Genomic DNA, 56,207 nt, shown 5'->3' with positions numbered 1-56,207 from the left:
TGCATCACTCGCTCAATATCTGGATCACCGGCGCCCTCGGATAAAAAATCTGCCAGATGCGGATTTTTTTTTGCGACTTCCTGCGCCAATTGCCGTATATATTGCAATTCTTGTAGGAATAGAGACTGTTTTTTATTCATAACACACTGTCCTATAAGGTTTTTATCTGGGAAAATGTTTGCGAAGCGATCAAGACTGCTCCACAAGAGGTTTTCATACCTTCCAGCGCAAGCCCTTGTTGATTAGTTCCGACTACGGACGAAGTTCCTTCCGCAATGGATTGATTCCCGCCACACATTGGACAGGACACCGGATCATTAATCCGCGCTACCCCTTTGCCCAAAACCTGAAAACGCTCATCACCGGCTAACACCGAACCACCATGAGAGGTTTTGTCACCTTGTCGTATGATATTTTTCAACATAAATCTCCTGCCAGAAAATGGAACTGATTGATTTCTTTACCCAAGAATTAAGGCAATAAAAATCTTATTACCATCGACAAAAAGCACCGCTTATGCCGTGGGTAATAGCGAGTTGAATGACAGGAAGACAGATAATGTATTCCTATCAATTAATCCCTTTGAATAAGGGAACAGGAGTCAAAATTTCCTTCATGTTACTTAGATGAAGGAGATTCGGTCATAATTATTAAATTATCATCAAATAGCAAGAAATAATTTCCATTTTTTTCATTTACAAAAAATAGAAATTTGTAACACTTTGTTACAAACTCAATAAAAGATTAAGTTATTGTAAATATAATGGAGGATTTAATTGCCGGATATATTGACCATCTTACCCTACTTATTTTATCCCAATGTTAACCGATTTCCTATTAAGAATAAAAATGTCCTAATGATTCAACAGCCATAAACGTAATCCTATCGATTAATAACTACCTTCTCTGATTCACTCAGATCATCCTGTATACCTTTTTTATAAATCAACAGCAATCCAATGTGTGAAACGCCAACTTTGTGGTAATAAATAACTGCTCCATACAAGAAACACTATCTATCCATAATTTACTGTAACTATTTTATTTTACACAATTTATGCACGTAATGGGAATTAAGAAAAATTTTGGTTTTCTGACATAATTAGATCAAGAAATTAAAAATGGAATCATTCTCTTTTATTCTAATGATTCGTTATAATCATTTAAAATCAAAGATAACCATAAATTTATTATTCCAACATAAAATTAATATTCTATAAAAAACGCAGAAAGAAAAAATTACAATATTAAAATTAACCATCGATATAAAGATTATTGTAATTGATACAGATCACAAACTCTAATTTTCCCATTGAAACCCTGTCATAAAGAAAATAAATTATATTTTAGTCAAATATGTAAGCATCTTTGGCAAAATTTATTTCCATAAAACATAATTTCAGAGGTAATACTATGTCTAATTGGTCTGGAAATGTTCCAGCTAACGCTGAAAACGGTAAATCCACAGGACTTATTCTCAAACAAGGAGACATCATATCTATTGTCGCTAACGGATGGGTGAGATACGGCAAAGAAAATAATATGATATCCGCACCTCAGGGTAGCATCACGCTCTCTACAAATCCAGAATACAATCTCGTTGCAAAAATTGGTGGCAAAACCTATAGGATTGGTAATGGCGTGCTCCATAAAACGGTTCCCGTAGATGGTGAATTAGTACTTCTGTTCTCTGATACACCCGGTGTATATTACGATAACTCTGGAGAGTTTCGTGTCGATGTTATAATAGAGTCTCGGCATTCTCCTCTGGAGGAAAAAAAATAAAAACCATATAAATACGTATTGCCAATATAATAAACAGTCCCATTGATATCATGCCAAGTGAAAAATCACATCATTTCACTTGGCAGATAAGAAAAAGGCCGCATTAAACAGCAGCCTCATCATTATTATTACTGTTTTCCACAAATGGATGCTTACTATGCTTTTCTTCAAACGATATATAAGTATCTACATCAAATAAAGAAAAAGATTCTATTTGGTCTATCGGTAATATATGTCGGAATTGATATACTGATAATGGTTCAGAGTTTAATGTTATATCTTTTCCACTATAAATATCCGTATAATTATGCTCGACCGTAAAAGATAAGCTGTCTTTATCACGGTATCCACTTATAAATGGTATAATTGATACCATTGCATCTGAATGGGTATGGAAATTGTAAAACTTCGCTTCATCAACCATTCCAACATACACCTTTCGAGATTTGAGAGTAACCATAACAAGAAGACCGCACTCCAAGGATTCTAGTAATAATTCATTTACAGAATCTTTTTTCGCATTATTCCTAATGGCTTTAATCCGGTATGCATAGTTTTCTGATCTATTTTTAGCGATTGAAGCTTGGCTTATACTCATAAGAACCGTAGATATAACTACAATCCATGAGAAAAAGCTTGCAGTGGCGTATCTGAGTCCATTCAAGTCTGTAGCAAATGTAAACTGAGTGTATTTTGCGCCCAAATATGCAGGTACATTCATAATATACATTGCTAAATACAATAGAACATTAATAAATACAGCCATGACAAAGCCAGCGATTAAAAACTCACCGCCTTTTAAAGCTACTTGAAAGTAAGCATTCCACCCTTGCGCTTTTTGTAACTCAATTTTTGATGGTATGTCGCTATCAATATATTTATAGCCACAGATCAAAACAAAGGTAATAAAAACAGGCCACATAATAGTTATTTTCTCTTTGATAACGCTTTTATATTATGTTCAAAAGCCGCTATCACATCACTATTCTTTCTGTTAATCATGACAGTGCCGTCATTTCTAATCAGCAACCTCTGAGAGCTGTCTTCAGTGGCGGCGCTTTCAGGTTTTATCAGTTTGGCAGTTCCTCTAATAATTTTATCAGGAGAAACATATGCCTTATCTATCAGTTTTGTAAATGATGACATAACCCCCTCCCCTTACCCTCTGTATTATTAAGACATAATTTAACCATAACGACTAATAAACACTCAGCCGCTATACTAAGTTTACTTGCAAGTGATACTTGTATCAATCTGATAACACTATGTATGCACCAAACAAAACACAATATTGATATTTTATTCGGTTAATGTAGCTGCAATAAGATCTTATCTACTCAAAACCACATACAATCAATCGCATTAAAACTGTATATAACAACAGTATCATCTATGAGATCAACTGGAAAGAAGGTTTTGCCTATCAATAAAACAGGCCACGCAATGCGCAGCCGTTAATAAATTACACTACTGAGTTAAGTAATCAGCATATTACTTTTCTCGGACGCCTTCGATAGAGATCAGCAATTCCGCTTCCTGTGATTTAGGCCCCAAATCTTTTTGGAAATTAAAGTCTTTCAGTTTGATTTTACCGTAAGCGTCAAAACCTGCGCGGTAACCACCCCACGGATCTTTACCTTCACCCAGTAGTTCTGCATTCAGTACCACGGGCTTTGTCACACCGTTTAAAGTCAGATCACCTGTGACAATATATTTATTCCCCTCTTTTTTCACTGCGGTTGAGGTGAATTTTGCTTCAGGATATTTATCCGTATTAAAGAAATCTTTACCACGCAGGTGTTTATCACGTTCAGCGTGGTTAGTGTCCAAGCTGGCTATTTTGATTGTCACATCAACTTTATCCGCAGCCGGGTTTTTCTCATCAAATGTGAAAGAACCATTAAAATCTTTAAATGTCCCATATAGCCAGCTATATCCCAAATGCTGAATACGGAATTGAATAAAGGCGTGCTGGCCTGGTATATCAATTTTATAATCGGCAGCTAATGCCGAACCTGCATTTAGTAACAATGCACCCGCAGTCAGACCAAGTAATGTCTTCTTCAACATATTCTTCTCCATAATCGTCTTTTGTATTATTCAGGACGGAAACCTAGCATCCGCTTTAAGGTTGCATCACGATCAATAAAATGGTGTTTTAATGCCGCAACAGCATGCAATAGCGATAAAATTACCACCGCCCAAGCAAGGTAAAGATGAATCATCCCGGCAGTATCTGCCTGTTCGCCCTGACCCGTTAATGTGGCTGGCACAGTAAACCAGTCAAAGACAGCAATTGACTGTCCATCAGCGGTCGAAATTAAATAACCACTAATCAAAATGCTAAACAGTAAGATATACAACAAAATATGCATCAAAACAGCACTGACTCTGATTAAGCGGCTATAACTGGCTAATGGTTTTGGTGGTGGAGAAACAAAACGCCAGATAACACGTACAACCATCACTATCAGCAGCACTATTCCGATGCTTTTATGAATTTCAGGCGCTTTGTGATACCACGTATCGTAATACCCCAATGTCACCATCCACAGCCCTAGCGCAAACATGCCGTACACGACCAAGGCAACCAGCCAGTGTAGCAGGACAGATAAATGACCAAATTGGTTAGAAGTATTCTTCCAAAGCATAGTCGTTCCTTTTTAGATCAATGCTGATGAGCTTTTTGGGATTCATTAAATCATAAACGATATTAATTTCTTTTTTATTAAAAATTTCAACAAATAATTTGCAAAAGATTTTCAATTTTAATCAATGAAATTTACTTAAAATAAAAAACATTAAATAACAATAAGATAGAAATAAATCACATTAAGAATAATGCCCAAAAAACATATAATATATATTTTTTTATTATATTGGATTTTGACTTTTAACTAATGTAAAAATCAATTATCTTATTTTCTGTTATTTCTTTATAATTCTGCGTTTATAAGAAACATAACCTGATGTGCTCGTACCTGACAAATCTAACACAAACCTCGGTAGTCAGAAACGCCGAGTCCTGCCGCCTTTAAATCTATTATGCTTTTACGTCGTATGTTCATTACTGGAACAATAAAAGTGGATAAAATATGAGGAATATCACTATTTACGGCAACAAATCTTACAGCATTAATCATGTAATAGTGGTAAAAATAACATCAATAAATTATCAAAAATGAGGTTTTTTATGTCAAATAGCATTTTACAAGCGCTCACTTTATTGAAGTCAAAAAAATGGGTCGACTTGACGCATAGCTTCGATAAAGATTCTCCACATTTTTTTATGCTTGACTCCGCAGAATTTAAAACACTTTTTGATTACAAAGATGGCTTTTTTGTTCAGAAATTTTCTTTTCCCGGCCAATATGGGACTCACATTGATGCTCCTTGCCACTTTGTTCCTAATACCCGTTATGTTGATGAACTGGAATTAAAAGAATTGGTTTTACCTCTAATCGTGCTTGATCAATCAGAAAGAGCAAAACAGGACCCTAACTTTTCACTTTCCAAAGAAGATATTCTTAAATTTGAAGAAGAATATGGCATTATTGAGGCAGATACTTTCGTTGCGCTCCGAACGGATTGGAGTAAACGCTGGCCATCCCAGGAAAAAATGGATAATAAAGATGATTCAGGTAATAACCAAATACCTGGATGGGGAATAGACGCTCTCAAATTTTTATTTGAGGAACGTCATGTTAAAGCTGTTGGACATGAAACATTTGATACCGACGCCGCTAAAGATTTTAGAAAGAATAATGCCTTGTTGGGCGAAGATTATGTCTTAAAGCAAGATACTTATCAGATAGAACTGTTGGCTAATTTAGACCAAGTACCTGCACGTGGCGCAGTCATTTTTAATATCGTAGCCAAACCTAAAAAAGCCTCTGGTTTTCCTGTTCGTTCATTTGCCATACTTCCATAACTGCTCCTTCCCTTATGCCGTATATTCGTTACGGCATGATAGCCGCGATCATGATTTTTCGAGGAAATGCGTTTTTTATCTTCTCATCCTAATCGCTGAACAGTGGCAACCGTAGAGCCTTACTTGATCATTGTATTTACTACACATTTTTCATCTTTTTATACATATCTCGAATTTTTTTATACGCATTCATGGTTTTTATGCCATGTACATGGTTTTTATGCACATTCATAGTTTTTATGCACATTCATAGTTTTTATGCACATTCATAGTTTTTATGTACATTATATGTGTTTTTATCCAATCATAGACGGTATTATATTTATTTATTCTCATTCATCATTTAAGGTAACCAGGTGAATATTCAGGCGATTCTTTCAGAAAAAGTCAGCCAGGCGCTGATTGCAGCAGGTGCTCCAGCCGACAGCGAAGCTCACATCCGCCAATCCGCGAAAGCGCAGTTTGGCGATTATCAGGCCAATGGAGTGATGGCCGCCGCGAAAAAAGTGGGTATGCCCCCCCGACAACTGGCAGAAAAAGTTGTTAGCCTGCTAGATCTGCAAGGTATCGCCAGTAAAGTTGAAATCGCCGGCCCCGGCTTTATCAATATCTTCCTTGATCAAGCGTGGATTGCAGCGAATATCGAAACTGCCCTGAAAGATGAGAAACTGGGCGTTACTCCAGCCGAATCACAAACTATTGTTGTCGATTATTCCGCCCCCAATGTAGCGAAACAGATGCACGTTGGTCATCTACGCTCCACTATTATTGGTGATGCTGCCGTCCGTACACTTGAATTCCTCGGTCATAAGGTTATCCGCGCCAACCATGTGGGTGACTGGGGAACCCAGTTTGGTATGCTGATTGCCTATCTGGAAAAAGTGCAAAATGAAAATGCCAGCGATATGGCATTATCCGATCTGGAAGCTTTCTATCGCGAAGCGAAAAAGAATTACGATGAAGATGAAGAGTTCGCCATCCGCGCCCGTGGCTATGTGGTGAAGCTGCAAGGCGGTGATGAATATTGCCGTACCATGTGGCGCAAGCTAGTGGATATCACGATGGCCCAAAATCAACAAACCTATGATCGTCTGAATGTCACGCTGACTAAAGATTCTGTCATGGGTGAAAGTCTGTACAACGATCTACTGCCCGGTATTGTCGCTGATCTGCAACAGCAAGGGCTAGCAGTGGAAAGCGATGGTGCAACCGTGGTTTACCTTGATGAATATAAAAACAAAGAAGGTGAACCGATGGGCGTTATTATCCAAAAGAAAGATGGGGGTTATCTTTACACCTCAACAGATATCGCCTGCGCGAAATACCGTTATGAAACCCTGCACGCTGACCGCGTTCTTTACTACATCGACTCCCGTCAACATCAACATTTGATGCAAGCCTGGACCATCGTTCGTAAAGCTGGTTATGTGCCAGAATCCGTGTCACTGGAACACCATATGTTCGGCATGATGTTGGGTAAAGATGGCAAACCATTTAAAACTCGCGCCGGTGGTACGGTCAGATTGACCGATCTATTGGACGAAGCCATTGAACGTGCCAATACCCTTATCCGTGAAAAGAACCCGGATATGCCAGAAGATGAACTGAAAAAAGTGGTTGAAGCTGTAGGTATCGGCGCCGTGAAATATGCCGATCTCTCCAAAAGTCGTACCACAGATTACATCTTCGATTGGGATAATATGCTCGCTTTTGAAGGCAATACCGCACCTTATATGCAATATGCTTACACCCGTGTTGCCTCCATCTTCAAGCGTGCCGAAATTGATGAAAACAGCCTGACATTGCCCGTTATCCTAAATGAAGAACGAGAACAAGCGTTAGCCACCCGTTTGTTACAATTTGAAGAGACCATCACCACCGTCGCCCGTGAAGGTACGCCACATGTTATGTGTGCTTACCTGTACGATCTAGCCGGTCTGTTCTCCAGCTTCTATGAACACTGTCAGATCCTCAATGCTGAAAGTGAAGAGTTGCGTCAAAGCCGCCTGAAACTGGCGCTACTGACCGCGAAAACCTTGAAGCAAGGTCTGAACACTTTGGGCATTGAGACGGTAGAACGGATGTAACCGGATAATCGTTACTTGTTTGAAAAATTGGCGTGATATGGGCATACTCCCCCCTATCACGCCTGTTAAGATCTTTTTATACTTGGTATTCAATTCTGGCAAGAAACGTACCCTAGCAATTTTCTATCATCAAAACTCCGCCTAAATCTCAATAACTGCTGGAATACCTGAATTTATTGAAAACCGCGGTGGGCAAAATCTTTTAGCCGAAAACCCATCAATATCAGCGCGGCAAAATAGCTGCCTGCCCCGGCGATAACCACCACCATTAATCGCAACAGGCGCATAGCCATATTTCCCTGCTCCCATGCTGGCATCAGCCACAAAGTAACCGCCAATACAGCAATCATCACTGCAATTGCTACTACAAGTTTAAATAAGAACACACCCCAACCCGCTAACGGCTTAAAAATATTTTTCTTACGTAATTGCCAGTAAAGCAGACTGGCATTGAAACAAGATGCCAAACCGATAGACAGGGCCAACCCTGCATGTTTTAGTGGACCAACAAAGGCAAGATTCATTAGCTGAGTCAGAACCAAAGTAGCAATCGCAATTTTCACCGGGGTTTTAATATCTCGACGAGAATAAAAACCCGGTGCCAATACCTTAACAATAATTAGCCCCATCAGTCCAAAGCAGTAAGCAATTAACGCTTTTTGGGTCATTGCAGAATCAAATGCGGTAAAATTACCGTATTGAAACAGAGAAACGATTAAAGGTTCTGCCAGCATACCTAAAGCAACAGCACAAGGCAGTGCTAACAAAAAACAGAGCCTTAGCCCCCAATCCATTAATTTGGTGTACTCCTCATGATTTCCGCTGGAAAAACTTTTCGCCAGTGAAGGCAAAAGAATTGTCCCAAGCGCAACACCCAATACACCAGAAGGTAATTCCATTAAACGGTCAGCGTAATACATCCAGGAGACAGAACCGGACACCAGAAATGAGGCGAAAATCGTATTAATAATTAATGAAATCTGGCCGACTGAAACCCCAAGAATTGCGGGTCCCATCTGCCGCATAACCCGCCATACGCCGCTGTCACGGAAAGAAATACGCGGTAATACCAGCATGCCAATCTTTTTTAAATGAGGAAGCTGATATAAGAGCTGCAAAATTCCTCCCACAATCACCGCCCAACCCAATGCCATCACCGGCGGATTACAATAAGGGGCAACAAATAACGCAAACACAATCATGCTGATATTAAGTAACGTCGGAGCGAAGGCAGGAACAGAAAATCGATTCCAGGTATTTAATATCGCACCTGCCAATGAGGCCAGTGATATCAGAAAAATATAAGGGAAGGTAATTCTTAACAGATTTGTTGTCAGCGTAAATTTATCGGCGGTATCGGTAAAACCGGGCGCAGTAACATAAATCACCCAAGGCGCGCTTAAAATCCCCAACACAGTAACAATGGCCAGAATTAACGTCAACATACCGGAAACATAAGCAATAAACGTCCGAGTCGCTTCATCACCTTGTTGGTTCTTATACTCTGCCAAAATAGGCACAAATGCCTGAGAAAAGGCACCTTCGGCAAAAATACGACGCAGTAAATTAGGCAGTTTAAATGCGACAAAAAAAGCGTCCGCTGCAACACCTGCCCCAAATATGCGGGCAATAATGGCATCTCGGATAAAGCCCAAAACCCGAGAGAACATGGTCATAGAGCTAACCGCAGCCAGTGATTTCAATAAATTCATCGTATTTATCTCAAAATCATGTTAGTTGATTTCTGAACTGTCTGTATGACAGTGCAAAAATGGAAAATGGATTATACACGACTGAGATACTTGTAAACTGCCGGTACTTTTTAAGCTGCCTGTATTAGTGCAAAAAATCATCAATCCACACCATCTTAATCCAGCTTGTTAAGCTACCTATCCAACAGCGGACGATTAGATATTAACTTTAACCTACTGACGGTTAAAACATATCGATAAAACAATAAAAAAACCTGTTTTAAGATAAATAATATTCCTTTAAAATCAATAAATTATTATTTAACATAAAATTATGTACGGACTCAAGTTATATGAATATTTATTTTCACTCACTCTTTTTTATCTATTTTTTTCAATTAGATTGTTATTCTTATTAAATAGGCCAATTAGGATAATACCTATTTTTATGGATTAAAAAAACATTCAAATTATTTCCAAAACAATTAGCCAATAATAAAATATCCAATGAATTATTTAAAGGAATAAGAATATATTTACTTCCAAAGTAACGATATTGCATTTATTACGTGAATCTACCAAGGTTAATCATTCACTTTGCTAACAAAAGCGGCGAGTATAATACATAAATTCATGCTTATGCACTAGAAATCACTGACTTTTATAAGCTGCCAATGCAACATTGTATTTGGCCTAAATAATGGCACCTTGCAACTAGCCTTACTACAAAAAGCTGAAATAGCCACTTCAAAAAACGCACCAACCGAAGTCAGTGCGTCAAATAAGTCAACTCATTGAAGCTTACTCATTTCTAAGCTGCCTGTACGGCAGTGAACTGTTACATATTAACTTCAACCTACTGACGATTAAAGCATATTTTAATAAAACAACGAAAAAACCCTTTTTTACAAGAGAAACAATATTCCATTAAAAATCAATAAATTAAAATCAGCCCTTAAAAAAGGGTCAAAAATAAGGTACGGGGAAGGCTAACTTTCAACGATGGTTTAATTCATCATTACTAATTTAATTTACTTTATTTGGTGACAGTACAGCTTAATAATCAACTTTTTCCACTCCATTTGTCATCTGTCAATGCGGTTAATACGTGATCTTGCCAAACTCCATTAATCATCAGGTATTTCTTGGCATAACCTTCACGTTCAAAACCCAATCGTTCCAACAATTTTCCACTACGATGATTATCCGGCATATAATTAGCCATAATCCGATGCATCCCCTGTTGACGTTGCATATAACGGATAGCTGGTTGTAAAGCTTCGTACATCATCCCTTTTCCCTGCCACTTTTCACCAAGCGAATATCCCAAATAACAGGCATGAAAAGCCCCACGCAGAATATTACTGAAATTGGCAACACCAATAACTTCATTTTCATTTGGATCAAGTAGCAGAAAATGAAAAGCCGCACTCTGTCTTTGCATCTCTATGATTAAATTCAATCGGTTTATCCAACCGGAAGGCTGACAATGACTTCTATCTCTGGTCGGCTCCCAAGGTTTAAGAAACTCGTGATTTTCTGAATAGTACTCAGCCAAACGATAAGCATCCCGCTCGTACACCAAACGCACCACCATTCGTTCCGTGATCAGACGAACTTTCGGTAAAGTGGAACGATAACCAAACATTATTTCTCCCTAACTATACCCGTCATCTTTCAAGTTGCCTCTTTGTTGGCTGCACTCACTCACCCCGGTCACATAGTTTCCTATGCTCCCAGGGATTCGTTCCCTTGCCGTCGCGATGCATCTTGAAATCCATAGGGTATATATTAATTTATCCGTTAAAAATTTAAGCTATTTATCTGTAAAAAACAGCTTCCAACCATTACTTTACGATAAAAAAATATTATCCATAACTCACTATCCTAATGATCGAATTAAGTACAAAATATAAAGCAACTATATGGTCCTCCCTATTTTACTACTCCAATGGTGAGCAATGTCACTGGTTTCACAAGCACGTAGCCTGGGTAAGTACTTCCTGTTATTCGATAACTTGCTGGTCATTCTGGGTTTCTTCGTCGTATTTCCTTTAATATCAATACATTTTGTTGAGCAACTGGGCTGGGCCGCGCTAGTCGTCGGTTTTGCGCTTGGTTTACGCCAGTTTGTACAACAAGGTTTAGGCATTTTCGGCGGCGCAATTGCAGACCGTTTCGGCGCGAAGCCGATGATCGTCACCGGAATGCTATTACGCGCCCTTGGTTTTGCTTTAATCGCCTTAGCCACCGAACCGTGGATACTGTGGCTTGCCTGCATATTATCCGCACTGGGGGGGACCTTATTTGATCCTCCCCGGACCGCGCTGGTCATCAAACTGACTCGACCGCACGAGCGTGGCCGTTTCTTCTCGCTGCTGTTGATGCAGGACAGCGCTGGCGCGGTTATCGGCGCACTGATTGGTAGCTGGCTGCTGCAATACGATTTCCAACTTGTCTGTTGGACAGGTGCCGGTGTTTTCGTTCTGGCAGCCATCTGGAACGCATTATTCCTCCCTGCCTACCGAATTTCGACTACCCGCACGCCCATCTGGGAAGGGATGGAGCGCGTTATTAAAGATCGCCGCTTCTTCACCTACGTATTGACGTTGACCGGCTACTTTATGCTGTCTGTCCAGGTAATGCTGATGTTTCCGATTATTGTCAATGAAATCGCCGGAACACCTGCCGCGGTGAAATGGATGTACGCGATTGAAGCAACCCTATCGCTCACTTTGCTGTATCCGATCGCCCGCTGGAGTGAAAAACGATTCCGGCTAGAACAGCGTCTAATGGCAGGGCTTTTCCTGATGAGCCTGAGTATGTTTCCAGTCGGTTTGATTGGTGAAATAAATACCTTGTTTGGCCTTATTTGCCTGTTCTATCTCGGTACCGTCACCGCCGAACCTGCCCGCGAAACATTAAGTGCTTCACTGGCTGATCCGCGCGCGCGTGGCAGTTATATGGGATTTAGCCGTCTTGGATTGGCTCTGGGCGGCGCTTTGGGTTATACCGGCGGTGGTTGGTTATATGATACCGGTCATGCTCTGCATATGCCGCAATTGCCCTGGTTCCTGCTTGGGATTATTGGCTTGATAACGCTGTATGCCCTGCATCGTCAATTCAACCAACGTAAAATTGAATCTGCCATGCTGAGTGGTAATTAATGAGGTAAAATCTGCCCTCCAAAATAAAGGAGTCGATATGAGAAAATTTTTCTTGGGGGCAGTATTGCTGCTAGCGGGGCTAATCAGTGGTTGCGATCAGTTCAGAGGTGTCAGCATCAGCGAAGAGCTAATTAATGGTTATCTGGCAAAACATGTCCATTACCAGAAACAGATTGAATTACATAGTATCGCCATCGCAGATATTGAATTAACAGAACTATCCAGCCAAATTGGCCGGACAGAACCTGACAAAATAGCGTTAACCGGCCGCGCAAACGTAAATATTACCTCCCTGCTTGGCCTGGCAAAAGCCGATATGAAACTCACCCTGAAAGCACAACCTGTTTTCGAACAGGAAAAAGGAGCTATTTTTCTGAAAGCATTAGAAATCGTTGATTACCAAATCACACCGGAAAAAATGGAAAAACCGATTGACGCATTAGTTCCTTACCTGAATAAATCACTCAGCGCTTTCTTTGATACTCACCCAGTTTATGTCTTGAATCCGGATCACAGCAAGGCTGAATCCGCCGCTAAAACATTAGCAGAAAGGTTAGAAATAAAACCCGGCAAATTAGTTATTACGCTGACCGATAAATAACTTTCATCGAGATATAGCAAAAAGGCAAATAATTCGAAATTATTTGCCTTTTTATCATTTTAAAATTAAGAATCCAGCTCTTCTCTCAACGCCTGTAACGCTTCACGAGTAATCATTGCTAATGTCCGGTAGAAACCGGTTGTGGCATGGGCCTCCACTTTCCCCAGAAATTGCCCACACCACGGCAGAAGATACTCATCAAACAGCTCAATCTGCCCCTGAACCTCATCTTCTGCTGCCTGATCCTCCAACCATGAAGCACTTAATAGCAGAGAACCAAACTGATCGACTGGCCCATCTGACAACGGCATTCCTCGTTCAATCAGAAACTGACGAATATCGTTTTCACTCTCCCCGGTATAGTCAGAACGGCGACTTGGCACACTAGCATCATCTCCATAAAACAGTGCCATATAATCAGCTTGCATTGCTGACAGATCACAATTCTGTTGCAAACGATCCAACAACGCATCTTGTTCCAATGGCCATGATTGCTTCAATTTACCTTCGACAACCATCGTCAGAAGTGGTTTCAGAACCGGGTCTTGCGGTTGACGATTAAATAAAGTCCCTAAAATACGGCAGACTATTGAAAATTCATTCATCTCAGTTTCCAAATAAATAGCAATTTTGCCATTATTGTCTCTAATAGATGCCCCTACTGTAAAGAGACGTTATTAATATCCTAGTTCTATGTCCACAACACCGGTTGGTAATTCTCCCTTTTCAATTCGCCGAATATTTTCACTAATCGTATCCATAGCAATATTGGGAATAGTGATAGCCGAAATATGTGGCGTTACCGTTATACGAGGATGAGTCCAGAACGGGTGCATCTCTGGTAGTGGTTCCTCAACAAACACATCCAATGCAGCCCCGGCGATATAACCTTTATCAATCGCCACCAACAGATCATGTTCTACTAAATGGGCGCCTCGTGCGATATTAATCAGATATGACTTTGGTTTTAGTTGGCTAAACAGCGATAAATTCAGAATACCACGGGTTTTTGGTGTATCGGGCAGCAAATTGATAAGCGCCTTACTCCCGGAAAGAAAATCGCCTAATTGATCCTCACCGTGAAAACTAACTATATTATTAACCTGTTTTGGAGTACGGCTCCAGCAACGTACAGTAAAGCCAAGCTCAACTAACGTCTCCGCAACAGTGCGTCCCAGAACACCGGCGCCCAACACGCCCACGACAAAATCCTTGCGATCATGGGGTACGAGTTGTTTCCACATCCTCTGCCCTTGTTGCAACTTATATTCATCCATGCGCCGCAAATAATGTAAAACCATTGCTACTGCATACTCCTGCATTTGCCGCCCCATACCCGCATCTTCAAGCCGCATCAGTGGCACGCCGGCGGGCAACATCCCTGGTCTTTGTTGCTCCTGTTTCAAAATGGCCTCGACTCCTGCACCTAAAGTAAAAATCCCCTTCAATTCGGAGCGATTAGCCAACATCTCATAGGGAGGCGCCCAAACCATTGCATAATCTGCATGCTTATTATCGCCGCGTTTCCATTGACGGACATTGATATTGGGCAGTCGTTGCTGCATACCTTGAATCCACTGAGCAGCATCAAAAAAGGGGTGGTAAAAGATAATATCCACGATTATTTATCCTCATCTTACATTTTCATACAGGGTTATCTGATGATTGAGTGTAGGTTGCAAGCCCCTTTGTTAATCATCATTACGAAAATTTTGAGAATGTTAAGTAGTTAACGAATTCATTTTTTTCTTATCGGGGAACTTGTACTTGTCTATTTTAGTGACATTGGTGGGTGTGAATTCATCGAATTGATTCTTATTTAGCTAACCAATCAAAAAACCAAAGAAAAGTATCAGAAGAGTGTTGACGCTTGTAACGGTTTTCCCTATAGTAGCGCCCCGTTGCAGCGACGATGTTAAACAAAGTTGCTGGGATGAAAAAAAGATGGTGAGGTGTCCGAGAGGCTGAAGGAGCACGCCTGGAAAGTGTGTATACGTGAAAACGTATCGAGGGTTCGAACCCCTCCCTCACCGCCAAATTTGAAAGAAAGCTCAGGTTAAATACTTGGGCTTTTTTAATTGCATATCCCTCCTATGCAGGGAGGGTCGAGAACCCTCGAACAGGGTTCGACAAAACGGCTTGCCGTTTTGGACCGCTAACGGCGGCCCGCAGGGTGAGCGCAGCGAATCCATCCCTCCCTCACCGCCAGAATTGAAGAGAAGCTCAGGTTAAATACTTGGGCTTTTTTAATTGCATATACCTCCTATGCAGGGAGGGTCGAGAACCCTCGACTAGGGTTCGACAAAACGGCCTGCCGTTTTGGACCGCCAACGGCGGCCCGCAGGGTGAGCGCAGCGAATCCATCCCTCCTTTTCCTCCAGACCTTAGCTCAAATGATGTTGCGTAATAGGGAACACTTTGTTATAAGATTTCTTGTAGCGCAACACGGAGCGATAAGGAATGATAAAGAGTTTCAAGCATAAGGGACTGCGCCAATTTTTTGAAAAAGGTGTTTCTATTGGAATTAACCCTCAACATGCAAACAAACTCCGCCAACGACTCGCTGTTATTAACGAAGCTGAGGATATAGGGGAAATCAACCTTCCCGGATACAATCTACATCCTTTAACGGGAAACAGGCAGGGACAGTGGGCAATTACCATTTCAGGAAATTGGCGTGTGACATTCGAATTTATCGATGGTGACGCGTACATCGTTAACTATGAGGATTATCATTAATGAAAATGTTTAACCCACCTCACCCAGGCGAAATTATTGCTGACTCTTTGGAAGAACTAGGTTTAGGAATTCGTGATCTAGCGCGAGCATTGAATGTTGCTCCGTCTACGGCTCAACGTCTAGTATCGTGCAAAGCAGCAGTCACGCCAGAGATGGCAATAAAACTGTCTAAAGTACTTGGTAGCTCTCCACGATTGTGGCTAAAACTGCAAGAAACCTATAGCCTCGATAAAGCAGAAAAGACTGTTGATATCTCCAAACTGACACCGTTATTTAAACCTATCCATTTATCTCATACCTAAAAGTCAACAACCTGAGCTCAGGTTTACCACCTGGGCTTTTTTACTTGCATATACCCCCGACGCAGGAAAGGCCGAAAATTCTTAATTTTTCTCAACTAAAAACAAAACGGTCTGCTTCGTATCATTTTGTTTTATATTTATGAGTACATTATCTTTACGCCAATATTCATCACGCCAGTATTCGTCAAAATATTTTTCAAAACCCATACTTTCAACATATTTTATCAACTCTGATTTACTATTCAAATTCACATTTGAAAAAACAATTTTATTAATCATTGTTGGCGTTCCATCAGGTGAATCGTAGTATATGACATAATCATTTGAAATTAAGGGAATATTCTTAATTTCATCAAAGGTGAACATATTATAATAAATAAAATTTTCTTTCGTATATGACAAGTTAACATTTGCAAGCGACATAATAAAAACCAGAGCACATCCAATGAGGACGGATATAACAACAATCATACGGATAAAACTACTCAATCGAAATCCCAGCATATTCCACACCTAAATTAACCCCGGTCTTTTCGCTAATATGTATGATATCATGACCTGTTTTTATATCACTGATGGGTGATATAGTATTTAAAAAACCAGGTAGAGACGTATAATAAGGTCTTGCATTATTTGGATATTTCTCAGGATTAGGAAACAATAATGGCTTAAAAATTTTATTTTTATATTTACCTATCGGGCCATAGTAATCCCATCGCTTAAATGCTTCCTCTTTACTTACTACACCTAACTGAGATAAATAATCAATGCCATTTACAGCCCGATAAAAACCAAGTAAATTAGAAATTAAATCTTCACCACTATAACCACTATCCGTAACCCAATTAAAAGGAAAAGAGTCTTGGTAGGATTCAAATAAATGAGTTGTATACATCATAATAGTAAGAGCAGCTCTCTTCTTACCATGTAAAGACAAACCCCGCCTGACTTTCCATCTTGTTATTTTAGATGTCCCATATTTACGCCCCTTCCCCATATATTGGACATATCTAATAGTAAAATATGACTCTTTAGTATCATCACCTGCATTTATAGCAGCCATTAATTTTCTTGCGTCATCACCTTTAGCATGCCCCAAATCGACCCATCCCAATTTCTCTGTGTAAACCAGTCTTCCGTGTTCTATATCAAACCTTGTGGTCATTATAACTCCCGTAATTTATTAGTGAGCTGTATAGAAACTTCGGTTCACGTACGGTTTCGTTCCACCTGTTAAACTATCACTTTCTGTAGAATATGATTATCCACTGTACCTGTAAAGTTTATCCATTTAGAACTGGGTGATAAGACGCTGTTTTCTACCTATCATACTTTATTTCTAAATCAGCTATTTTTTCTTCTGAATTATTGGGAACCTGATCAAGTTTCCCTGCCGGAGAATTAATCTGCTTTTTGATAATTGGTGGCCACCGTGTTGTCATTTCTATCCAGTGTTTGGGGTTAGTTCATAAATATCCGTGCTTTTTGCTTATATAAAAAACCACCCGAAGGTGGCTATTGTCGTCTCAAACATCTTCATCCAGTTTTTCACGATCTAATTCCAGTAATTCTTGGAACTCCTTTAATCCCCTTAATTCCTGGATTTTATTCTCGAAATCTGGGATCGTATGAACATCTGGACTCGTATAAATCAGTCGACTGGTTTCTATGCCTTCTTTGCTACACATTATATGTATATCAACTAATACCGTATTATTATCATAACCTACAGACATAGTTCCATTGTATTTGAGCGCATTTTCAAACTCTTCTTTTGATGGATACGATGATTCATTTCCATACTTTTTCTCTAACGATTTGCTTACTGGCTTCACGAGGCGGCCAATATCAATCTCTAATCTTTTAAATTTTCCATTTAAAAAAAATGCCATTGCTTCCTGCTTTCTGTTAGCAAACGAAAAGTCAGAACATGAATAAAGTGATACTTCTTCTATTTGAGAATTTTCCTCAAATTTTTCAAAATCACATAACCTCTTCGAGAGAAACTCTTCTTCTGTCATGCCAAACTTTGCATCTTTATACCCATCAACTGCCATTGCACCAAAGCTCATCATTCCCAATGCAAGCATAACTGCCAATTTTTTCATATTATCTCCTTTTGCTTAACGCAATGATAACAATGAGAACAGTGTTAATCCAACCCTACAAACCTCTATCAAGTCTCCAAATGTGGATGTTTTGGAGAATTTTTTCGCTATGCTCCCGGAGATTCGCTACCTTGCTATCGCAATGCATCTTGAAATCCATAGGGTATATCAACTATCAAATGCTTCGGTTAAGCTTAAAGCACACCCCTTTTGCGTCCTCGTATTAACACGACGTAAAATTTCAACGAGCACGCCGGGATAGTCACCATATTCTCTGCTAATTATTCCAACATCATCGGTGACAATAAATGCAGGATAACTCGTTGATGACGCATCCATATAACTCATCAAACCCGGCGTTCCATCAGGTACAGGTTTCAACGTTTCAGGATCAAGCGCTCGCGCATATACCCACGGCGGAACATGTTTACGTTGCATCTCATCTTCAAAGAAACAAGTGTTGAGTTCAACTTGATTAAATATATCGCGGATCTGACTAATATCACTGAGGCTGAAAGTATCGAATAAAAGATGATTAAAGTCATCGCGTTTCAGGGATTCTTTTTCGTAACTTTTCCAGCCGCCCCCCGTTATGATATAAAGGTTTTTATCTCCAGAAAATGAGATATTTTTATCTTTCATATAATGGCAGAGCAAATAAATAAAATATGGCGAACCGATAAGACAAATATCTTTCCCTTGATCTTTTATTCGCTCAAGACTATTCAGTGTTTTAACAAAATCTATTCGCTCTTCTGTTACGGTGAATGTCGTAGGATATAACAATTCCACCAAGCTCATAACATATTTAAACCAAATGTTACGCGCATTAAATCTATCTGGCCCCAAGTTGATCAACTCCATTTGATGATCAAACCAACTACCAACATATTTCATGCCATAACTCACAGAGCCTAAAAGTCTCTCAATACTTAATCTGTCACGTGCTACCTGACTTTTTAAACCATTCGTGCCGCTACTGGTAAACCAACTTTCAATCTCGTTTTCCTGAGACGTTAATAAACGAGTAAACTTAAAAACTGACGTTGGGAATACAGGTATGTCATCAATTTCCGTAATATTGTCATCGACTTTGTGTGCCTGACAGTAGTGACGATATTCTCGACAATGTTTGTAGTGATGACGAAACGCATCAAGCACAAGTTTGTTTCTGATTTTTTCTTGTTCATCATAAGACCAAGCTAATGGATCGCTCGAAAAAATCAAATCATCAATTTCTGAGCTTGCTGTAATTTCTTGTTTATCAACATATGAAGTCATACCTGTTTCACCTCTCCAGATAATATTAGAAAGTATGGCAGCACTGCTGTCATACTCTTTATTCCATGTGGTACTTCTTATTCCATATAGTACTTATTATTCCATGTGATACTTCTTAATATTATCATCTACAATATCGATTACCTCTTTTTGGCGCATCAAGTCACTGATTGGTTCAAAGGATAGCAATACATCTTTTGCTCCGCACTTTTCAATTGCCAACTTAGCCGCAGTTATACATTCCGTATAATCTCCGACAGCGTTTTCTGTAATTATTTCTTCAAGTTTCTTTTCCAAATTTTCATTCGGATGCATTTCAAGAATATAATCACAGATAAATGAACGTGTCTCCTCTTTGGCTTTCTTACTATCTTCGTTATAGTTAACCAAGATCATTAACTGATGGTCTATCTCTGATAAGTCAACACCATGTTTATCAGCAATGGCTTTATACCTCTCAGCATATTCATGTCTAATATCATTAGAATCATCCCACTTAAAGATGAGGGGAATGCCTTTTTTAGCCGCCCATTCAACAACATGATGACTCGTTGCTGTTACATATTGCTTAGGCCCGCCGGGCGTATAAGCATGGGGGTTGACTGATATTTTAGGGAAACTATAAAAGTCGTTATCTGGATTACAATAACCCGTTGTTAAAGCATCGTTAATAATTTCATAACACTCTTCAAATAATTGCTGTTGATATTTATCTGGGCGATTAAAAAAATGCATTTCATCTTTCTTTTCGCAATCACTAAATCCTAAAACAAATCTCCCTTCACTCAACTGATCTAATAAACCCGCTTCCTCCGCTATTCGGACAGGGTGATGAGTTGTAATGATATGATTCAATGAACCAATTTTAATTTTTTCTGTCAGACCGAGTAAAAAACCAGAAACAGTTAAAGGAGCACCGACAATACCATTAACTGAAAAATGATTTTCATATACCAAAATCTGTTTAAAATTCAACTTATCAACATATTCGGTTATTTCCTGCATGCGAGCTAAACTTTGCTCTTGAACAGTTGTTGAATTGATGAAGTTAAGGAAGAACAATCCAAATTTCATTTTATTTTCCTTAGCTAATTATAATAGCGAACGTTGTTTTTCTTTAAGAAACGGCATGACATCAGACTGGAAAAGCTTCATGGAAGCAATAATTTCGCCTACTGTTCCATTAGCTTCAAACCCACAACAAATATTTGATATTCCCGTGGCGTCAATGTCTGTTTGGATTATGTCAATGCACTCCTTCGGGGTTCCTACAGGATTAATTTCATAACTGTAATCAATGCGGCGGTTAGTATCTTTATGTCCTTTTAATACAAAGTCACGCCACTGCCCCTTATTGAAATCATAACCTTTTGTTTTATCTGAATCGTCAAAAATGGTCGTGGCATTCACATAAGAATCATACCAATGCCCCAGAAAATTCCGGCAAATTTCTTTCGCTTTAACTGAGTCATGATCTACAGATGTTATATATGATAAACAATGGTCGATATTATGAATATCGTGCCCATATTCTTGAGCCACCTCATTATAAAGCTCCATTTGAGCTCTCTTTTCGTTAGTATTTATGATCCAACTTAAGATCATCGGCAAACCGTGTTGAGCGGCCCATTCAGTGGTCGAAGCTGATTCAGCCACCACATAAACAGGCGCTCCACCTTTACTATATGCGGTCGGGTTTACTTTTACTTTATGGAACTTGATATGTTCATTGTCAGCTTCTACATATCCTTCCGTCATTCCGTTCTTTATCAACCCATACCAGTACTCCGTTAAGGCGCGAGTGTTATCCATATCCACGCCAAATACGCGAAAGTCTTTGTTGTAAAGCCCCCGACAAATACCAAACCGAAATCGCCCTTTTGACATTTGATCCAATAAATTCACATCTTCAAGTTGACGTACTGGATGGGCTGTAGGAAGAACAATAGCAGCGGTCCCTACATTCAATTTTTTGGTCGCGCCCAGTAAATACGCAGCAGCGACATAAGGGTTACCAAGCAAGCCAAACTCCGTGAAATGATGCTCAAGTAACCATACAGTATCAAAACCGCACTCCTCAGAAACGCGGCCTAATTTAACCAAACGCTGCATTACCTCTGTTTGAGAAAATTGGGGCGGTTGGTATGTAAGTAAAAAGTTTCCAAATTTCATAGGGAATCCTTATATTTCTATTTGAGTGATAGCGCCAACTATCTATCCCAATAGGCTTTAAGACAGCGAAATTGCTTGATTCTCAATCTCAATTTTCATTCGGCGTTCATTGACTGTCGCAATAGTTAAATGTTCAAATGATGGTTCAGTGATATTAATATCAATATCCAAACTACCATTATCCATCGCGATAGCGGCTTTCGTAACCGATTGATAAAAATTACGCAAGACTACTAAGTTCTCACCCAAATCATGTGAGCTTCCTAGCAGAGAATATATCTTGCATCGATTATTACGAATATTTGATAACAATGTGATGACTTCATCTTGCTTTACCCAATTGTCATTATTTGCAGTAAAAGCAATAAACGGTATATCCAGAGACCTCATGCTATTGATTGTAGAAGTTAAATCCTCCCAACCAAAATCAAGGCAATCTCTCGCAAAGACTTCAGCACCCAATTTATGGCCTTCAAAATCCAGATTATTCGGCAATTCATCAATAGGTAAACTGAGATAATCAAACCCTAACGCTCTTTCGAGAGTATATCGTAAGTTAACAACTCCAACCGCAGTAATTAAAAACGAAACATTGATTTCAGATAGGCTTGCGTAAACTATCCTTGCGGATAAGCTGGAAGCCAAAATACCACGGTGAGTTATTTTTCGTGCATTTAACCAATCAACCACGGCTAACAGGCTCTGTTTTCCTATAGACATGGTAAATTCATCTATTGTCCCTGAACTCAATCCAACATGGTGAAGTGAATCATAGCGGATTACATGAAACCCATTCCGCGATAAATATTCCGCCAGACCAGCAAAATGATCCATCCTTCGGGCAAAGCCAGACGCAATAATAATGGTATTGTTTCTCTTTGGGCTATTTTCTTCTGGCAGCGTTTCCCAGACATGAATTTTTTTATTTCCTTCAACGCAAATCACATGGTCGATGGTTTTATATCTGGCTTCATTTTCCATACTTTTTTACCTATTAAGGGACAAATACAAGGAACTTATCTTCTTCCAGGAATCGAGTCTGTTCTATTTCCACCGCAACATCCTTAGCCGTATAGTTAGCAGGTCTTTCATGAGAAATATATGTCACTAATCGTTGTAATGGTCTCATTCCATCATGAGAGCCGCCAACTCGAAATATGTTACTCATTCCGGCTTCTACAATTCTTTCCGCGCCTTTTAATGCTAATGCATCTCGATATTTAAGTGCTGATTCCCAGGGAAAAATAGAGACGGTTTGCGTCTTATTTTTTTGAACATAAGGTAATACTTGCTCAATATTATCGACATGATGAAGGTACACACATCTGCCAAGTGGTTGATTAAATTCCACACCTGCGCTTGACTCAATAATCATCCAACGTTGACGCGCATCCGCTTCTACTTTTAATCCAGCAAACAAGCTTTCTTTTTGGACTAATGAATAGGCCGCCTTTTCATCAAAATTTTTTTTGGCGTTTGGTAATATACGCGCATATAAGTTAAGTTTTTCTATCAACGCTAGCTTAAATTCTTCATAATGATTTCCCATGTAATATATGTTTTGGGCAGAAAAACAAGCTTGTTGATCGTAAAAACAGACATCATGAGCCGCGCCTGTCGCAGCAGACGTTAAATCATCAGGATTATCAATAATGCAAAAACTCTTCTTATGACCAAATTTAATCACATCAATATAGGGTGGCGCATGCTCTACAGCCCAATTAATTGCTTCTTCCCCTCCCCAAGCAACAATAACGTCCGCATGTTGCATAATTTCTTTCGCGAGTGATATATCACCTTGATGTTGCCAATATACAACAGACAAAGAGCGCGTTATTGGATGATTAGGGTCCACATCGATAAAACTCAACGCTAATGCACTGGCTGTAAAAGGATCGGCTGACGAGGTTTTTATAATGCATTGATTCTTGGTTAAAATGGCGCGCAATATAGACATAATCCCAGATAATGGGACATTACCTGCTAGTAAATGTACAGACTTACCTTTCGGAAAAGCCTTAATATAACTTTCATCCTGAGGTAACCACTCATCCATAATATGACGAGAACCAAGTTCATTGTTTACAACATCATAAAGACCGCCTTTAGAACATAAGATCATAGCTATCCAGTTGGCCTCTAACTTAGCCATTGCTTCTGAATATCCCATATATTTTTTTAAGTCACGAATGTATGTCCTGCGTCTTGAATATTCTTCATTTTTCCATCTCTGCCCTACCGTATAGAGAAAATTGATAATGTTATGCAACCGTAATTCATTATTTTCATTATAATCAATAATGTTTTTTACTTGAGAATTATTCAATATTGGCAGGTAAACACTATTATCACCAAAATTAATGGATTGCACTGAATCATCACTTTCGGGAAAGATTTCGACTTGGCCGTTAATAATGAATGAAATTTTTTTACTCATATTTGCCATCCATTTAATGGGGTTATTTCAACTTAAGTTGTTGTTTAATCATCTTGCAAACTGGTCGTACCAATACTTGTTTTTTATATTTTTATGTTATGACGATGTAAGTAATAAAAATATACAGAAAATCAGATTCTGATTACGGGACACCTGACCTGTAATTTTCGTCAGAATATGATAATACTCTGAATTTTCTACTCAAATCTGTTAATGTGACTGAACGGATCGTCAATATAATATCTACCTTTGCTTTAATACTTGTTAAAATAGCAAAGGAAAATTTTCATATCAACAAGATTTGTTAATGAAAAGTTTAAATTAAAAGAGTCACTATTCTTTTATGCGTGATAATACTCATGCAAATTATTAGCCTGATTATGCTCTCAAGATGTTTTATGCTATTTTTCAAATACCAATAGAATACATTGAATGGTAATGCCGCTCTTCACCACCAGATTTCTAGAAGAAAAGCTCAAGTTTAAAATACCTGAGCTTTTTATTTGTATACACCTACAATGGAGGGTCTATGCTCTTCCAATTAAAGCCGTTGCCTCTCGATCAGAACAAGCGTTGAGTAAAATTATCATCTGCGATGTCGCTAGCTGCGCTCGCCTCACGGATGGTACAAATTTGCCCATCGCTCAATAGTCCGTCATCTTTCTCATGGTGCGATACGTTGATATATCGTTACCAAATCCCCATCACTTATTCAACGTAATTATTAATTAACAGTATCCCCCAACACCGATATAAGAGATTCAAACTTAACCTTTATACCGATATAACTCTTCCCACATCATGTTAGTTATTTGCTCAATATGATCAAAACGCCCTGCTATTTTTTCCAATACTTGCGATGATAATGTGGCTTCAAACTTCAACGCTAAAATAGATAAAGCTTTCCAGTGATCAATCAATTCCGTGCACTGTTCAATCAAAGAAGGCGCAATATCAGCTCTGATTAAAGAGTGTTTTAACAAATTCAAATTAGGGATCACATACAATACGCTAATATGATCAAACAATCTTTTAGCCGCCCGGCAAGCTTCTTCCTCTGCTTGCTGAAACGCGCTCAGACATAATTTGCCATAATTTTTCAACGCGTCATAATATTCAGGCAAGGTATTAAATAATTCAGCCTGACGCGTCAGTAATTCCCTTACCGGCATAGCCTCCTGATCTTTTAGTGAATCAACAATATAAAAATTACCCATATGATCATAAGTTTCATTGGGCACTTTATCAGAAAGCGCTAAATAAAATTGCTCAGATGACATCCATGCCTCACAAGCATAGGATTCCCGATCAACTACTAAAGAATCGAAGATACGCACTTGTGAATAATCATCTGCAATAGCGCTGATCAGCACGGCATGTAGATATTCTGGTTTATTGGCGTAAGCCTCAGAATAAGATAAATGCGCCGAATTAACCCAAGCAACGACGCCTTTCCTGTGACGTAATAATTCATATAATTGACGACGCCAATGGGCGTAATCTATCGGTATTAAGACTATATCTGCGCCCAAATTCGCTGTGCCAGTTAGCCCAACAGTTTCAATCGAGCAAGTATATTCAGGCATATTCAGTGCATCATAACCACTACGAAATAGATAACCATTGCCAGCTTCAAAGATCTCTGCCTCAAAAATCTCTTTACCCTGTAAATTAAGTAATCTTGTCAAGCTACCGGTAAAACAATTTATCGCGACATTTGCGCATGATTTATCCATCACATTTTCCATGAGCATTTTATCACCTCGATACAATGGATTAATTTATGAATAGCGGACCAAATATATTACGCCCTGTAATCACTATTATTTTTCCTCCAATATTATTGCGGCTGCTTGTGCTATATTTTCGACGAGTAAGTCAGGTTCATAATTCAAAGTATGTGCTAACAGCGCCAAAAGTAATCTCTCCATCCCAAACGCAATACAAGCGGAATGCATAGAACTATCACTGGCACGACTGATAATATTGAAGTTGGTGGTAAATAAATCTCGGTGTAAATTTCGTGAACCAACGCTAACATTATATTTATCAAACCAAGGAATAAGTATTTCGCACTTGACGCCCATTGATAATTGTACTTTACGAGTAACTTTAGAATGCTCTCCATAAAATACATCGCTGGCTTTTTCTACCGAAAGGGAAGGAAACAGTAAGCGTAAGAATTTAACGGCTTGCCCAAATATCATTTCACAATGTGTTTCTACTTTTTCCTGTAGCCCCACCAATATTAATTCACGCATGGTAAAATTCCCCATACGGGTCGGCTCATCTTTAGCCGGTTCATATCGATGACATTGCCCTTTAGCCGTAAAATATTTCAGTTCCCAATCATGAATACTCTCTGCTAAATGAGCAAAGGTATGATAGCAAGTCGATGGGCTCAATACCCATGCATCCCCGCTATTTTCACTCATAGCATCGTGAGTTAAATGGGGATAAACATGCAATGGATTGCTAGGCAATTTATCAAAGAAACTGATACGCTCTAACGTGGATCGAGGTAACAATGTGGTGCATGTGTGTGAGGTAACAGATATTCCCTTACTTAAAACTTGTAAAAGTGCCTTATCAAGGAGTTCAGCAGCAGCATATAAACTGTCAGAAAACCGGTACCCGATAAGGCCATTCTGCGATTGCACAATTGATAGCAGCTTACGCTGTTGAAGTTCTTTTATCATATTTTTATATTACCTTTGCTGATCGATAGTTACGTTATGCTGCCCAGCAGACAATCTCTATTTTGCAAAAGGATGTGTTTCTATATCATCAAATATCATCTCCAGACATTTTTCTAAGATGATAAAGAAACACATTTGATGCCAAAATCAATTAACTGACATCTCAATCAGGACGCCATCAAGGTTATTCTTTCCATACGACAAACCCCTCAATATAAAGCTTATCCAGTGAGGTTTTCAAAAATGTCTCTACTGCAACCTCCGGTGACATAATAAGCGGCTGCCCCCTAACGTTAAATGAAGTATTCACCAGACAGCCATAACCGGTTATTTTCTGTACCTCTTTCAATAATCGCCAAAAGGTTGCGTTAATAGTACGTTCAACAAGCTGAATACGCGCCGTTCCATCAGCATGGACAATACCTGACACCGGCTTCATCATTTCTGGTTTTACTTTAGCGGTGCAAAGCATATATCGAGTTGGCGTTAAATTGCGTGTCTCAAAAATAGTGTCGCAATCCTCATCCAAAATTGCCGGGGCAAATGGACGGAAAGCCTCACGGAATTTCACGGTGCTATTAATTCTATCCTTTATTTTTTCACCTGCCGGCAGAGCTAAAATTGAACGGTTGCCAAGCGCCCTTGGGCCAAATTCCATTCGATCATGGAACCAGGCAATGATTTTATCTTCTGCGATATCTTGAGCCGCGGAAGCAAAATAATCATCATTCAGCCCCAAATAACGCCATTTCATGCCCGCATTGCCGCCATGCCGGAATAATACATTACGGACTTCATCGGTGGAGAAACGAGGACCGAGATAAGGATTAAAGTAAGGATCTGCGCCATTGTGGTATCCACCAGCCACAAAAAGCGCAGCGCCCAAAGCCGAACCATCATCACCCGATGCCGGTTGAACAAAGACGTTTTCTACACCATCAAGCTGACAAAGAGCTTGGTTTGCTTTGCAGTTTAAGAACGATCCCCCGGCAAGGCAGAGTGATGTTTCTCCCGTTTTTCGCAGCCAATAGGTCACTAACTGTTTCAACAACAGTGTAAATTTCTCCTGTAATCCGGCAGCAAAATCCTGATGAACATCCAGCAGAGGGTCATCTTCATTTCTCGTCGTCAAACCAAACATATCGCTCAGTTGTGCGATTGCACCGGGAAAACCATATTCCGAATTGTCAAATGCTTGCGGTAACCAGTTTATCTGTATCGTTCCACTCTCTGCATCGAATTGAGCCAATTTATTGAAAATATCGCGGTATCGCTCAGGATTACCATACGCGGCAAGTCCCATGACTTTATATTCATCACTATTAAATACAAAACCAAGGAACCGAGTACAGATAGAATAAAATATTCCTAATGAAGAGCTAATTGGCTGACTGTACAATTTCTGGAATTGCTGGTCTTTAGCAAGATAAACACTTAGGGATTCTATTTCGCCCATACCGTCTGAAATGACGCATAGTGCAGACGGGAAGCCGCTGGGATAAAAGGCTGACGCCGCATGAGCCAGATGGTGATCTACCCCCTGAAAACGTGATTCAATATTCTGCCACCCCTCTGAGGCCAATGCATTAATCACAGTTTTTCCACTAAAAGCCTCTTCAAACATTTTCTGATTCGACATGAAAAAACGGCGATACTTATCATAGTTAAAACCGTGGGCAATAACCTGTATATCATCTTGCGTAAGACCCGCTTCCGCTAAACAGTAATTAATGGCATTAGCAGGAAATCGGCCTGTTCCTTTTTCTCCGGTAAATCGCTCTTCCGCAGCCGCGGCAACAATTTTTCCATTAACCATCACACAGGCCGCACTATCGACTCCCTGGCAAATACGCTCGTCTAATTTACCTACGCCTGGGTAATTTTCTCGCATAAAATGTTGAGAATTGGGAAGGCCGCTGATACCTAATATAATCATTTTCTTCACCTCCAAATTGTTATACCCGTCATCTTTCAAGTTGCCTCTTTGTTGGCTGCACTCACTCACCCCGGTCACATAGTTATCTATGCTCCCGGGGATTCGCTCCCTTGCCGTCGCGATACACCTTGAAATCCATAAGGTATGTTTTTCTTTCATAAAAATTAAACTATGCGCTGCTTTATACTAATAGCCCATTTTGCATTACGAAGAATCAAGTCACCTTGCCAAATAGAGTAATGGCATTATTACCACCAAAACCAAACGCATTATTTTGTATATATTTTAAATTATTCTTCATTTCCATTTGACGAGTGATTAAATTAAATTGATATTCAAAATCCTCCGGTAAGATATTTGTTGGCGGCATAATTTGGTCCCTCAAAGATAAGCAAGCACTGACTGCGCCAATTGCTCCCGCTGTCGCCATCATATGTCCGATAGTGCCTTTAATGGCTGAAACCGCCGAATTTGGGAAATATTCAGAGAATATCGATGCTTCTACAGCGTCATTAGCCTTAGTCCCTGTACCGTGTGCATATATGCCACCTATATCTTTGGCTTCCACGCCTGCCGAATCTAATAGTTTTCTATGGCATTGAGTGACACTGTTAATATCAGGATTGGTCGGATGTAATGCGTCATTATTGCTGGCAGTAGCAATCAATTCAGCATAAGGCGATTGATATTCACCAACGTGTTTTCTATTCTGCAACACCAAAAAAGCGGCGCCCTCAGATATTGTAATAAAGCGCCTTAATTTCGAAAATGGACGGCACTGTTCCGCACCTAATGCATTAAGCATGTAAAAACCTGACCACACCTTTTTTGAAAAAGCGTCTCCGCCTCCAATGACGGATGTTGAGACAATGCCGGCATTCATCATGCGTAGTGCTGTTTCAAGCGCAATATTTGCTGACGCACAAGTATTATGTATCGTCATGGAAGGCCCGAATGAACCAATTGCACGAGCAACATTATCGGAAACGGCGTGACTCGAATAGATATTCGAACGCCAATTTACCGGCACACCTTCAACTAATTGATCAAGAATATCCGCCTCAGCCTCATTATTACCCACACACACCAAGGCATTGCGCAATTCAGCACACCCTGGCTGCAATCCTGCGTCCGCTATCGCTTGAAGTGCGGCATCGACAGCATATAGAGAAGAATCAGGGACCTGTGGGCCGGTACATTTCGGCGCCCTGGCTTTTATATCCAGACGCCGCTCAGCCGAAATTCTTCCAGCAATAAAATTTGGCTTCAAAGAAGGATAAATCGGTTCCAGTCGAGTAAAATTTGACTCGCCGGCACATAAATTTTTCCAATAACTTTCGACGTCTATACCAATTGGAGTAACGACGCCAAGACCTGTAACATATATTTTATCCAACATCGTTCTCCTTTTTCTTAATTGATACTGCGTCAGTTATCCAAAGTAATTTTTCCCCTTCACGATATGCCCTGGCATCCCAACACATTATTGAGCCAAATCGAGTTACTTTAGTCTCAATAAACACAGGAGAGTTAATATGTTCGATATCAGGATCGAAGGCCAACTCACCAAATTTGGCAAAAACATAATCGCCTGCTGTTGAAATACTCTGTTGCTGACGCTGCAAAATTAATGCTAAATTCCCCATTGCCTCGACCAGAATAATCAAAGGGAAATAATGATATTTTTGCAAATAAGCCGCTTCACCGCGCAATGATTTCATATCCAGGCTGCAATTCGCTCTGTTTAATCCATCATTAACATAGACTATTTTCGGCAAAAACCAAAATTCGGGTTCACGCAATGATGGTGATAATAGAGAAGATGCGTAAAAAATTTTTTTACTTTCACCTTTTGCATCTTTGCCAGAATAATTCAGGAGAAAAGAAAAACAGCGTTGTTCCGATACCATTGCAGAAATTTTATTTTCCTCTTGGCGATATTGGATATTTTCATCAGGACGTATAAATTGATGAAAAAATAGATTTCTTAAACTGATAAAATCGGCAGATGCATCAGCCATCTCTTTACAAAAAGCGGCGACTGGCAAGATCCCTGGAACAATAGGATTACCGGGAAAATGATATTTGAATATTTCATCTTGAGGTGAAAAGACATGGTTAATACGATTAATCATCATTGTGTATAACCCTTACGCCTGAAGCATTCATGTTATCGATTACAATAAATACAACAGCATCTCCTTTTTTACTGAGCTTAATCGCCCCCATAAACTCATGAAACAGAAAAGCGCTGTTATATTCTTGATATTCAATTGCATTATTATCTTCAACAACATGAATTAATGCGTCATTCTGATCCAACGTATTGTATATAAATATCTTGGTATCCGGTGACAAAGCATCACACTGTTTTTTTATCTCTCCCACTGTTAACCCGAAGAAAAAATCTGCCGTAAATTGTTTTCCACTCAATAGCGTTGCACACATCACACCAGAAGATATTGACTTCTGATTGCTGATTTTCTTTCGTATATCATCAAGTGCTTCTGTGCAATAAACATCACCGCAAAAGAGGTAGCTGGCGCCTGCTGATCTATTATGCAAATTAAGCAATGCTTGCATGAATACCATTACCGGGGTTTTACTGCCTGCATTTAATGTACAGTTTCCTCCCGTCACCTTCTTGTCAATGTTAATAAAGGTTGAAGCTGAACTGGTGGTAGCATAAGGGAATTGTTGAGCCGATACCGTTTTATCATTGTTCATGACCTGCCGTTGAAAACGAAGCATCGCTTCAAGGTTGCCGTATTCTGTCCCCACAATCACCGATTCATTTTCTGCATGTCTATCTTCTGCAATAAACTGATTCGCCAAGTAGGTACAAACGCGGCTAAAGTCGTCACGAAAACGATCACCTTTATTGCTTACAAATTCAGAAATATCAGCGGGAAGAGAAAATTCCCCCTCTCTCTCATTCCGAAATATATTCGGATAAATAGCTAAATTTTCCACGTTAAAAGTCAACATTTTCCCTCAACTTATTATTTGAAAAATAGAGAGTTTTTGATTATTGATTAAGTCAACCCGATTATTGCAGGTTATTTTTTATTTCCTCCCATAACTCACCTACAGTTTGAATACGGGCAAGCGCATCTTCAGAAATCTCTTTGCCAAAGGTTCGCTCAACTGACAAAATGACATCAATTAACTTCAATGAGTCAATGCCGAGATCACTTTTCAACACTTTATTCGATGTTATTTTAAAATCGGAGTCTAACTCAGCAACATTCACCAAAATACTCGCTAATTCTTCATTAACCATGTCAATATTATCCATATCACATCCCCAATGATGTTTATTCAAATCTAATGGTTTAAAGATCTATTTATATCAAGTATATAAATTTCTCCTGAATCGCTTTCCCCATACATACATCAAAAGACGCACTCCAACTAACGGCCTGCAACAATTATGCCTGCTGGGGTAGGTTCTCATTTACCCAGGAAAATAATTCATAAACGATATAAAAACAGAGATATCTGATAATTCAGTTTCGGCTCCTATTCCAAATAGCGTAACCAAAATTGGAATAATAACCAATAACCTTTTCTCATTAAAGCGATTGGCAACATTGGGCTAGGTGAAGAAATACATTTATCATAAATCCAGCCCGATATTCTAGCTAATTGATGAAAACATGATTGCAGATCACGATTTATGATATTGTTATTAACCACTTAATCCCCCATCAATGCAAAGAGATGTTCCTGTGATATAGGTTGATGTACTCAATGTCCCCACACAAAAACTGGCAATTTCATCAACATCTGCCATTCGTTTTAATGCGGTGCTTCTGGCGAATTCCATTTTCTTTTCTGGAGAAATATGCCGCAACATACCACCATCAACATACCCCGGCATTACAGTGTAAGCCCTAACATTAAAACGGCCGTAGTCATTAGAGATGTTTTTTACCAATGCATTCATGGCTGCTTTCGAACAAGAATAAGCGGTGGCGCCTGTCTCTCCACGTAAACTTGCTGTAGAAGAAATAAATTGCATCACGCCATTACGATTCTTCATAAAATGGGGCAGCAAATATTTTGCTACTCTTGCTGCGCCAAACAAGTTGACATCAAAAACATCATGCCAACCCTCAATATCCTGAGCATGCAATAAACCATCCAATGACATTGCCGGCGTATAGATAACCGCGTCAATACATTTCATCTTGTCAACTGCAATGCCAATGGCTTCTCTAACACTGTTATCCGACATAACATCTAAATAAATTTCTTCATTACACGGTTTACGTGAAGTACCTAATACTTCATAGCCGCTGGCAACCGCATGTCGGCAAATTGCATTCCCAATTTCACTTGATGAACCAATAATAAGTATCTTGCTGTTATATTTATGCATTCAAACATTCCTACCTTATCTAAAAGTTATTTTCCAACAGTAAACCCTACTTTAAATAAAGCATTCAGAATAAATATTATCTAAACAAGAAAACATTTTTAACTTATATATTTCTAAATACATGTACTTTTAACGCATATATTTTTAGCTTACCTATTTTCAACTCATTTAATCCATCTAATTCTATGAGTCATCCTAAATAGTAGGATGAGTTCTTATATCTGTCAAATTATTAATCTAATATTTCAGCGATATCAATGCATTGGTTAAATTACATCCAAAAATTAAATAAAAAACATCATGCGTAAAAATATCCAATATAGCTAATTTAATCTAGTCATAATCAATACATGTGGTGAATGCATAATTAATTATTTAACTTTCTGACAATAACAATTAAAAATTGTAATTAATTCTGTTATTTTATTATAAAGATAAAACATTATATTTAATAGAATAAATATATAGATTTAAGTTTGAAAATATTAATTAAATTCTTTATGAAGTTAATTCAATAATATTCACTAATAAGAATAGATACTTAATAGAATCGGTTTCAGCCTATTTTATGGTGATAAGAACACTATTCTCCCTTTTACTTTTCACTTTCCTGGCGTTAAGCTATTAACATTAAGTTTGATCTAATAGCGCTATCGCGTTGAACTAAAAGCACTATTTTTACAATTCGGTTTGCAGTTTGGTTGTAACAACCCTATTGCTTTTTCCCTCTATATTTTTGGTTTATGCACAGATGAAAACTCGTAGAATGAACGGCATACGGCCGTTTAGTGCTGTAATTGATGCTTGTTGGAAAGAACCCTACTCTTTTGCTCGTTTAACTAAAGATATTATTGCCGGTATTACTGTCGGTATTATCGCCATCCCACTCGCTATGGCGCTAGCAATCGGAAGTGGCGTCCCACCACAATATGGGCTTTACACCGCCGCTATCGCCGGGATGGTAATCGCGATAACCGGCGGCTCACGCTATAGTGTTTCCGGCCCTACCGCCGCTTTCGTTGTCATTCTCTATCCAGTCTCTCAACAATTTGGCCTGGGCGGTTTGCTCATTGCAACATTAATGTCAGGCATTATTTTGCTGGTGATGGGATTAGCCCGCTTTGGTAAATTGATCGAGTATATTCCCCTCCCCGTCACTCTCGGTTTTACTTCTGGAATCGCGATTACTATCGCAACCATGCAAGTAAAAGATTTTTTTGGCCTGCAATTGGAACATATGCCAGAGAATTATATCAATAAGGTTGCGGCTCTGTTTCAAGCGCTGCCAACACTGTATTTGAGTGATACGCTGATTGGCTTAACGACACTCGCCATTCTGATTTATTGGCCTAAGCTTGGGCTGAAATTACCCGGGCATCTTCCCGCCCTCATTGCAGGAACCGCTGTGATGGGGATCATGAACTTATTCGATCAACATGTTGCTACTATTGGTTCTGAGTTTAGTTATATTTTGAATGACGGTACTCAGGGGCAAGGCATCCCCCCCATCCTGCCGCAATTTGTTTTACCGTGGCATTTACCTGATATGGGGTTCCATCAAGTTGATATAAATTGGGCAACAATTTCAGCCCTATTACCCGCCGCCTTCTCAATGGCGATGTTAGGCGCTATTGAATCACTGCTTTGCGCCGTGGTTTTGGATGGTATGACCGGTAAAAAACATCACTCAAACAGTGAATTGATTGGTCAAGGCTTCGGAAATATAGTCGTGCCATTCTTCGGCGGTATTACGGCTACCGCCGCAATCGCCCGTTCAGCCGCCAACATCAGAGCTGGCGCGACATCGCCGGTTTCAGCCATTGTTCACTCTCTGCTCGTGTTATTAACTTTACTGGCATTGGCTCCCATGCTCTCCTATCTTCCTCTGGCCGCTATGTCTGCCCTGTTGCTCATGGTCGCCTGGAATATGAGCGAAATACATAAAGTTATCGACCTCATGCGCCGTGCGCCAAAGGATGACATTATTGTGCTGGTACTTTGCATGTCGCTCACAGTTCTGTTTGATATGATTATTGCCATTACGATCGGTATCGTATTAGCTTCACTGCTATTTATGCGCCGAATAGCCAATATGACTCGCATCAGTCAATTGCCGCAAACAAATGTCGATAAAGGTTTGCTGGTTGTCCGTATCAATGGCCCGCTATTCTTTGCCGCCGCTGAACGTATCTTCACAGAATTAAAGGAAGAAAGCGCCAGTTATCAGACGATCATTATGCAATGGGACGCCGTTCCCGTGCTGGATGCCGGTGGGATGCACGCTTTCCAACGCTTTATCGATGAAGTGGGTAAAGATAAATATATTGCTGTTTGTGATATTCCATTCCAGCCTTTAAAAACACTGGCCAGAGCTAAGATCCTATTGGTTGAAAATCACCTTAGCTTCCATGCGACATTGCCACGAGCAATGGCAGAATTAAATTTCAATGGCAAAATGGATAGCTGAAATTGCCAGACAAAAACTTGCTAACTCTTTTTCCAATACTTTTTTCCCCATAATTAATGGCGCTGTAAACCAGCGCCAAATCTATTCATCACCAAATCTTGTCATCATTTGATGTCATGACATCAGAAAGCCACTTTATTTACTGGTATCCAGTTGAGGTAAGCTTTTCACCACGTCATCAATGACTTTCATCTGGTTCAAGAATGGCTCTAGTTTTGCCAACGGCAATGCTGATGGACCATCACACATTGCATTCGCAGGATCAGGATGAGCTTCAAGGAACAAGCCGGCAATACCGACCGCCATTCCCGCACGCGCCAGTTCAGCAACCTGAGCGCGACGACCACCAGAAGCGGCACCAAATGGATCGCGGCATTGGAGTGAATGAGTGACATCAAAAATTACCGGATGCCCCCCGGTTGCCTGAGCCATAACATTGAAGCCCAGCATATCCACCACCAAATTGTCATAACCAAAGTTGCTGCCACGGTCACATAAGATCACTTGATCGTTGCCGCCTTCTTTGAATTTTTCCACAATATTTCCCATCTGACCCGGGCTGATAAACTGCGGTTTTTTAACGTTGATCACCGCACCGGTACGCGCCATCGCTTCAACCAAGTCAGTCTGACGCGCCAAAAATGCAGGCAGTTGGATGACATCAACCACTTCCGCCACTGGCTGCGCCTGTGCCGGTTCATGCACGTCAGTGATGATTTTCACACCGAAAGTTTGTTTCAGCTCCTGAAAAATCTTCATTCCCTCTTCCAGACCAGGGCCACGGTAAGAGTGAATCGATGATCGGTTTGCTTTATCAAAGGAGGCTTTGAAAACATAAGGAATGCCCAATTTTTGTGTCACTGTGACATAGCGCTCACAAATACTCATGGCCAAATCCCGTGACTCAAGGACATTCATACCACCAAAGAGAACAAACGGTAGATCATTCGCGACCTTGATATCACCAATATGAACCACTTTCTGTTGCATACTTATACCTTCCGTTAGGGACCAATAAATTAATGAAATAAATCAGTGTAAAACAATATCTTAGTGTAAAACAACGCATTGCTGCTTAATGGCGTATATTTGCATTCTGATCATTTCTGCCACCGGGTCTTCCGGGCAATTTTCGACAAAATAATTTAAATCAGAAACCGCAATATGATTACAATCAAGTTCCGCATAAATCAGCCCTCTATCACGTATTTCATAGGGGTTATCGGGATCAAACATCAGCACAGCTTCACTCGTCCTCAGCGCCAATTCCATTTGTCCTTCGTCCATTAATGCGACTTTTATCGTATCTAGCATTTTACGTATAATGCTAGCATTATCAGCGCTTTGCAAATCATCTGCTGCTAATTCCGCTGTCTGGCTAATATTACCTTTCAGCCATACATCAAGCACACGTTCGCTTAGCTCTTCTCCATTGATTGGATTAATAAACTTTGCCGTGTTATCTGGATAATCAACACGCAAAATCAACTGCGTCGGAAAAATAACCGGCATAAACGGCAGTTCTAAAGCCTGAGCAATATGAATCAGAATTGCCCCTAAAACAACAGAGGAACCTCGGCGGGTTTGCAATACTTTATCCAGCCATAATGTATCTGACAGGCAATAAACACCACTGGCGCCGCCGAATTTCCAGGTTTGATAAAAAAGCCTCAGTAATTTTTCCAGTCGTTCTTCTATATTTAGCTGCGGAGATATTTCACGTCTGGCTTCATCAATCAATACTTGAAGCTGCATTTCCACTGAATGCTGAGGAAAATCAGCACGCAAAATTCTGGAAATAAACAGGATACCGCTACTTAACGATGCGTTATTAAATTCATAATCAGCTATGGCTTTCATCACTTTTCCACTGACCCAGTGTTATTCGCTCATTACCGCCATAATCCTGAAAAGTAGCTACCTGCCGATAACCACTCTCAGAAAATAGGCTTCTTACAACATTTCCCTGTCTCCAACCATGCTCCAATAACAACCATCCACCAGGCAACAAAAAATGGCGAGATAGATCAATAAGGGTATTCAGATCAGCAATTCCCTGTCGCGCCGCAATTAATGCACTATCCGGCTCGAACCGAACATCACCCTGAGATAGATGTGGATCGGTTTCATCTATGTAAGGCGGATTACTGACAATCATACCAAACTGTTGATTATTCAACGAAGAGAACCAATCGCTTACCCCAAAATCCACATTTTGTATTTTAAGCTTTTCAGCATTGCCCTGCGCCAACATGACCGCATCAGGATTGATATCAACCCCGGTAATCCGGCAATCAGGACGCTCACTGGCGATTGCCAGTGCAATTGCGCCGGTTCCCGTTCCCAAATCCAAAATGCGGCAAGGTGTCAGCGATAGCCGTTCAAGCGCCTTTTCTACCAGACATTCAGTGTCAGGACGCGGGATCAACGTGGCAGGAGAGACATTTAATGGCAACGACCAAAATTCACGCTCACCGGTGATGTAGGCAATAGGTTCACCTTTCACCCGGCGAGCGAGTAAAACCTCAAGCTGGCTGAACTGCGCCGAAGCTAGCTGCGTTTCCCCGAATGCCAGCATGTAAGTCCGGGAATGGCGAGTGACAAACCCCAACAAAATTTCCGCATCTCGTTTAGGACTGTCACTTGCCGATAACTGTATTGTGGCTTGTTTAAGCCAAGATTGATAATCCATCAATCTTGCTCTGACAAAGCCGATAATAGATCAGCCTGATATTCATTCACGATCGGCTGAACAAGCATATCCAATTTGCCTTCCATCACTTCATCAAGGCGATATAACGTCAAATTAATACGATGATCCGTTACTCGCCCTTGGGGAAAATTGTAAGTGCGATTGCGATCCGAACGGTCACCGGAACCTAATAAGTTACGACGCTCAGACGCCTCGGCCTCTTGACGCTTACGAACTTCCGCCGCATGAATACGCGCGGCCAATACGGACATCGCTTTCGCTTTGTTTTTATGCTGAGAGCGCTCATCCTGACACTCAACCACAATACCGGTTGGAATATGAGTGATACGAATAGCGGAATCCGTGGTATTGACGTGCTGACCGCCCGCCCCGGAGGAACGAAACGTATCAATACGCAAATCATTTGGGCTAATATCCGGCAACTCCGCTTCCGGGACCTCGGGCAAAACCGCAACGGTACAAGCAGACGTGTGAATGCGCCCTTGCGATTCAGTTTCCGGCACACGCTGAACACGATGACCACCCGATTCAAATTTTAAGTGACCATAAACCTGCTCACCGGAAACTTTAGCAATAATTTCCTTATAGCCGCCATGCTCACCATCATTAGCGCTAATAACCTCGACTTTCCAACGATGGGATTCCGCATAACGGCTATACATACGAAACAGATCCCCGGCGAAAATAGCCGCTTCATCACCACCGGTTCCCGCACGTACTTCAAGAAAACAGTTACGCTCATCATCAGGATCTTTTGGCAACAGCAATAATTGTAGTTGTTGCTCTAACTCTTCATTGCGGACCTTGGCGTCCCTGATCTCTTCCTGTGCCATTTCCCGCATTTCAGGGTCATCAAGCATTATTTCGGCTGCTTTAAGGTCATCCTGAACAGCACGCCAGGCCCTAAAACAGCTCGTCACATCAGTCAGTTGAGCATATTCCCGCGACAAAGCACGAAAACGTTCCTGATCAGCAATCACATCGGCATCACCGAGATGAGCCAAAACTTCCTCGTGACGTTCTTGCAATGCTTCCAATTTAGCAACAATAGAAGGCTTCATTCTTGGTTTCAGACCCTATTCCGAGATATGGTTAATTATGTTCCAGCCCCAGGCTGTCACGTAATAAATTAAGGCGCTCCAGATCACCATTGCTGGCGGCTTGCTGGAGTGATTTGGTAGGAGCATGTATCAGACGGTTCACCAATTGATGAGTCAATTGATTAACGGCCTGTTCTACGTCAGCTCCCTGATTGATAGCAGTCAGTGCCTTAGCTGTCATTTCAGCCCGCACCCGTTCTGCCTGATTACGATACTCACGGATTGAATTTACTGCGCTCTGCGAACGCAACCAGTCCATAAAATAACGGCTTTCCTGTTGAACAATACATTCAGCCTGAACCGCCGCCGCTTTGCGCTGCGCAAGATTCTGCTGAATAATTGCTTGTAAATCGTCAACACTGTAAAGATAAACGTTATCCAGTCTCTCTACGTCAGGCTCTATATCACGGGGAACCGCAATGTCAATGAGTAACATTGGTTGGTTACGACGTAACTTTAATGCGCGTTCAACCATCCCTTTACCAATAATAGGCAAAGGACTGGCAGTCGAACTGATAACAATATCCGCTTCTGCTAAACGTGTGTCAATTTCAGGCAGGGTGATCACTTCCGCCTGAACCTCATCAGCCAACACTTGTGCCTTCTCTTTCGTCCTGTTAGCAATCATCATATGGTGCACGCGATGCTCTTTCAAATGACGAGCCGCCAGTTCAATCGTTTCTCCGGCACCGACCAGCAAAATATTTAGTTCAGAAAGTGATTCAAAAATCTGCCGCGCCAGAGTGCAAGCGGCAAATGCAACGGAAACCGCGTTCGAACCAATTTCTGTTTCCGTTCTGATGCGCTTAGCAACGGAAAATGATTTCTGAAACAGTCGCTCCAGTTCACTCGATAAAGAGTCGCTGTGCTGCGACTCGGCAAATGCTTTCTTCACTTGCCCAAGAATCTGAGGTTCTCCCAGCACCAACGAGTCCAGCCCACTCGCCACTCTCATCAAGTGGCTGACAGCTTCATTATCACAATGCCAGTAAATACTGGATCTTAGATCTCTGGGATTTAGCTGATGATATCCACACAACCAGTCAATTAACTGCTCATACAGATTATCTTGTTGCTCTACGCTGAGATAAAGCTCCGTACGATTACACGTTGACAACACAACTCCCCCTTTCACCAGGGGATGCTGGAGAAGGTTATCAAGCGCTTCCCCAATAGTACCCGGAGAAAAAGTGACCCGTTCACGCAGGGATACAGGAGCCGTTTTATGGTTAATACCAAGTGCTAACAAAGTCATATCAACTTCATTGAGTTATCAGCAGAGAGACAGTTCATCGTAAAAAACATTCTATTTGATGAAATCATCACCCTTAATAAGGACTCTTATAAACTGTGCATTCTACTTGATACCTCAGATCAATAAAAGACGATCGCAGTGTCTGGTATCATTATTCAGAACATTTTTTTGAAATTTAACTGGATTAATAGTTCATTCTTCATTATTAAGTGACGTAAAAGTTTTCACGTTATTAAACAGAGATTGCCGATGAAATCAATGCCGATAAAACCAATGCTGATAAAACCCATGTCGATAAAATCAGCGCCGACAAAACCGATACAAAAATTATCCCTATTCCGTCTATTGCCGCTCTCTTGTGTACTGTTGACCGCCTGTACATTAACGCAACCTAGCGGAACAGGTTCGGCAGATTCTCCCCAATGGCGAACACGTACCCAACAGCTACAGCAATTAAATCAATATCAAACACGTGGCTCTTTTGCCTATCTGTCTAATGAGAAAAAGGTTTATGCCCGCTTTTTCTGGCAACAATATCATCCTGAACGTTACCGTTTATTACTAACTAACCCGCTAGGCAGCACTGAATTAGAGCTGATCGTTCAGCCTGGCATGACGCAATTAACTGATAGCCAGGGTAAAAAATATTTTAGTGATAATCCCGAAGAGATCATTTATCAGCTCACCAATATGGATATTCCATTAGATAATCTGCGGCATTGGATAACAGGTCTCCCCGGTGATGCCAAAAACTTCAAACTGGATGCCAACCATCTATTGAAAACCGTCAATTACCAGCGACATGGCGCGACATGGCAGGTTAATTATCAATCCTACGATACCTCAACGACCCCCGCCCTTCCCAATCGCCTGGAACTGATTCAAGGGGATCGTCGCATCAAATTGAAAATGGATAACTGGACAACAAAATAATGACATTAACCTGGCCTTCGCCGGCAAAACTTAACCTATTTCTCTATATCACCGGTCGTCGCGCTGATGGTTATCACCAGTTGCAAACGCTATTTCAATTTCTTGATTATGGTGATGAAATTACCATTACCCCTCGTCAGGATAATGAAATCCGTTTACTGACGCCGGTAGAGGGGGTGGAACACGATAACAACCTGATCGTTCGCGCCGCGCGTCTATTGCAATCCTACAGCGATAAACACCATACCGGGATTGCTCATAAAGGCGCTGACATCCATATCAACAAACGTCTGCCAATGGGCGGTGGATTAGGCGGAGGTTCATCCAATGCCGCTACCGTACTCATTGCCCTGAATTATCACTGGCAAACCGGTTTCACAGACGAAACACTGGCAACCCTTGGCGTGAGCCTTGGCGCTGATGTGCCGGTCTTTGTCAAAGGACACGCCGCATTTGCAGAAGGTATTGGTGAAATTCTGCACATGGCAGAGCCGGCAGAAAAGTGGTATCTGGTTGCACATCCCGGTATTGAAATCTCAACTCTGCGCGTCTTCACAGATCCGGAATTAAAACGTGATACGCCAATTCGCCCTCTGGCCGCATTATTAAAGGCTCCGTACCTAAATGATTGTGAATCTCTTGTAAGAAAACGTTTTCGTAAGGTTGAACAGCTTCTTTCATGGCTGCTAGAATACGCGCCGTCACGCCTGACCGGAACCGGTGCCTGTGTATTCGGTGAGTTTGAATCAGAAGCATCGGCCCGTAAGGTGTTAAATCAAGCCCCTGAGTGGTTGCAGGGTTTTGTTGCGCGTGGCGTTAACAATTCACCTTTGCACAGTTTTCGCTCTGGGATACCCGTGTTATTGAACCAATGAATAAATATTTGTTATTTACATTGGTCAACAATATCTCTCTGGACGCAAGCCTGAGGTCTTTCTCGTGCCCGATATGAAGCTTTTTGCTGGTAACGCTATTCCTGAACTAGCACAACGTGTTGCCAACCGCCTGTACACCAACCTTGGAGACGCGGCTGTCGGCCGTTTCAGCGATGGTGAAGTCAGCGTGCAAGTTAATGAAAATGTGCGTGGTGGTGATATTTTCATCATCCAGTCCACTTGTGCACCGACTAACGACAATTTAATGGAATTAGTCGTTATGGTTGATGCGCTGCGTCGTGCTTCCGCAGGACGTATTACCGCAGTAATCCCTTATTTCGGTTATGCTCGTCAGGACCGTCGAGTCCGTTCAGCCCGTGTGCCAATTACCGCCAAAGTTGTTGCGGATTTCCTCTCCAGCGTTGGTGTAGACCGCGTACTGACCGTTGACCTGCATGCTGAGCAGATCCAAGGGTTCTTCGATGTTCCGGTTGATAACGTATTTGGCAGCCCAATTCTGCTGGAAGATATGTTACAGAAAGAGTTGGAAAACCCTATCGTTGTTTCCCCGGATATTGGCGGGGTTGTCCGCGCTCGCGCTATCGCTAAGCTGCTGAATGATACCGATATGGCTATCATCGATAAGCGTCGGCCACGCGCTAACGTTTCTCAAGTGATGCATATTATCGGTGATGTCGCTGGTCGCGACTGCGTGTTGGTCGATGACATGATTGATACCGGCGGCACCTTATGCAAAGCGGCGGAAGCATTGAAAGAACGCGGAGCAAAACGGGTATTCGCCTATGCCACTCACCCGATTTTCTCCGGCAATGCTGTGGACAACATTAAAAACTCGGTGATTGATGAAGTGGTTGTCTGTGACACCATCCCGCTGTCTGCCGAGATCAAGGCGCTCAATAAAGTTCGTACTCTCACTTTGTCCGGTATGTTAGCTGAAGCGATCCGGCGTATCAGCAATGAAGAGTCAATTTCTGCAATGTTTGAGCACTAATAAATAAGTTGTACTCATAATATTGCTATTTAAGAAAAAACCCGTTGTACAAGAGATTCAACGGGTTTTTTGCTTATCTGGAATATACTTTTCCATTAGCACAAACTATGACTAACTCTATTTTTGTTATGGATACCGATGATCACCACGACGATAACGCTCATCATAGTTTCTTAACCACCAATAACGATCTGCCACACCTTCCCGGCCTCCCACACCGGCACCAGCCAACCAAACAAGCGCGCCAATAAAAACACCCAATAGCGCGGCTTCAGATAAAAACTCAGGCCAGCCAAAACCGAAGATGTGAGGCAGTAATGTATAAGCCAGGCTACTCACTATGGTGAACATACCGACACCCATTAATACATTACCGACTATGAAAGCACTTTGACGTTTCATATATTACCTCCAACACTCTTCGTGAATACACACTCTCCGTGAATACACACTTCTCCGTGAACACTAAGAACCTATAATTCAAAAGTTAACGTTAATTGACTCGATATAACTATAAAGCTTATTTATAGTATAGCCCTATTTCACAAAAGGTCATTGCGGGCGCGATCACAACTAAAGGAGATTTAATAACAACACCCTAATCATTGTAAGAAATAACATGAAGAAATAATGAGTTAGTAGCCTGAACTTCACTTAAAGAAAAGTTCAGGTTTTTAACTAAATATTGATATATAACAATGATAGTTGTGAAATTCCATCCAGGTTATATATTTTTAATCAATGATTCCTACCGGGATAATAAAAATCATCTTATTTTCACACTGCATGATAACGGCTAAAAACAGGGGATTTGTCTAATTTTTCAATGCGTAACCATCAATCAGCATCCCAAAATATCCAACGCCTAATATAGCCCTGGAGTTAATTCTATCCACGTTTGAGAATATACCCGCCCATCAATACAACTTATATACACCGGTGCGGATTCATTCATGGGAGGTACATGATTATGAGGCGAATACCCTCGAGTATAAGAAGAAGAAACTCTAAAGCTGAAATAGCCATCTTTATCGGTAGTCATATGTTTGTCTTGATCACTCAATGACAGATAAAATCCCATAGATACTGATATAGTTACATTAGGTTCACCTACGCCATTCTTATATAAATATCCAGCTATAATACCGCTTGAAAATGAAGACAGAATAGCCGGAGATTTTCCAATCTTTAACTGATATGGATTATACGTGAAACACATAGCTATAGCCTTTTCAATAGCTCCCGCTTGTGCCATTAGCATCACTTCACCAGCACTATTAGATTGTATTGACGCCGTTATTTTACCCTCTTTATCTGTCATACCCGACGACGGAACTACTGTTGCCCCACTATCTGCATAGAAGGTTATTTTTTGGTTTTCAATTCCCTTACCCAACCGATCATACACAGTTACAACTACCTTATTCTCATCGGCACTATTAGTCCATGCATTATTTTTTTCTAAATCAAGATTAAGATCTGCCACAAATTGAGGAACAGCAGTAAACTCGACCTGGAGAGGAGGGGCTGCTATTTGAGTATCATTTTCCAAGTAAGCATATACATTCCCTTGACACGGAGTTAAATCAGTAGAAACTATTTCAACTGATACCTTACCCATTACTCCTGTGTTTTTTATAATTTTACGATCATTATTCTCTTTAAATACCATAGATTTATTATCTAAAGTGAAACTTACATTCACCCCATGCAATAAATAACCATCTTGCATTACGTTTACACCGATATCTATAGGCTTATCCGCAGTCTCCGTTTTTTCACTTGATAGCCAATTTAATGTTTTAGCCTCTTTTGGTGCTTGTTCGCCATTCATTTCATTCTCCTAAATTATCACTAACATGTATATTTACACATGTTATCATTGATTTAAAGTTAAAAAACAAAATGGTTCAACATGATAATATTATGCCAATTAACAATAACCCTTATGCTAAATAGAAGGAAAATGTTTAAAATTAATAGAAAATTGAATCGACTTATCAACATCGGGTAAACTTATTATCACATTATTTTTTTCCGCTTTAGTATTAGTTATATGGAAAGTTGTACAACCATCCTGACTAATTGCAACCTGCAACTCTCTCTCATTATCACCATAACCTGAAATTATCGCGGAACCATCAGTACGAACAAGTAATCTTTTGCCGGAATAGGCAGTACGGTCCACAATAACATAACCACTACAAACACTCACGCCATCAGCAGGTACCTCAGAGGTAAATGCATAAGCCTTGATAATATCCCCTCCATCTCTCCACTCACTAAATACTGCCTGACCTACACCCGGTGTTATAGAACCATCCTGCGCCGAAACAGTACAACGAAAACTACCCGTTTCCTCAGATTGCAAATGGAAATAAGCCAGCCCGAAACTATCAGGGGCAAATTGATATTGTGTGCCATCCCCTTCAACAATACTTCCTGATTCAACACTAGCCGATAATCTCTTTCCTGGCGGCCCATAAACCGCAACCAAATTTTTCGGCCTTATTCTGGGATATTCATTAGACACCATCGGCGCACCTTCGCTAATTGATATCATGGCAGATGACATATCCATTAATGACAATATCACTGAACCTGGAGCAGAAATATTATTGCCAACCTCATAATATCCTGTTCCCACCCCCTCTTGCCCCAAACAAAGCACGTTTTCCACCGGTACCACTAAAGAGACATAACCCTTCTTAATATCCTCATCACTGACTGTTATTGGTTGTGCATCCCAGTCAGACCTCGCAATTGGCTCATAATTAAAATTATGTCCTCGCCAGTGGAATATGACGCTATCGCCTTTCCGCATATGCTGATAACTGATATGCACATTTAACCCATGATGTTGTACAAGAGATGAATAGTGAATAACGCCAGATGTTGAATCTGGATAAATTGATGGTAATAATTTTATCGATGGAGAATTAATAACTTTAATAACAGTCGGTTCAGAGAAATTTTCATTCTCGAAATCATCAGCTGATGTATAAGTCACATTATAGCTACCATCAGGTATTTCAGAGAACGGTATAGCTATAGTGAAAAAAATAGTATTAATATTCTGAACATAATAGGGTCTAGAAAAAATCCCCCCAACACTGACCACGATCACATCCCAGATTTCCATATCCTCATAATAGGGTACTTTGATAATTAAATCTTGATTCTGTTGAACAGAAACATCAATCAAGCCATCTTTATCTGCTTGCGGCAATTTTGGCGACGATAAAAGAATAAATGTATTGTCATGATTGGTAATCATATTTCATCTCCCATTGGAATCGGTCTGAACGATAAAACAAAATTGACTTTATCCCCTGAATCTGAATCAGGCGCTGTTAGCCAAACACTAACTTTACCTACTGTATCGCTAGTCACATTCACTGTCGCACTACCATCCTCCTTTAATGGAATATCTGCCCAGTTCTTATTATAACCATCGATGAGTGCATTATTATTAACTCTTACACGGATTTGATTAATATCATCATTATTTTTACGATCAATAAAAAGATATATCGAGCAAGGCGTCTTCCCATCCGCCGGAGCGCCTGTAGTATAATTATAGGCGGTAAAGACTATAGCTTCATCAGACTGACGATAATTACCAAAAATAAGCGGAAAAGATATTACCTTATTGATATCCTTTTGTGGAGCAATCATCAAAAAAGCCGAAAACTCTTCGCTATTTTCAATATTTTTATGTTCAAACGGAGAACGAACATAAAAATGTCCTTTTCCAGTCTCATCTAACGTCAATATGATCTGATCCACATTAATGTTATCGTCGACAATAGAAGCACCAATAGATGTCGTAGCATAGAATTTATGCCCAGGCAGACCATATATAGTCACAATATTTTGAGGGTTAAGATTAGGGTAATCGGTTAAATCACTTATCGCCGCATTTTCTGTGATAATCACACTTGATATGCCGTTATTCATATTGTCACCATTAACTCCATGATTTATTAATTGAAAATAAAATGATAACGCTTAATAAAATATTAAAGCTCAATCGGTTAAATTTACTGTCCGGGAAGAACCGTATCAATACGTCCATACCAAATCTTAGAGTCCTTTGTACTTTCACTATATTTCATGCCTACATTATAAGTGATATAAACTGCTCCTGGCGCACCATCACTATACGAATCTACATTAGTAAAAGGCGCTTGACCAAGCTGAATAATCGCCTCCCCAGCCGCCACTTCGTCGGCAGTTACCGTATGAGGATCAAGAGAATAAGTTTTTGAAGATGGATTCTCATTTACAATGCCGTTAACGTAAACATGTATCTTGATAACACTATTTACCTCTATTCCATTCTTTTTACCCACAGCAATATGCGCATCCAATCCCCCGCCTAAAATAGTTTCAAGATTGATTCTGGCTTTCTGCCCAAGTTCCTCCTGATCTTTATGAGTGAAAATTCTGGGTACCGCTAATGTACGCTCAATTTCAGGTGGCACATTCGGTACTGCCTCTGTTAAATTAAAATAGCGGACAGATGACTTAGTTGTTTTCCCCGTCTTATCAGTTACATAATAATACAATACATTATCGCCAACATTCGGAATACTGGCATACGGAACTAAAATAAACGGCTTATCCAACTGGCACAACTCAGTAATTACCGCAGACTGGCTTTTTGTTTCTTTATCACCTTCTCTAATTATTAAGAAGATTTGATCCAGCGGTTCAGCTCCTTCATAGAATGGGATAATCGCATTAAAACTTGTGATCCTATTTCCTGGCGGTGGTGTTAATTTATCACCAGTCAGTTCTGCAATATTTGGCGCTGGAAGCGTTGGAGCAATATCTTCTGTAATCATCAAAATGCTTGATGAAGAGTTTTTCGAAAAAGATGGCAGTTTTGTGAACATGCTCACCGAGTAACTCCCCTCAGATTTCTTAGGGAAAACTCTTAAGGCAACAAAACCATTACTATCTGTATTAATATAATATTGATAATTATCTTTTTCACTAATAAAAGGCGATATTTCTGTCGTAAGTTGTTCTCCATCATCCCCAAAAATACGTACTGCCCTATCAGTTACCAGAGGAATTTGAAAATAGGGAAGTGGATCATTTGTCTCATTCAACGCATACATATTAATGAGCAGGCTGCCATTGAATGATGAAGGTCGCTCATTATCTGCTGCCGGAGATAAATCTTTTACCCATGAATCTCCAATAATTATAGGGGTAAACCCTTCGTATGAAAAACCATTTTCATCAATAGAATGAAACGCAATCTCCAATTTAGCATCAGGGTCCGTAGCCTTATCCATTGAAAATGTTATGGTGAAATCACTAGCGCCAGAATCAGCGGCAACAACAAATTTTGCAGTACAGATATTTTTCTCAACATCTCTTGAAATACGAGGAATCTCACCAAAATTACAATCTTGTGGGTAACTGCATGCTATATCAGTCGTTTCCGTTACTTTATGGGTGTCATCACCTGAATAAGTCACAGTAATGACAACTGGGCATTCTTCTAAAACCGTTATTCCTGAAACGATATCTGCTGTCAATGTCGACATATTAAACCTCATATTAAAGTTAAACATCAATAAGTAAAAATCGCCAGTAATGCGTTTACACAACGATACTTACCATCTATTACCCCCTTTCTACTTCTCACATAAATAAATTATTTACTTTAGCCGTTACTGTAATAACAATAAATCCCCACTCAAAGCATAAGCCTTATATCCAAGTATACCCCATATAGTCACAATATCTATATGGTTAAGATTGCGGTAATTGTTAAATCATCTTTCACCATGTTTGCCATTATTCATACTGTCGCCATTAACTCCATGATTCATCGATTGAAAATAATCCATAATAAAAAATCGCTAGTTCACCAATAATAAACATGGCCGGGGAAATGGAAAACGCTTACGCATTTTCCAATAAACAAATAAAAGCCCAATCAGTTAAATCTACTGTCCAGGAGGAACCGTATCAATGAGTCCAAACCAAATCTTGGAGTTCTTTATTCTTACACTGTAAGTGACATAAACTAATCCTGGCCCATCACGATATGAGTCTACACCCGTAAAAGGTGCCTGACCAAGCGGGATAATAACCTCTCCTGCCGCCACTTCATCGGCAGTTACCGTATGAGGCTCAAGAGAATAAATTTTTGAAGATGGACTATGATTGACAATACCATTAACGTAAATACGTACATTGATAATACTATCCACATCTATTCCATTTTTTTTACCCACAGCAATACGCGCATCTAGCCCTCCCCCTAAAATTTTTACAAGATTGATCTTACCTCTCTGTTTAAGTTCGGCCTGATCTTTATGAGTGAAAATTCTAGGTGCTGCTAATGTACGCCTGATCTCTGGTGGTTGATTTGGTACTGACCTCGTTAAATTAAAATAGAGGGCAGATGACATAGTTATATTTCCCGTTGTATCAGCCATATAATAATATAACTCATTATCGCCAGTATTTGGAACACTGGCATATGGAACTGAAATAAACGGACTATCCAACTGATTCAGATCAGTAATGACAGTAGACACACTTGGCGTTTCATCATTATCTTCTCTGATCATTAAGAAAATTCTATCTCTCGGCTTAACACTTTCATAAAATGGGATACTCACATGAAAACCTGTACTACTATTTCCTACTGATGGTGTTAAGCTATCACCGTCCAACTCTTCAATATCTGGCATTGCAAGCGTTGGAGCAATGTCTTCTGTAATAAACAGAATATTTGATGAATATTTCCTTAAAAAATCCTGCAACTCTGTAAACATATTGACTGTGTAGTTACTCCCCTCCCCTCTACTGGGGAAAATTCTTAAGGCAGCAAAACCTCTACTATCCGTATTAATGTAATATTTATTTCCATTGAATCCTCTAATAAAAGGCAATATTTCTGTTGTAAGTTGACCTCTACCATCTTCAAAAATACGAACTAGCTTATCAGTTACCAAAGGAATTTGAAAATAAGGTAACGGATCATCTGTTTTACTCAGCGCATATATATTAACAAGGAGGCTGCCGTTAAACTCAGAAGGTTGCTCATCATCCGCTGCCGGAAATAAGTCTTTTACCAGCGAATCGCCAATAATCACAGGTTCAAACGCTGCATGCGAAAAACCATTTTTATCAATAGGATGAAATGCTATCTCTAATTTAGCATTGGGGTCCGTAGTATTATCCATTGAAAATATTATGGTAAAATCACCGGCACCAGAATTGGCAGTAACAATAAATTTTGCAGTGCAGGTATTACTCTTGATATCCCTTGAAATACGAGGAGTCTCATCAAAACTGACATCTTGCTGGTCACTGTACACTATATCAGTCATTTCCGTTACTTTATGTAACTCATCACCTGAATAAGTCACCGTAATGACAACTGGGCACTCTTCTAAAACCGTTATTCCTGAAACAATATCTGCTGTAAGTGTCGACATATTAAACCTCATATCAAAGTTAAACATTAATAATAAATAAGCATTTGATTTTTATAAAAATAATGCGCTCCCACAACGATACTTACTACTTATTACCTCCTTCCTACTTCTCACATAAATAAATTATTTACTTTAGCTGTTACTGTAATAACAATAAATCCATCACTCAGTGTAGAAGCTACATATCCAAGTATACCCTATATAGTCACCCTATTTTTGGGTCAAAATTAGGATAATTGTTAAATCACTTTTCGCCATGCATGGCATTATTCATACTGCATCCATTGACTCCATAATTTATTATTGAAAATAAAATAAAACATTTAATAAAATATTATAGCTCGGTAATAAATAAATCACCAGTTCACAAATAAGCAACATGTCTTGGAAAATGGAAAACGCTTACGCATTTTCCATAAACAGATAAAATCTCAATCAGTTAAATTTATTTCCTAGGGGGAACAGTATCAATCTGTCCAAACCAAATCTTAGATTCTTTTTTACCTACGCTGTAAGTGATATAAACCGAGCCTAGCGTACCATCACTATACGAATCTACATTAGTAAAAGGCGTCTGACCAAGCAGAATAATAGTCTCTCCAGCCTTTACTTCGTCATCAGTTACCGTATGAGGAGCAATAGAATAAATCTTTGAGGATGGATTCTCATTTACAATACCATTAACGTAAATACGTATATTGATAACACTATTTACCTCTATTCCGTTGTTTTTACCCACAGCAATATGAGCATCCAACCCTCCACCTAAAATATATTCAAGATTAATCTTACCTGGCCAACCAAACTCCTCCTGTCGTTTATGATTAAAAATTCTAGGTCTCGCTAATATACGCCTAATCTCTGGTGGTTCATTCGGTACTGAACTCGTTAAATCAAAATAGAGGGCAGATGACATAGTGATATTTCCCATTGCATCAGCCATATAATAATATAACTCATTACCACCAATATTTTGAATATTAGCATATGGAACTAAAATAAACGAATTATCCAACTGATTCAGATCACTAATGACAGTAGACACACTTGGCGTTTCGGCATTATCTTCTCTGATCATTAAGAAAATTCTATCTTTCGGTCTAAAACCTTCATAAAATGGGATACTCACATGAAAACCTGTACTGCTATTTCCTATTGATGGAGTTAATTTATTACCATCCAGTTCTGCAATATCTGGTGCCGCAAGCGTTGGATCAATGTCCTCTATAATAAAAAGAATATTTGATAAAGGTTTCTTTGAAAAATCCGGCAATTCTGTGAACATATCAACTGTATAATTACCATTCTCCTTCTTACTGGGGAAAATCTTTAAAGCAACAAAACCATTTTTATCGGTATTAATATAGTATTTATTATTATCGTAATTTAGAACAAGAGGCAATATTTCTTCCGTAATATTTTCTCCGTCATACCCAAAAATACGCACTAAATTATCAATTACCAGAGGGATTTGAAAATAGGGTAACGGCTCATTTTTTTCACTCAACGCATAGATATTAATAAGGAGGTTGCCATTAAATTCAGAAGGCTCCTCATCATCTGCTGCCGGAGATAAATCTTTTATCAACGAATCGCCAATAATGATAGGCTCAAACGCTGCATGTGAAAAACCATTTTTATCAATAGGATGAAACGCAATTTCCAATTTAGCATTCGGGTCCGTAGTATTATCCATTGAAAATACTATGGTGAAATCACCGGCACCAGAATTGGCAGTAACAACAAATTTTGCAGTGCAGATATTATTCTTGACATCCCTTGAAATACGAGGGGTCTCATCAAAACGGGTATTTTCTGGATGACTGTACACTATATCAGTCGTTTCCGTTACTTTATGAGTCTTATCACCTGAATAAGTCACAGTGATAACAACTGGGCACTCTTCTAAAACCGTTATTCCTGAAACGATATCTGCTGTAAGTATTGACATATTAAACCTCATATTAAAGTTAAACACCTATAAGTAACAAACACTTAATTTTCTATCAAAATAATGCGTTTATACAACGATGCTTACTCTCTATTACCTCCTTCCTGTTTGTCACACAAATAAATCATTTACTTTAGCCGTTAATGTAATAACAATAAATCCCTATTCGAAGCATAAGATTTATATCCAAATATACCCTATATAGTTACAATATCTCTGGGATTAAGATTACAATAATTGCTAAATCGCTTTTCGCCATGCCTGCCATTATTCATACTGTCACCATTAGCTCCATGATTCCTTGGTTGAAAATAAAATAACAACGATTAATAAAACATTATAGTATGTAATAAAGAAATCGCCAGTTCACAAATAAGAAAAAGCTCAATCAGTTAAATTTATTGTCCAGGTGGAACAGTATCAATGTATCCAAACCAAATCTTAGATTCTTTTTGACCTACGCTATAAGTGATATAAACCGAACCTGGCCTACCATCACGATACGAGTTCACATTAGTAAAAGGTGCCTGACCAAGCAGAATAATAGCTTCTCCTGCCGCCACCTCGTCGGCAGTTACCGTATGAGGTTCAACAGTATAAAGTTTCGAAGATGGATTCTCATTGATAATACCATTAACGTAAATACGTACATTAATGACATTATTTACTTCTATTCCACTGCGTTTACCCACAGCAATATGAGCATCCAACCCTCCTCCTAAGATATCGTTAAGATTGATCCTAGCTGGCCAGCCAAAATCCAACTGTAGCATATGACTAAAAATTATGGGTGCAGCTAATGTACGATTAATCTCTGGTGGTACATTTGGTGCTGACCTCGTTAAATTAAAATAGAGAGCAGATGACATAGTAATATTTCCCGTTGCATCAGCCTTATAATAATATAACTCATTATCGCCAATATTTGGAACGCTGGCATATGGAACTAAAATAAACGGATTATTCAACTGATTCAGACCAGTAATTACGGCAGACGCACCTGGCGTTTCGTAATTACCTTCTCTGATCATTAAGAAAATTCTATCTTTCGGTCTAACACCTTCATAAAATGGGATACTCACATGAAAACCTGTACTGCTATTTCCTATTGATGGCGTTAATTTATTACCATCCAGCTCTGCAATATCCGGCGCCGCAAGGATTGGATCAATGTCTTCCGTAATAAACAGAATATTTGATAAAGGTTTCTTTGAAAAATCCGGCAATTCTGTGAACATATCAATCGCATAGTTCCCCTTCCCTTTCTGACTGGGGAAAACCCTTAAAGCAACAAAACCGTTTTTATCCGTATTAATATAATATTTATTAATACTTAATTTTCGAATAAAAGGAGATATTTCTTCCGTAATTTTTTCTCCATCATACCCAAAAATACGCACTATCCTATCTGTTACCAGAGGAATTTGAAAATAGGGTAACAGCTCATTCGTTTTACTCAGCGCATATATATTGACGAGGAGGCTGCTATTAAACTCAGAAGGCTCCTCATTATCTGTTGCCGGAGACAAGTCTTTTATCAACGAATCACCAATGATTATGGGTTCAAATGCTGCATGCGAAAAATCATTCTTATCAATAAAATGAAATACTCTCTCCAATTTAGCATCAGGGTCCGTAACCTTATCCATTGAGAATGTTATGGTGAAATCACTGGCACCAGAATTAGCAGTAACAACAAATTTCGCAGTGCAAGTATTATTTTCGACATCTCTTGAAATACGAGGGATATTATCAAAATAGGTATTTTCTGGGATACTGTGCACTATATCGGTCTTTTCCGTTACTTTATGAGTATCATCACCTGAATAAGTCACAGTGATAACAACTGGGCACTCTTCTAAAACCGTTATTCCTGAAACGATATCTGTTGTAAGTTTCGACATATTAGACCTCATATTAAAGTTAAACACCAATCAGTAACAAACACTTAATTTTCCGTCAAAATAATGCGTTTATACAACGATTCTTACTATCTATTACCTCCTTCCTGTTTGTCACACAAATAAATCATTTACTTTAGCTGTTAATGTAATAACAATAAACCCCTATTCGAAGAATAAGATTTATATCCAAATATACCCTATATAGTTACAATATATCTGGAATTAAGATTACAATAATTGCTAAATCGCTTTTCGCCATGCCTGCCATTATTCATACTGTCACCATTAATTCCATGATTCCTTGGTTGAAAATAAAATAACAACGATTAATAAAACATTATAGCTCAGTAATAAAGAAATCGCCAGTTCATCAATAAGAAACATGTCCCGAAAAATGGAAAACGCTTACGCATTTTCCATAAACAGGTAAAAGCTCAATCCGTTAAATTCATTATCCTACTGGAACCGTATCAATGTATCCAAACCAAATCTTCGATTACTTTTCGCCTACGCTGTAAGTGATATAAACTGAGCCTAGCGTACCATCACGATATGAGTCTAAGGAACCGTATCAATATATCCAAACCAAATCTTAGATTCCTTTTTGCCTACGCTGTAAGTGATATAAACTGAACCTGGCGTACCATCACGATATGAATCTATATTAGCAAAAGGCGCTTGACCAAGCGGAATAATAGCTTCTCCTGCCGCTACTTCTTCGGCAGTTACCTTATGAGGATCAATAGAATAAAGTTTCGAAGATGGATTATCATTTATAATACCATTAACATAAATATGTATATTGATAATATTATTTACCTCTATTCTACTTTTTTTATCCACAGTAATATGGGCATCTAATCCTCCACCTAATATATCGTTAAGATTGATCCAAGCTGGCCAGCCGAATTCCAACTGTAGTATATGACTAAAAATTCTAGGTACAGCTAATGTACGCTTAATCTCTGGTGGTACATTTGGTGTTGACCTCGTTAGATTAAAATAGAGGGCAGATGACATAGTGATATTTCCTGTTGTATCAGCCCTATAATAATATAATTCATTATCGCCAGTATTGGGAACACTGGCATATGGAACTAAAATAAACGGATTATTCAACTGATTCAGATCAGTAATGACAACAGACGCACTTGGTGTTTCGTCATTATCTTCTCTGATCATCAAGAAAATTCTATCTCTCGGCC

At 39.7% G+C, this 56,207-nt stretch carries 49 protein-coding genes, 1 tRNA gene, 2 other RNA genes and 1 pseudogene; 14 read left to right on the top strand and 39 right to left on the bottom strand.

The window, feature by feature from the left end; genetic code table 11:
- Nucleotides 1-151: 151 nt before the first annotated feature.
- Nucleotides 152-424, bottom strand: coding sequence for a PAAR domain-containing protein (locus EAE93_RS20700; protein WP_105396716.1), 273 nt, complete (start codon nt 422-424; stop codon nt 152-154).
- A gap of 989 nt (nt 425-1,413) precedes the next feature.
- Between EAE93_RS20700 and EAE93_RS20695 the strand changes: the two genes are divergently transcribed.
- Nucleotides 1,414-1,785, top strand: a complete 372-nt coding sequence (locus tag EAE93_RS20695; protein WP_214040475.1) for a LecA/PA-IL family lectin — start codon at nt 1,414-1,416, stop codon at nt 1,783-1,785.
- A gap of 103 nt (nt 1,786-1,888) precedes the next feature.
- Here EAE93_RS20695 and EAE93_RS20690 read toward each other — a convergent pair whose 3' ends face one another.
- The 4 genes from EAE93_RS20690 to EAE93_RS20675 form a co-directional block, all read right to left on the bottom strand.
- Nucleotides 1,889-2,707: a hypothetical protein gene (locus EAE93_RS20690; protein ID WP_214040474.1), complete on the bottom strand. Its 819-nt coding sequence runs from the start codon at nt 2,705-2,707 to the stop codon at nt 1,889-1,891.
- Between the two features lie 5 nt (nt 2,708-2,712).
- A complete protein-coding gene (locus tag EAE93_RS20685) occupies nt 2,713-2,931 on the bottom strand; it encodes a hypothetical protein (protein ID WP_036814267.1) in 219 nt (72 codons plus the stop codon).
- Between the two features lie 345 nt (nt 2,932-3,276).
- Nucleotides 3,277-3,855, bottom strand: coding sequence for a YceI family protein (locus tag EAE93_RS20680; RefSeq protein WP_040148940.1), 579 nt, complete (start codon nt 3,853-3,855; stop codon nt 3,277-3,279).
- Between the two features lie 26 nt (nt 3,856-3,881).
- The gene (locus tag EAE93_RS20675) at nt 3,882-4,436 is read right to left on the bottom strand and encodes a cytochrome b (protein ID WP_036778604.1); all 555 of its coding nucleotides are present in this window, start codon (nt 4,434-4,436) and stop codon (nt 3,882-3,884) included.
- A gap of 542 nt (nt 4,437-4,978) precedes the next feature.
- On the opposite strand from EAE93_RS20675, the gene EAE93_RS20670 reads away from it, so the two are divergent.
- Together EAE93_RS20670 and argS are read left to right on the top strand one after the other, a co-directional pair.
- Nucleotides 4,979-5,716: a cyclase family protein gene (locus EAE93_RS20670; protein ID WP_036814264.1), complete on the top strand. Its 738-nt coding sequence runs from the start codon at nt 4,979-4,981 to the stop codon at nt 5,714-5,716.
- A 356-nt stretch (nt 5,717-6,072) separates the two neighbouring features.
- The gene (argS, locus tag EAE93_RS20665) at nt 6,073-7,803 is read left to right on the top strand and encodes an arginine--tRNA ligase (RefSeq protein ID WP_214040473.1); all 1,731 of its coding nucleotides are present in this window, start codon (nt 6,073-6,075) and stop codon (nt 7,801-7,803) included.
- Between the two features lie 173 nt (nt 7,804-7,976).
- Here the strand turns inward: argS and murJ are convergent, their stop codons facing one another.
- Both murJ and rimJ read right to left on the bottom strand, forming a co-directional pair.
- The gene (gene murJ / locus EAE93_RS20660) at nt 7,977-9,515 is read right to left on the bottom strand and encodes a murein biosynthesis integral membrane protein MurJ (protein WP_214040472.1); all 1,539 of its coding nucleotides are present in this window, start codon (nt 9,513-9,515) and stop codon (nt 7,977-7,979) included.
- Between the two features lie 1,042 nt (nt 9,516-10,557).
- Nucleotides 10,558-11,142, bottom strand: a complete 585-nt coding sequence (rimJ, locus tag EAE93_RS20655; protein WP_036814261.1) for a ribosomal protein S5-alanine N-acetyltransferase — start codon at nt 11,140-11,142, stop codon at nt 10,558-10,560.
- 313 nt (nt 11,143-11,455) lie between these two features.
- Between rimJ and mdtH the strand changes: the two genes are divergently transcribed.
- Together mdtH and EAE93_RS20645 are read left to right on the top strand one after the other, a co-directional pair.
- Nucleotides 11,456-12,661: a multidrug efflux MFS transporter MdtH gene (gene mdtH / locus EAE93_RS20650; RefSeq protein WP_214040471.1), complete on the top strand. Its 1,206-nt coding sequence runs from the start codon at nt 11,456-11,458 to the stop codon at nt 12,659-12,661.
- Nucleotides 12,662-12,698: 37 nt separating this feature from the next.
- The gene (locus tag EAE93_RS20645) at nt 12,699-13,262 is read left to right on the top strand and encodes a lipoprotein (protein ID WP_214040470.1); all 564 of its coding nucleotides are present in this window, start codon (nt 12,699-12,701) and stop codon (nt 13,260-13,262) included.
- A gap of 65 nt (nt 13,263-13,327) precedes the next feature.
- Here EAE93_RS20645 and EAE93_RS20640 read toward each other — a convergent pair whose 3' ends face one another.
- Together EAE93_RS20640 and ghrA are read right to left on the bottom strand one after the other, a co-directional pair.
- The gene (locus tag EAE93_RS20640) at nt 13,328-13,867 is read right to left on the bottom strand and encodes a TorD/DmsD family molecular chaperone (RefSeq protein ID WP_036814250.1); all 540 of its coding nucleotides are present in this window, start codon (nt 13,865-13,867) and stop codon (nt 13,328-13,330) included.
- Between the two features lie 72 nt (nt 13,868-13,939).
- A complete protein-coding gene (ghrA, locus tag EAE93_RS20635; RefSeq protein ID WP_036814249.1) occupies nt 13,940-14,881 on the bottom strand; it encodes a glyoxylate/hydroxypyruvate reductase GhrA in 942 nt (313 codons plus the stop codon).
- A gap of 327 nt (nt 14,882-15,208) precedes the next feature.
- Between ghrA and EAE93_RS20630 the strand changes: the two genes are divergently transcribed.
- The 5 genes from EAE93_RS20630 (at nt 15,209) to EAE93_RS20610 (ending at nt 16,303) form a co-directional block, all read left to right on the top strand.
- Nucleotides 15,209-15,298: transfer RNA gene (locus EAE93_RS20630), tRNA-Ser, on the top strand.
- A 48-nt stretch (nt 15,299-15,346) separates the two neighbouring features.
- A non-coding RNA gene (locus EAE93_RS20625) (RtT sRNA) lies at nt 15,347-15,470 on the top strand.
- A gap of 48 nt (nt 15,471-15,518) precedes the next feature.
- A non-coding RNA gene (locus tag EAE93_RS20620) (RtT sRNA) lies at nt 15,519-15,642 on the top strand.
- An 80-nt stretch (nt 15,643-15,722) separates the two neighbouring features.
- A complete protein-coding gene (locus EAE93_RS20615) occupies nt 15,723-16,001 on the top strand; it encodes a type II toxin-antitoxin system RelE/ParE family toxin (RefSeq protein ID WP_036814248.1) in 279 nt (92 codons plus the stop codon).
- Entirely contained in the window at nt 16,001-16,303 is a 303-nt protein-coding gene (locus tag EAE93_RS20610) for a HigA family addiction module antitoxin (protein ID WP_036814247.1), read from the top strand. The genes EAE93_RS20615 and EAE93_RS20610 overlap by 1 nt, the downstream gene beginning before the upstream one ends.
- Nucleotides 16,304-16,384: 81 nt before the next feature.
- Here EAE93_RS20610 and EAE93_RS20605 read toward each other — a convergent pair whose 3' ends face one another.
- The 16 genes from EAE93_RS20605 to EAE93_RS20530 all read right to left on the bottom strand — a co-directional run bounded on the left by EAE93_RS20605 (nt 16,385) and on the right by EAE93_RS20530 (nt 33,320).
- Nucleotides 16,385-16,807 carry a hypothetical protein gene (locus tag EAE93_RS20605; RefSeq protein WP_214040469.1) on the bottom strand — a complete coding sequence of 141 codons (423 nt, stop codon included), beginning with the start codon at nt 16,805-16,807 and terminating at the stop codon, nt 16,385-16,387.
- Entirely contained in the window at nt 16,785-17,468 is a 684-nt protein-coding gene (locus tag EAE93_RS20600; RefSeq protein ID WP_036814245.1) for a hypothetical protein, read from the bottom strand. Before EAE93_RS20600 ends, EAE93_RS20605 begins: the two co-directional genes overlap by 23 nt.
- A 361-nt stretch (nt 17,469-17,829) precedes the next feature.
- Nucleotides 17,830-18,411: a hypothetical protein gene (locus EAE93_RS20595; protein ID WP_214040468.1), complete on the bottom strand. Its 582-nt coding sequence runs from the start codon at nt 18,409-18,411 to the stop codon at nt 17,830-17,832.
- Between the two features lie 168 nt (nt 18,412-18,579).
- A complete protein-coding gene (luxE, locus tag EAE93_RS20590) occupies nt 18,580-19,692 on the bottom strand; it encodes a long-chain-fatty-acid--protein ligase LuxE (RefSeq protein WP_214040467.1) in 1,113 nt (370 codons plus the stop codon).
- Between the two features lie 96 nt (nt 19,693-19,788).
- Nucleotides 19,789-20,766, bottom strand: coding sequence for a luciferase subunit beta (gene luxB / locus EAE93_RS20585; protein ID WP_214040466.1), 978 nt, complete (start codon nt 20,764-20,766; stop codon nt 19,789-19,791).
- Nucleotides 20,767-20,784: 18 nt separating this feature from the next.
- Nucleotides 20,785-21,864, bottom strand: coding sequence for a luciferase subunit alpha (luxA, locus tag EAE93_RS20580; protein WP_214040465.1), 1,080 nt, complete (start codon nt 21,862-21,864; stop codon nt 20,785-20,787).
- Between the two features lie 57 nt (nt 21,865-21,921).
- The gene (locus EAE93_RS20575; RefSeq protein ID WP_214040464.1) at nt 21,922-22,845 is read right to left on the bottom strand and encodes an acyl transferase; all 924 of its coding nucleotides are present in this window, start codon (nt 22,843-22,845) and stop codon (nt 21,922-21,924) included.
- Between the two features lie 13 nt (nt 22,846-22,858).
- Nucleotides 22,859-24,301, bottom strand: coding sequence for a long-chain-fatty-acyl-CoA reductase LuxC (gene luxC, locus EAE93_RS20570; protein WP_040148952.1), 1,443 nt, complete (start codon nt 24,299-24,301; stop codon nt 22,859-22,861).
- A 767-nt stretch (nt 24,302-25,068) separates the two neighbouring features.
- Nucleotides 25,069-26,055 carry a hypothetical protein gene (locus EAE93_RS20565; protein ID WP_214040463.1) on the bottom strand — a complete coding sequence of 329 codons (987 nt, stop codon included), beginning with the start codon at nt 26,053-26,055 and terminating at the stop codon, nt 25,069-25,071.
- A gap of 69 nt (nt 26,056-26,124) precedes the next feature.
- Nucleotides 26,125-27,000: a class-II aminoacyl-tRNA synthetase family protein gene (locus EAE93_RS20560; protein WP_214040462.1), complete on the bottom strand. Its 876-nt coding sequence runs from the start codon at nt 26,998-27,000 to the stop codon at nt 26,125-26,127.
- Between the two features lie 184 nt (nt 27,001-27,184).
- Complete coding sequence (locus EAE93_RS20555; RefSeq protein WP_110090509.1) at nt 27,185-28,936, bottom strand: carbamoyltransferase family protein; 1,752 nt, start codon at nt 28,934-28,936, stop codon at nt 27,185-27,187.
- A 214-nt stretch (nt 28,937-29,150) separates the two neighbouring features.
- Complete coding sequence (locus EAE93_RS20550; protein ID WP_036814234.1) at nt 29,151-30,335, bottom strand: beta-ketoacyl synthase N-terminal-like domain-containing protein; 1,185 nt, start codon at nt 30,333-30,335, stop codon at nt 29,151-29,153.
- Entirely contained in the window at nt 30,325-31,074 is a 750-nt protein-coding gene (locus EAE93_RS20545; protein ID WP_036814233.1) for a hypothetical protein, read from the bottom strand. Before EAE93_RS20545 ends, EAE93_RS20550 begins: the two co-directional genes overlap by 11 nt.
- Nucleotides 31,064-31,924, bottom strand: a complete 861-nt coding sequence (locus EAE93_RS20540; RefSeq protein WP_214040461.1) for a hypothetical protein — start codon at nt 31,922-31,924, stop codon at nt 31,064-31,066. The genes EAE93_RS20545 and EAE93_RS20540 overlap by 11 nt, the downstream gene beginning before the upstream one ends.
- A gap of 61 nt (nt 31,925-31,985) precedes the next feature.
- Nucleotides 31,986-32,234 carry an acyl carrier protein gene (locus tag EAE93_RS20535; RefSeq protein ID WP_046397594.1) on the bottom strand — a complete coding sequence of 83 codons (249 nt, stop codon included), beginning with the start codon at nt 32,232-32,234 and terminating at the stop codon, nt 31,986-31,988.
- A gap of 393 nt (nt 32,235-32,627) precedes the next feature.
- Complete coding sequence (locus tag EAE93_RS20530) at nt 32,628-33,320, bottom strand: SDR family NAD(P)-dependent oxidoreductase (protein WP_040148966.1); 693 nt, start codon at nt 33,318-33,320, stop codon at nt 32,628-32,630.
- Nucleotides 33,321-34,071: 751 nt separating this feature from the next.
- Here EAE93_RS20530 and dauA point away from each other — a divergent pair.
- Nucleotides 34,072-35,787, top strand: coding sequence for a C4-dicarboxylic acid transporter DauA (gene dauA, locus EAE93_RS20525; protein WP_214040460.1), 1,716 nt, complete (start codon nt 34,072-34,074; stop codon nt 35,785-35,787).
- 135 nt (nt 35,788-35,922) lie between these two features.
- On the opposite strand, the gene kdsA is transcribed toward dauA, so the two are convergent.
- Genes kdsA through hemA form a run of 5 tightly spaced genes read right to left on the bottom strand, consistent with a single transcriptional unit; the run spans nt 35,923 to nt 40,855 of the window.
- Nucleotides 35,923-36,777, bottom strand: coding sequence for a 3-deoxy-8-phosphooctulonate synthase (kdsA, locus tag EAE93_RS20520; RefSeq protein WP_214040459.1), 855 nt, complete (start codon nt 36,775-36,777; stop codon nt 35,923-35,925).
- Nucleotides 36,778-36,837: 60 nt separating this feature from the next.
- Nucleotides 36,838-37,647 (bottom strand): invasion regulator SirB1, encoded by an 810-nt coding sequence (sirB1, locus tag EAE93_RS20515; RefSeq protein WP_214040458.1) that lies wholly within the window; start codon nt 37,645-37,647, stop codon nt 36,838-36,840.
- Nucleotides 37,631-38,479 (bottom strand): peptide chain release factor N(5)-glutamine methyltransferase, encoded by an 849-nt coding sequence (gene prmC / locus EAE93_RS20510; RefSeq protein WP_214040457.1) that lies wholly within the window; start codon nt 38,477-38,479, stop codon nt 37,631-37,633. Before prmC ends, sirB1 begins: the two co-directional genes overlap by 17 nt.
- Nucleotides 38,479-39,561 carry a peptide chain release factor 1 gene (prfA, locus tag EAE93_RS20505; RefSeq protein WP_036778672.1) on the bottom strand — a complete coding sequence of 361 codons (1,083 nt, stop codon included), beginning with the start codon at nt 39,559-39,561 and terminating at the stop codon, nt 38,479-38,481. Before prfA ends, prmC begins: the two co-directional genes overlap by 1 nt.
- Before the next feature lie 31 nt (nt 39,562-39,592).
- Nucleotides 39,593-40,855 carry a glutamyl-tRNA reductase gene (gene hemA, locus EAE93_RS20500; RefSeq protein ID WP_036778674.1) on the bottom strand — a complete coding sequence of 421 codons (1,263 nt, stop codon included), beginning with the start codon at nt 40,853-40,855 and terminating at the stop codon, nt 39,593-39,595.
- 288 nt (nt 40,856-41,143) lie between these two features.
- Here hemA and lolB point away from each other — a divergent pair, with 288 nt between their 5' ends.
- The 3 genes from lolB (at nt 41,144) to prs (ending at nt 43,675) form a co-directional block, all read left to right on the top strand.
- Entirely contained in the window at nt 41,144-41,788 is a 645-nt protein-coding gene (gene lolB / locus EAE93_RS20495; RefSeq protein WP_082300969.1) for a lipoprotein insertase outer membrane protein LolB, read from the top strand.
- Nucleotides 41,788-42,663, top strand: coding sequence for a 4-(cytidine 5'-diphospho)-2-C-methyl-D-erythritol kinase (gene ispE, locus EAE93_RS20490; protein ID WP_036814224.1), 876 nt, complete (start codon nt 41,788-41,790; stop codon nt 42,661-42,663). The genes lolB and ispE overlap by 1 nt, the downstream gene beginning before the upstream one ends.
- Before the next feature lie 64 nt (nt 42,664-42,727).
- Nucleotides 42,728-43,675: a ribose-phosphate diphosphokinase gene (gene prs / locus EAE93_RS20485; protein ID WP_011146321.1), complete on the top strand. Its 948-nt coding sequence runs from the start codon at nt 42,728-42,730 to the stop codon at nt 43,673-43,675.
- 126 nt (nt 43,676-43,801) lie between these two features.
- Here prs and ychH read toward each other — a convergent pair whose 3' ends face one another.
- The 9 genes and pseudogenes from ychH to EAE93_RS20440 form a co-directional block, all read right to left on the bottom strand.
- The gene (gene ychH, locus EAE93_RS20480; RefSeq protein ID WP_036778679.1) at nt 43,802-44,077 is read right to left on the bottom strand and encodes a stress-induced protein YchH; all 276 of its coding nucleotides are present in this window, start codon (nt 44,075-44,077) and stop codon (nt 43,802-43,804) included.
- A gap of 463 nt (nt 44,078-44,540) precedes the next feature.
- Nucleotides 44,541-45,509: an Ig-like domain-containing protein gene (locus tag EAE93_RS20475; RefSeq protein WP_046397586.1), complete on the bottom strand. Its 969-nt coding sequence runs from the start codon at nt 45,507-45,509 to the stop codon at nt 44,541-44,543.
- Nucleotides 45,510-45,626: 117 nt separating this feature from the next.
- Entirely contained in the window at nt 45,627-46,952 is a 1,326-nt protein-coding gene (locus EAE93_RS20470) for a hypothetical protein (protein ID WP_214040456.1), read from the bottom strand.
- Complete coding sequence (locus EAE93_RS20465; protein WP_110090518.1) at nt 46,949-47,635, bottom strand: hypothetical protein; 687 nt, start codon at nt 47,633-47,635, stop codon at nt 46,949-46,951. The genes EAE93_RS20470 and EAE93_RS20465 overlap by 4 nt, the downstream gene beginning before the upstream one ends.
- A gap of 83 nt (nt 47,636-47,718) precedes the next feature.
- Entirely contained in the window at nt 47,719-49,239 is a 1,521-nt protein-coding gene (locus tag EAE93_RS20460) for a hypothetical protein (RefSeq protein ID WP_040148974.1), read from the bottom strand.
- 405 nt (nt 49,240-49,644) lie between these two features.
- Nucleotides 49,645-51,147: a hypothetical protein gene (locus EAE93_RS20455; RefSeq protein ID WP_248000777.1), complete on the bottom strand. Its 1,503-nt coding sequence runs from the start codon at nt 51,145-51,147 to the stop codon at nt 49,645-49,647.
- 445 nt (nt 51,148-51,592) lie between these two features.
- Nucleotides 51,593-53,098 (bottom strand): hypothetical protein, encoded by a 1,506-nt coding sequence (locus tag EAE93_RS20450; RefSeq protein ID WP_214040455.1) that lies wholly within the window; start codon nt 53,096-53,098, stop codon nt 51,593-51,595.
- Nucleotides 53,099-53,496: 398 nt separating this feature from the next.
- Nucleotides 53,497-55,002, bottom strand: coding sequence for a hypothetical protein (locus EAE93_RS20445; protein WP_214040454.1), 1,506 nt, complete (start codon nt 55,000-55,002; stop codon nt 53,497-53,499).
- 558 nt (nt 55,003-55,560) lie between these two features.
- Nucleotides 55,561-56,207 (bottom strand): annotated as a pseudogene (locus EAE93_RS20440) (hypothetical protein); the annotation flags it as partial.

It is taken from the genome of Photorhabdus akhurstii (assembly GCF_018448925.1).
Lineage (GTDB): Bacteria > Pseudomonadota > Gammaproteobacteria > Enterobacterales > Enterobacteriaceae > Photorhabdus > Photorhabdus akhurstii.
Note: the sequence above shows the minus strand (reverse complement) of the source record. Positions and strands in the feature narration are given on the sequence as shown.

Bases quoted from the DNA above. Each gene is read 5' to 3' on its own strand.
- EAE93_RS20700 (WP_105396716.1), bottom strand. From the start codon at position 424: ATGTTGAAAAATATCATACGACAAGGTGACAAAACCTCTCATGGTGGT.
- EAE93_RS20695 (WP_214040475.1), top strand. From the start codon at position 1,414: ATGTCTAATTGGTCTGGAAATGTTCCAGCTAACGCTGAAAACGGTAAA.
- EAE93_RS20690 (WP_214040474.1), bottom strand. From the start codon at position 2,707: ATGTGGCCTGTTTTTATTACCTTTGTTTTGATCTGTGGCTATAAATAT.
- EAE93_RS20685 (WP_036814267.1), bottom strand. From the start codon at position 2,931: ATGTCATCATTTACAAAACTGATAGATAAGGCATATGTTTCTCCTGAT.
- EAE93_RS20680 (WP_040148940.1), bottom strand. From the start codon at position 3,855: ATGTTGAAGAAGACATTACTTGGTCTGACTGCGGGTGCATTGTTACTA.
- EAE93_RS20675 (WP_036778604.1), bottom strand. From the start codon at position 4,436: ATGCTTTGGAAGAATACTTCTAACCAATTTGGTCATTTATCTGTCCTG.
- EAE93_RS20670 (WP_036814264.1), top strand. From the start codon at position 4,979: ATGTCAAATAGCATTTTACAAGCGCTCACTTTATTGAAGTCAAAAAAA.
- murJ (WP_214040472.1), bottom strand. From the start codon at position 9,515: ATGAATTTATTGAAATCACTGGCTGCGGTTAGCTCTATGACCATGTTC.
- rimJ (WP_036814261.1), bottom strand. From the start codon at position 11,142: ATGTTTGGTTATCGTTCCACTTTACCGAAAGTTCGTCTGATCACGGAA.
- mdtH (WP_214040471.1), top strand. From the start codon at position 11,456: ATGTCACTGGTTTCACAAGCACGTAGCCTGGGTAAGTACTTCCTGTTA.
- EAE93_RS20645 (WP_214040470.1), top strand. From the start codon at position 12,699: ATGAGAAAATTTTTCTTGGGGGCAGTATTGCTGCTAGCGGGGCTAATC.
- EAE93_RS20640 (WP_036814250.1), bottom strand. From the start codon at position 13,867: ATGAATGAATTTTCAATAGTCTGCCGTATTTTAGGGACTTTATTTAAT.
- EAE93_RS20615 (WP_036814248.1), top strand. From the start codon at position 15,723: ATGATAAAGAGTTTCAAGCATAAGGGACTGCGCCAATTTTTTGAAAAA.
- EAE93_RS20610 (WP_036814247.1), top strand. From the start codon at position 16,001: ATGAAAATGTTTAACCCACCTCACCCAGGCGAAATTATTGCTGACTCT.
- EAE93_RS20605 (WP_214040469.1), bottom strand. From the start codon at position 16,807: ATGCTGGGATTTCGATTGAGTAGTTTTATCCGTATGATTGTTGTTATA.
- EAE93_RS20600 (WP_036814245.1), bottom strand. From the start codon at position 17,468: ATGACCACAAGGTTTGATATAGAACACGGAAGACTGGTTTACACAGAG.
- EAE93_RS20595 (WP_214040468.1), bottom strand. From the start codon at position 18,411: ATGAAAAAATTGGCAGTTATGCTTGCATTGGGAATGATGAGCTTTGGT.
- luxE (WP_214040467.1), bottom strand. From the start codon at position 19,692: ATGACTTCATATGTTGATAAACAAGAAATTACAGCAAGCTCAGAAATT.
- luxB (WP_214040466.1), bottom strand. From the start codon at position 20,766: ATGAAATTTGGATTGTTCTTCCTTAACTTCATCAATTCAACAACTGTT.
- luxA (WP_214040465.1), bottom strand. From the start codon at position 21,864: ATGAAATTTGGAAACTTTTTACTTACATACCAACCGCCCCAATTTTCT.
- EAE93_RS20575 (WP_214040464.1), bottom strand. From the start codon at position 22,845: ATGGAAAATGAAGCCAGATATAAAACCATCGACCATGTGATTTGCGTT.
- luxC (WP_040148952.1), bottom strand. From the start codon at position 24,301: ATGAGTAAAAAAATTTCATTCATTATTAACGGCCAAGTCGAAATCTTT.
- EAE93_RS20565 (WP_214040463.1), bottom strand. From the start codon at position 26,055: ATGCTCATGGAAAATGTGATGGATAAATCATGCGCAAATGTCGCGATA.
- EAE93_RS20560 (WP_214040462.1), bottom strand. From the start codon at position 27,000: ATGATAAAAGAACTTCAACAGCGTAAGCTGCTATCAATTGTGCAATCG.
- EAE93_RS20555 (WP_110090509.1), bottom strand. From the start codon at position 28,936: ATGATTATATTAGGTATCAGCGGCCTTCCCAATTCTCAACATTTTATG.
- EAE93_RS20550 (WP_036814234.1), bottom strand. From the start codon at position 30,335: ATGTTGGATAAAATATATGTTACAGGTCTTGGCGTCGTTACTCCAATT.
- EAE93_RS20545 (WP_036814233.1), bottom strand. From the start codon at position 31,074: ATGATGATTAATCGTATTAACCATGTCTTTTCACCTCAAGATGAAATA.
- EAE93_RS20540 (WP_214040461.1), bottom strand. From the start codon at position 31,924: ATGTTGACTTTTAACGTGGAAAATTTAGCTATTTATCCGAATATATTT.
- EAE93_RS20535 (WP_046397594.1), bottom strand. From the start codon at position 32,234: ATGGATAATATTGACATGGTTAATGAAGAATTAGCGAGTATTTTGGTG.
- EAE93_RS20530 (WP_040148966.1), bottom strand. From the start codon at position 33,320: ATGCATAAATATAACAGCAAGATACTTATTATTGGTTCATCAAGTGAA.
- dauA (WP_214040460.1), top strand. From the start codon at position 34,072: ATGAAAACTCGTAGAATGAACGGCATACGGCCGTTTAGTGCTGTAATT.
- kdsA (WP_214040459.1), bottom strand. From the start codon at position 36,777: ATGCAACAGAAAGTGGTTCATATTGGTGATATCAAGGTCGCGAATGAT.
- sirB1 (WP_214040458.1), bottom strand. From the start codon at position 37,647: ATGAAAGCCATAGCTGATTATGAATTTAATAACGCATCGTTAAGTAGC.
- prmC (WP_214040457.1), bottom strand. From the start codon at position 38,479: ATGGATTATCAATCTTGGCTTAAACAAGCCACAATACAGTTATCGGCA.
- prfA (WP_036778672.1), bottom strand. From the start codon at position 39,561: ATGAAGCCTTCTATTGTTGCTAAATTGGAAGCATTGCAAGAACGTCAC.
- hemA (WP_036778674.1), bottom strand. From the start codon at position 40,855: ATGACTTTGTTAGCACTTGGTATTAACCATAAAACGGCTCCTGTATCC.
- lolB (WP_082300969.1), top strand. From the start codon at position 41,144: ATGTCGATAAAATCAGCGCCGACAAAACCGATACAAAAATTATCCCTA.
- ispE (WP_036814224.1), top strand. From the start codon at position 41,788: ATGACATTAACCTGGCCTTCGCCGGCAAAACTTAACCTATTTCTCTAT.
- ychH (WP_036778679.1), bottom strand. From the start codon at position 44,077: ATGAAACGTCAAAGTGCTTTCATAGTCGGTAATGTATTAATGGGTGTC.
- EAE93_RS20475 (WP_046397586.1), bottom strand. From the start codon at position 45,509: ATGAATGGCGAACAAGCACCAAAAGAGGCTAAAACATTAAATTGGCTA.
- EAE93_RS20470 (WP_214040456.1), bottom strand. From the start codon at position 46,952: ATGATTACCAATCATGACAATACATTTATTCTTTTATCGTCGCCAAAA.
- EAE93_RS20465 (WP_110090518.1), bottom strand. From the start codon at position 47,635: ATGAATAACGGCATATCAAGTGTGATTATCACAGAAAATGCGGCGATA.
- EAE93_RS20460 (WP_040148974.1), bottom strand. From the start codon at position 49,239: ATGTCGACATTGACAGCAGATATCGTTTCAGGAATAACGGTTTTAGAA.
- EAE93_RS20455 (WP_248000777.1), bottom strand. From the start codon at position 51,147: ATGTCGACACTTACAGCAGATATTGTTTCAGGAATAACGGTTTTAGAA.
- EAE93_RS20450 (WP_214040455.1), bottom strand. From the start codon at position 53,098: ATGTCAATACTTACAGCAGATATCGTTTCAGGAATAACGGTTTTAGAA.
- EAE93_RS20445 (WP_214040454.1), bottom strand. From the start codon at position 55,002: ATGTCGAAACTTACAACAGATATCGTTTCAGGAATAACGGTTTTAGAA.